Annotated in this window: 53 protein-coding genes and 2 tRNA genes (1 of these 55 cut by a window edge); 30 read left to right on the top strand and 25 right to left on the bottom strand. The window is 60.7% G+C overall.

All coding sequences use genetic code 11. The features are described 5' to 3' along the window. The coding region (locus tag OA90_RS14555) for a transposase (protein ID WP_156510508.1) at positions 1-277 on the top strand (277 nt) is incomplete at its 5' end. Here the strand turns inward: OA90_RS14555 and OA90_RS14560 are convergent. The 4 genes from OA90_RS14560 to OA90_RS14575 form a co-directional block, all read right to left on the bottom strand. Continuing rightward, entirely contained in the window at positions 259-675 is a 417-nt protein-coding gene (locus tag OA90_RS14560; protein WP_068413081.1) for a hypothetical protein, read from the bottom strand. The genes OA90_RS14555 and OA90_RS14560 overlap by 19 nt on opposite strands. After that, the gene (locus tag OA90_RS14565) at positions 668-2,011 is read right to left on the bottom strand and encodes a DNA cytosine methyltransferase (RefSeq protein WP_068413085.1); all 1,344 of its coding nucleotides are present in this window, start codon (positions 2,009-2,011) and stop codon (positions 668-670) included. Before OA90_RS14565 ends, OA90_RS14560 begins: the two co-directional genes overlap by 8 nt. A 68-nt stretch (positions 2,012-2,079) precedes the next feature. Next, positions 2,080-2,484 carry a very short patch repair endonuclease gene (locus tag OA90_RS14570; protein WP_208986144.1) on the bottom strand — a complete coding sequence of 135 codons (405 nt, stop codon included), beginning with the start codon at positions 2,482-2,484 and terminating at the stop codon, positions 2,080-2,082. A 265-nt stretch (positions 2,485-2,749) separates the two neighbouring features. Beyond that, positions 2,750-2,824: transfer RNA gene (locus OA90_RS14575), tRNA-Thr, on the bottom strand. A 543-nt stretch (positions 2,825-3,367) separates the two neighbouring features. Here OA90_RS14575 and OA90_RS14585 point away from each other — a divergent pair. From OA90_RS14585 to OA90_RS14635, 11 genes are all read left to right on the top strand, one after another. Then, entirely contained in the window at positions 3,368-3,547 is a 180-nt protein-coding gene (locus tag OA90_RS14585) for a hypothetical protein (protein ID WP_068413094.1), read from the top strand. Positions 3,548-3,787: 240 nt separating this feature from the next. Continuing rightward, a complete protein-coding gene (murA, locus tag OA90_RS14590; protein ID WP_068413100.1) occupies positions 3,788-5,077 on the top strand; it encodes a UDP-N-acetylglucosamine 1-carboxyvinyltransferase in 1,290 nt (429 codons plus the stop codon). Between the two features lie 201 nt (positions 5,078-5,278). Further along, positions 5,279-5,716: a DUF2948 family protein gene (locus OA90_RS14595; RefSeq protein WP_068413103.1), complete on the top strand. Its 438-nt coding sequence runs from the start codon at positions 5,279-5,281 to the stop codon at positions 5,714-5,716. Positions 5,717-5,791: 75 nt separating this feature from the next. Next, positions 5,792-7,099, top strand: a complete 1,308-nt coding sequence (gene hisD / locus OA90_RS14600) for a histidinol dehydrogenase (protein WP_068413108.1) — start codon at positions 5,792-5,794, stop codon at positions 7,097-7,099. A 27-nt stretch (positions 7,100-7,126) separates the two neighbouring features. After that, positions 7,127-7,630, top strand: coding sequence for a UPF0262 family protein (locus OA90_RS14605; protein ID WP_068413110.1), 504 nt, complete (start codon positions 7,127-7,129; stop codon positions 7,628-7,630). A 5-nt stretch (positions 7,631-7,635) separates the two neighbouring features. Then, positions 7,636-8,088, top strand: a complete 453-nt coding sequence (locus OA90_RS14610) for an arsenate reductase ArsC (protein WP_068413112.1) — start codon at positions 7,636-7,638, stop codon at positions 8,086-8,088. A 266-nt stretch (positions 8,089-8,354) separates the two neighbouring features. Beyond that, the gene (infA, locus tag OA90_RS14615; protein ID WP_068413114.1) at positions 8,355-8,573 is read left to right on the top strand and encodes a translation initiation factor IF-1; all 219 of its coding nucleotides are present in this window, start codon (positions 8,355-8,357) and stop codon (positions 8,571-8,573) included. A gap of 41 nt (positions 8,574-8,614) precedes the next feature. Continuing rightward, positions 8,615-9,241, top strand: a complete 627-nt coding sequence (locus tag OA90_RS14620; RefSeq protein ID WP_068413611.1) for a Maf family nucleotide pyrophosphatase — start codon at positions 8,615-8,617, stop codon at positions 9,239-9,241. 49 nt (positions 9,242-9,290) lie between these two features. Then, a complete protein-coding gene (yacG, locus tag OA90_RS14625; protein ID WP_068413116.1) occupies positions 9,291-9,491 on the top strand; it encodes a DNA gyrase inhibitor YacG in 201 nt (66 codons plus the stop codon). A gap of 579 nt (positions 9,492-10,070) precedes the next feature. Beyond that, positions 10,071-11,678 carry a bifunctional metallophosphatase/5'-nucleotidase gene (locus OA90_RS14630; protein WP_068413614.1) on the top strand — a complete coding sequence of 536 codons (1,608 nt, stop codon included), beginning with the start codon at positions 10,071-10,073 and terminating at the stop codon, positions 11,676-11,678. A gap of 481 nt (positions 11,679-12,159) precedes the next feature. Then, positions 12,160-12,235, top strand: a tRNA-Phe gene (locus tag OA90_RS14635). A 617-nt stretch (positions 12,236-12,852) separates the two neighbouring features. Here OA90_RS14635 and OA90_RS14640 read toward each other — a convergent pair. Beyond that, positions 12,853-14,613 (bottom strand): thiamine pyrophosphate-requiring protein, encoded by a 1,761-nt coding sequence (locus tag OA90_RS14640; protein WP_082837061.1) that lies wholly within the window; start codon positions 14,611-14,613, stop codon positions 12,853-12,855. Between the two features lie 113 nt (positions 14,614-14,726). On the opposite strand from OA90_RS14640, the gene OA90_RS14645 reads away from it, so the two are divergent. Then, entirely contained in the window at positions 14,727-15,503 is a 777-nt protein-coding gene (locus tag OA90_RS14645; protein WP_068413124.1) for an IclR family transcriptional regulator, read from the top strand. 76 nt (positions 15,504-15,579) lie between these two features. Here the strand turns inward: OA90_RS14645 and OA90_RS14650 are convergent, their stop codons facing one another. Further along, positions 15,580-17,028 (bottom strand): DASS family sodium-coupled anion symporter, encoded by a 1,449-nt coding sequence (locus OA90_RS14650; RefSeq protein WP_068413128.1) that lies wholly within the window; start codon positions 17,026-17,028, stop codon positions 15,580-15,582. Positions 17,029-17,261: 233 nt separating this feature from the next. Next, positions 17,262-18,215, bottom strand: coding sequence for a LysR substrate-binding domain-containing protein (locus OA90_RS14655; RefSeq protein ID WP_068413129.1), 954 nt, complete (start codon positions 18,213-18,215; stop codon positions 17,262-17,264). A gap of 167 nt (positions 18,216-18,382) precedes the next feature. On the opposite strand from OA90_RS14655, the gene chvE reads away from it, so the two are divergent. The 7 genes from chvE (at position 18,383) to OA90_RS14690 (ending at position 27,579) form a co-directional block, all read left to right on the top strand. Then, positions 18,383-19,447 carry a multiple monosaccharide ABC transporter substrate-binding protein gene (gene chvE / locus OA90_RS14660; protein ID WP_068413131.1) on the top strand — a complete coding sequence of 355 codons (1,065 nt, stop codon included), beginning with the start codon at positions 18,383-18,385 and terminating at the stop codon, positions 19,445-19,447. A 147-nt stretch (positions 19,448-19,594) separates the two neighbouring features. Then, entirely contained in the window at positions 19,595-21,109 is a 1,515-nt protein-coding gene (mmsA, locus tag OA90_RS14665; RefSeq protein WP_068413134.1) for a multiple monosaccharide ABC transporter ATP-binding protein, read from the top strand. Positions 21,110-21,122: 13 nt separating this feature from the next. Beyond that, a complete protein-coding gene (gene mmsB, locus OA90_RS14670) occupies positions 21,123-22,367 on the top strand; it encodes a multiple monosaccharide ABC transporter permease (protein ID WP_068413136.1) in 1,245 nt (414 codons plus the stop codon). A 4-nt stretch (positions 22,368-22,371) separates the two neighbouring features. Next, the gene (araD1, locus tag OA90_RS14675) at positions 22,372-23,373 is read left to right on the top strand and encodes an AraD1 family protein (RefSeq protein ID WP_068413138.1); all 1,002 of its coding nucleotides are present in this window, start codon (positions 22,372-22,374) and stop codon (positions 23,371-23,373) included. A 3-nt stretch (positions 23,374-23,376) separates the two neighbouring features. After that, on the top strand, positions 23,377-25,119 hold the full coding sequence (gene araD, locus OA90_RS14680) for an L-arabinonate dehydratase (protein ID WP_068413141.1): 1,743 nt from the start codon (positions 23,377-23,379) through the stop codon (positions 25,117-25,119). After that, positions 25,119-26,042, top strand: a complete 924-nt coding sequence (locus OA90_RS14685) for a Gfo/Idh/MocA family oxidoreductase (RefSeq protein WP_068413622.1) — start codon at positions 25,119-25,121, stop codon at positions 26,040-26,042. Before araD ends, OA90_RS14685 begins: the two co-directional genes overlap by 1 nt. A gap of 28 nt (positions 26,043-26,070) precedes the next feature. Next, positions 26,071-27,579, top strand: coding sequence for an aldehyde dehydrogenase (NADP(+)) (locus OA90_RS14690; RefSeq protein WP_068413143.1), 1,509 nt, complete (start codon positions 26,071-26,073; stop codon positions 27,577-27,579). A 202-nt stretch (positions 27,580-27,781) separates the two neighbouring features. On the opposite strand, the gene OA90_RS14695 is transcribed toward OA90_RS14690, so the two are convergent. Next, a complete protein-coding gene (locus OA90_RS14695; protein ID WP_068413145.1) occupies positions 27,782-28,537 on the bottom strand; it encodes a DeoR/GlpR family DNA-binding transcription regulator in 756 nt (251 codons plus the stop codon). A 209-nt stretch (positions 28,538-28,746) separates the two neighbouring features. Between OA90_RS14695 and OA90_RS14700 the strand changes: the two genes are divergently transcribed. The 4 genes from OA90_RS14700 (at position 28,747) to OA90_RS14715 (ending at position 33,360) form a co-directional block, all read left to right on the top strand. Further along, a complete protein-coding gene (locus OA90_RS14700) occupies positions 28,747-29,745 on the top strand; it encodes an ABC transporter substrate-binding protein (protein WP_068413148.1) in 999 nt (332 codons plus the stop codon). Positions 29,746-29,911: 166 nt separating this feature from the next. Then, on the top strand, positions 29,912-30,955 hold the full coding sequence (locus OA90_RS14705; RefSeq protein ID WP_068413154.1) for an ATP-binding cassette domain-containing protein: 1,044 nt from the start codon (positions 29,912-29,914) through the stop codon (positions 30,953-30,955). Next, on the top strand, positions 30,952-32,634 hold the full coding sequence (locus OA90_RS14710; protein WP_068413160.1) for an ABC transporter permease subunit: 1,683 nt from the start codon (positions 30,952-30,954) through the stop codon (positions 32,632-32,634). The genes OA90_RS14705 and OA90_RS14710 overlap by 4 nt, the downstream gene beginning before the upstream one ends. A gap of 6 nt (positions 32,635-32,640) precedes the next feature. Next, positions 32,641-33,360: an HAD family hydrolase gene (locus tag OA90_RS14715; protein ID WP_068413162.1), complete on the top strand. Its 720-nt coding sequence runs from the start codon at positions 32,641-32,643 to the stop codon at positions 33,358-33,360. Positions 33,361-33,450: 90 nt separating this feature from the next. On the opposite strand, the gene OA90_RS14720 is transcribed toward OA90_RS14715, so the two are convergent. The 10 genes from OA90_RS14720 to OA90_RS14765 form a co-directional block, all read right to left on the bottom strand. Continuing rightward, a complete protein-coding gene (locus tag OA90_RS14720; protein WP_068413168.1) occupies positions 33,451-34,170 on the bottom strand; it encodes a FadR/GntR family transcriptional regulator in 720 nt (239 codons plus the stop codon). Then, positions 34,167-35,156, bottom strand: a complete 990-nt coding sequence (gene yjfF, locus OA90_RS14725) for a galactofuranose ABC transporter, permease protein YjfF (protein WP_068413625.1) — start codon at positions 35,154-35,156, stop codon at positions 34,167-34,169. The genes OA90_RS14720 and yjfF overlap by 4 nt, the downstream gene beginning before the upstream one ends. Further along, positions 35,156-36,196: an ABC transporter permease gene (locus OA90_RS14730; RefSeq protein WP_068413171.1), complete on the bottom strand. Its 1,041-nt coding sequence runs from the start codon at positions 36,194-36,196 to the stop codon at positions 35,156-35,158. Before OA90_RS14730 ends, yjfF begins: the two co-directional genes overlap by 1 nt. Then, on the bottom strand, positions 36,196-37,725 hold the full coding sequence (locus OA90_RS14735) for a sugar ABC transporter ATP-binding protein (protein WP_068413174.1): 1,530 nt from the start codon (positions 37,723-37,725) through the stop codon (positions 36,196-36,198). Before OA90_RS14735 ends, OA90_RS14730 begins: the two co-directional genes overlap by 1 nt. Before the next feature lie 79 nt (positions 37,726-37,804). After that, a complete protein-coding gene (gene ytfQ / locus OA90_RS14740) occupies positions 37,805-38,758 on the bottom strand; it encodes a galactofuranose ABC transporter, galactofuranose-binding protein YtfQ (protein ID WP_068413179.1) in 954 nt (317 codons plus the stop codon). Between the two features lie 233 nt (positions 38,759-38,991). Next, positions 38,992-40,152, bottom strand: a complete 1,161-nt coding sequence (locus tag OA90_RS14745) for a Gfo/Idh/MocA family oxidoreductase (protein WP_068413184.1) — start codon at positions 40,150-40,152, stop codon at positions 38,992-38,994. 154 nt (positions 40,153-40,306) lie between these two features. Beyond that, positions 40,307-41,362 carry a sugar phosphate isomerase/epimerase gene (locus OA90_RS14750; protein WP_068413186.1) on the bottom strand — a complete coding sequence of 352 codons (1,056 nt, stop codon included), beginning with the start codon at positions 41,360-41,362 and terminating at the stop codon, positions 40,307-40,309. A gap of 99 nt (positions 41,363-41,461) precedes the next feature. Continuing rightward, entirely contained in the window at positions 41,462-42,418 is a 957-nt protein-coding gene (locus OA90_RS14755) for a substrate-binding domain-containing protein (protein ID WP_068413189.1), read from the bottom strand. A 103-nt stretch (positions 42,419-42,521) separates the two neighbouring features. Beyond that, on the bottom strand, positions 42,522-43,544 hold the full coding sequence (locus OA90_RS14760) for an ABC transporter permease (protein WP_208986146.1): 1,023 nt from the start codon (positions 43,542-43,544) through the stop codon (positions 42,522-42,524). A gap of 2 nt (positions 43,545-43,546) precedes the next feature. After that, entirely contained in the window at positions 43,547-45,070 is a 1,524-nt protein-coding gene (locus tag OA90_RS14765) for a sugar ABC transporter ATP-binding protein (RefSeq protein ID WP_068413192.1), read from the bottom strand. 202 nt (positions 45,071-45,272) lie between these two features. Between OA90_RS14765 and OA90_RS14770 the strand changes: the two genes are divergently transcribed. Continuing rightward, positions 45,273-46,307 (top strand): LacI family DNA-binding transcriptional regulator, encoded by a 1,035-nt coding sequence (locus OA90_RS14770; RefSeq protein ID WP_068413195.1) that lies wholly within the window; start codon positions 45,273-45,275, stop codon positions 46,305-46,307. 25 nt (positions 46,308-46,332) lie between these two features. Here the strand turns inward: OA90_RS14770 and OA90_RS14775 are convergent, their stop codons facing one another. The 6 genes from OA90_RS14775 to OA90_RS14800 form a co-directional block, all read right to left on the bottom strand. Further along, on the bottom strand, positions 46,333-47,448 hold the full coding sequence (locus tag OA90_RS14775) for an isocitrate/isopropylmalate family dehydrogenase (protein ID WP_068413198.1): 1,116 nt from the start codon (positions 47,446-47,448) through the stop codon (positions 46,333-46,335). 92 nt (positions 47,449-47,540) lie between these two features. Next, positions 47,541-48,338, bottom strand: coding sequence for an N-acyl homoserine lactonase family protein (locus tag OA90_RS14780; RefSeq protein ID WP_068413201.1), 798 nt, complete (start codon positions 48,336-48,338; stop codon positions 47,541-47,543). After that, entirely contained in the window at positions 48,335-48,625 is a 291-nt protein-coding gene (locus tag OA90_RS14785; RefSeq protein WP_068413204.1) for a putative quinol monooxygenase, read from the bottom strand. Before OA90_RS14785 ends, OA90_RS14780 begins: the two co-directional genes overlap by 4 nt. A 110-nt stretch (positions 48,626-48,735) precedes the next feature. Next, positions 48,736-50,019, bottom strand: coding sequence for a TRAP transporter large permease (locus tag OA90_RS14790; RefSeq protein ID WP_068413206.1), 1,284 nt, complete (start codon positions 50,017-50,019; stop codon positions 48,736-48,738). Beyond that, entirely contained in the window at positions 50,016-50,546 is a 531-nt protein-coding gene (locus OA90_RS14795) for a TRAP transporter small permease (protein ID WP_068413207.1), read from the bottom strand. The genes OA90_RS14790 and OA90_RS14795 overlap by 4 nt, the downstream gene beginning before the upstream one ends. Before the next feature lie 84 nt (positions 50,547-50,630). Further along, on the bottom strand, positions 50,631-51,644 hold the full coding sequence (locus tag OA90_RS14800) for a TRAP transporter substrate-binding protein (protein ID WP_068413210.1): 1,014 nt from the start codon (positions 51,642-51,644) through the stop codon (positions 50,631-50,633). A gap of 188 nt (positions 51,645-51,832) precedes the next feature. On the opposite strand from OA90_RS14800, the gene OA90_RS14805 reads away from it, so the two are divergent. Both OA90_RS14805 and OA90_RS14810 read left to right on the top strand, forming a co-directional pair. Beyond that, a complete protein-coding gene (locus OA90_RS14805; RefSeq protein WP_244274634.1) occupies positions 51,833-52,879 on the top strand; it encodes a Gfo/Idh/MocA family oxidoreductase in 1,047 nt (348 codons plus the stop codon). Continuing rightward, a complete protein-coding gene (locus OA90_RS14810) occupies positions 52,872-53,546 on the top strand; it encodes a GntR family transcriptional regulator (RefSeq protein ID WP_082837062.1) in 675 nt (224 codons plus the stop codon). The genes OA90_RS14805 and OA90_RS14810 overlap by 8 nt, the downstream gene beginning before the upstream one ends. 55 nt (positions 53,547-53,601) lie before the next feature. Here OA90_RS14810 and OA90_RS14815 read toward each other — a convergent pair whose 3' ends face one another. Beyond that, entirely contained in the window at positions 53,602-54,156 is a 555-nt protein-coding gene (locus OA90_RS14815; protein ID WP_068413216.1) for a DUF2585 family protein, read from the bottom strand. A 182-nt stretch (positions 54,157-54,338) separates the two neighbouring features. On the opposite strand from OA90_RS14815, the gene OA90_RS14820 reads away from it, so the two are divergent. The 3 genes from OA90_RS14820 to OA90_RS14830 form a co-directional block, all read left to right on the top strand. After that, the gene (locus OA90_RS14820) at positions 54,339-55,940 is read left to right on the top strand and encodes a peptide chain release factor 3 (RefSeq protein WP_068413634.1); all 1,602 of its coding nucleotides are present in this window, start codon (positions 54,339-54,341) and stop codon (positions 55,938-55,940) included. Positions 55,941-56,112: 172 nt separating this feature from the next. Further along, positions 56,113-56,454, top strand: coding sequence for a metalloregulator ArsR/SmtB family transcription factor (locus tag OA90_RS14825; protein WP_068413637.1), 342 nt, complete (start codon positions 56,113-56,115; stop codon positions 56,452-56,454). A gap of 51 nt (positions 56,455-56,505) precedes the next feature. Beyond that, positions 56,506-57,073: the 5' portion of an FAD-dependent oxidoreductase gene (locus tag OA90_RS14830; RefSeq protein WP_068413220.1), read on the top strand. The gene runs 881 nt beyond the window's last position; only the first 568 of its 1,449 coding nucleotides appear in the window; it begins with the start codon at positions 56,506-56,508; its stop codon lies beyond the right edge, outside the window.

The following is a 57,073-nucleotide window of genomic DNA, read 5'->3' on the forward strand; positions in this document are numbered from 1 at the left end:
CTTCGCCGATGGCGGCTATGCCGGTGAAAAGCTGCGCGCCGCCCTGGTGGGCAACGGCAACTGGACGATAGAGATCATCAAACGCTCCGATGCTGCTGAAGGCTTCGAACTCCTGCCCCGCAGATGGGTGGTGGAGCGCACTTTCGCATGGCTGGGCAGATGCCGCCGGTTGGCAAAGGACTGGGAGGCGTCAATCGAAAGTTCCACCGCATGGATCAACATCGCTAGTATCAGGGTCATGACACGCAGGCTCGCAACCTATTGTCTTGTCTCATGAACTTTTGAATCGGACTCTAAGAGGGCCTGTTCGTCGTCAAGTGCATATGCGCGAATTATTTCAGGAGTAGCATCTGGAATTTCGATTGTGACAAGATCGTCCCGCGGGATTACTCGATTGATCTTAACCAAACGAAATTTGTAGATCGCGCGACCGGCAAGTTGAATTACCCACTCTTTGCCAGGTGGTTGTGTCCCGACTATCCGTTCAGGTAGTGCATTTCGAAATCGAAACGAATAGAGCACGTCACCCAAGTTCTTTGGCAACCTAATGCGCAGAAACTCGGCAGCTTCTTCAATGTCAGTACGAGCAAATTCAAGCTCGGTCTTGTCTTCGCTGTACTGATCAAAAAAGATCTTCTCTACAATTGCCTCATAGCGATTTGTTGGCTTAGGCATAAGCCGATCCTGTGGCCTTGATCTGTGCTTCGATCTCTTCTTGTTTGCGTTTTCTGGCTCCGCTCTTGCGGTCTCGCCGTGATGGGGGAGTGGGCACGCCGTAATTCCTTGAAGCCGCGGAAAGGTCCATTTCGAGAAGCTCCTTACGACCAAGCGCCAGAGTCTTTTCAGGACGCGTTGGCAATATACCCAGAGCTTGAATAACCGAGGCGGCAATTGCGCGTGCTAAAGGGGGGGGCACGGCGTTACCGATTTGGCGCGCTCCATGCCACTTGGTAACGTGAAATCGGAACCAATCAGGGAAGCCATGTAACCGAGCCATTTCGCGTACTGTTATGCAGCGTGGATACTTGTAATGCACTGGCCGAGGGCTTGTGAACGCTCCTCTGGCTCCATCCGTTCCGGCGCGCAGTGTGTTCGACAACCCATACGGAGCGAGCTTGAAGAAGCGACTTATTGGTTCGACGTTACCAGGTTCAGTTTCCGTGAAGCGTCTTCTTGAGATTTCAGTGTGTTTGGTCCGTGCACTTGAAGTGAGAGTGCTCGGTGCCCAATGCCGCTTGTAGCCAAAGTCCCAGGCATCATTTGTAAGAGCACGAAGTTTTGCGGCGTAAGTGGACGGTGCATCGTACTTTGTATTGACCGTGTCTCTGTTCAAAAGCGAAGCGAAACGGTCCGCATCAGGCAAATCTCCAATTGCGTCTTCCACCGTAGGGCCATTCGGAAGATCTGCAATCGGCTTTTTTCCATCAGCTGCAGTCGTAATGAGGCTAGGATAACAAGGTAGTTTTTCACCCTTCTTAGCGCCAACCAAGATCAATCTGTGGCGGTGTTGGGGAACGCCAAAGTTTGCTGCGTTGAGAACCGTTCCCTTGCGGTTCTCAAAGTTGACTTCGTACTCTCGTTGCTCGAATTCTTGAACCAATTCTTCCAAAAAACGTTTGTGTTTTCCAACCGTTAGGCCCTTTACATTTTCGAAAACAAAAGTGCGTGCGTCTAGCTCTGCCACCAGCCTGACAAATTCCATGACCAGCTCATTTCGCGGGTCGTCTAAGACGCGATGTCCAATTAGCGAGAACCCTTGGCAAGGTGGTCCACCGAACACACAGTCAATTTGTTTGTTGCCAATACCGGCCACCTCCCGAATTTTTTTTGCTGAAAGTCCGGCGACTGACTCTGCGAGGATTGCTGTTTGCGGGAAGTTATATTCGTGAACCGCGCAGTGCACAGGGTCGACCTCGACGGCCGCGGCAACATCGAAACCGGCCTGTTCGAAACCAAGGCTCATACCGCCTGCACCGGCGAATAAGTCAATTCCGATCGGCCGATTGTTCATGGTCTGTCCCCTTCTGCGATTCTGAACATTAGCGGAGTCGAGAGAAGCTGTCGATCGTGAAATCAGATTTAGTTGTGTAAGAATTTTAGAAGCTTTGATTTTAAAGAGTTAAGGTCGCCAGTCTCACACTGCCAGACCTCCAACACGCTCCATCCGTTTTTTTTGAGTTCCTGCTTCTTGCGCTCGTCCCGCTTCAGATTTGAGGAGATTTTCGGTCCCCAGTAATCAAGTTTCGATTTTGGAAGGCGTCCTTTTGAGCAACCGTGTCCATGCCAAAAACACCCGTGAATGAATAGAGCCTTCTTTTTAGGGCCGAATACAATGTCGGGTTTTCCAGGTAGGTCTTTGCGGTGAAGTCTGTATCTGAAGCCCATGGAATGCAGCAAGCGCCTAACAATCAACTCGGGACCAGTGTCTTTGCTTTTAACAGCTTGCATTATGCGTCGGCGTTGCTCGGGGCTTCTGGTATCCATGATTTCAAATTTTATTTGGTGAAAGACTTCGTTTCCAGCACCTATTAGCTACTTGGTGCTCGATTGCGATTGCGGCCCGTGCGAACAAACACCTTCGCAGCTTGCCTGCCCGTATCGATCAGCAGAACAAATCAGAACCAAACTGTCGGAGTTCTGCAGAAAAACTTCTGCAATTCTGCATTTGTTCCCTGCATATTCCTGCGCGAAATTGAGATCGGGGGTGTCGGCTAATTCTGGTAAATGCTTTTTATTACTCGGATTTTGATGGTGCTGCCGGAGAGATTCGAACTCTCGACCTCTCCCTTACCAAGGGAGTGCTCTACCCCTGAGCTACGGCAGCATCCGGTGCGTCTTCAGAGGCGGGCCGCATGGGGCTTTTCCGGGGGAAAAGCGCGACTTTAAGGACGCAAATGCCTGATCCGATCAGCGGGGCCGACCGGATTGAGGGCGCTTTTGCCATATGCGGGCCGGGGACGCAAGCGGTGATTTGGATTTTTTCCCGCCCTCGAATCCGGCCGGCGGAAGACCTTGCCTCGCAGGAAGGCTTTCGCCCCGTAACTGCCTGCAAAAGCGCGGGTTTTGCCGTCTGGGGATATCGGCTGAGGTCGGGCCGGGCAGGTCATATGGGGAGCCGGGAGAAAATGGGGGTGTCAAGGCCGGACAAGGGCGCGACATGCGCAGCCCGCTGGAAATGCGACGCCCGGACCACGCCACTGGATGATATGCCACCTGATGAAGAGGCAGCCTCGATCCGACCGGTTGGGCCGGGTTGCAAGGGAGAGGCGGGGCGGAAGGCGATGGCCGCGCTACGGCAAAGCGGACTGTTCAGCGAAGGGCAGGCTTGGTAAAGAGAAGGGGAACCAGTCATTTGAAGCGCATTGCCATGAGCAAAAAAGATCAGCACGGCCAGCCGGTTGCCAAAGATCCCGGCGAACCGGCCGGGACAGGGGACAAGGACGTCCGCAAGGACAGGGAAACCGTCCGGCAGGAGCGTCTTGCCGAGGCCCTGAGGGCGAACCTGCGCCGCCGCAAGAGCGCCGCCAAAAGCCGCAAGGCTGAGTGAGGCGCACTGACGGGATAATTCAGGCGATTGCTCGCCCGATTGATTGCCCTTGCAATGCCCATGGTCTGCCTTGCATGGGCCACAAGTTGCGTGTAGATCCCAGGACTTGATTGAATTTGGCCGGATCAGCCTTGATATGAAGATGATCGGCCGTGCGATATTCACAGCCTGCGTTCATCCGGACGCGGGAGGTTCCAGGAAAAGACCGCGCCGGTCCGCGGTACGGGTTCGGGGAAGACTATGGACAGTATCAAGGTTGTCGGCGGCAGGGAACTGAACGGGATCATCCCGATTTCCGGAGCCAAGAACGCGACGCTGCCGCTGATGATCGCCTCGCTTCTGACGGACGAGACCCTGACGCTGACCAACGTGCCGCGCCTGCGCGACGTGGCGCAGCTCACGCAGATCCTGTCCAACCACGGCGTCGACTATTCGGTGAACGGCAAGCGCAACGGCCAGGACGAACTGGCCGGACAGACGCTGAACCTGACCGCCCGCGAGATCGTCGACACCACCGCGCCCTATGAACTTGTTTCCAAGATGCGCGCCAGCTTCTGGGTTGTCGGCCCGCTGGTCGCCCGGTGCCGCGAAGCCCGGGTCTCGCTGCCCGGCGGCTGCGCCATCGGCACGCGTCCGGTGGACTTCTTCATCGACGGGCTGGCCGCGCTCGGCGCCGATATCGAGATCGAGGCCGGTTATGTGGTCGTCAAGGCACCAGGCGGCCTGAAGGGAGCCCGCGTTGAATTTCCGAAAGTCTCCGTCGGCGCGACCCACACGATCATGATGGCCGCGACGCTTGCGCAGGGCGAAACGGAAATCGTCAACGCCGCCCGCGAGCCGGAAGTGGTCGATCTGGCCAAGTGCCTCAGGGCGATGGGCGCGGAGATCGAAGGCGAGGGCACCTCCACAATCCGCATTCAGGGCAAGCCGCGCCTTCACGGTGCGCGCCATGCGGTGGTGCCGGACCGGATCGAAACCGGCACCTATGCCATGGCGGTCGCCATGACCGGCGGCGATGTGCTGCTGCAGGGCGCTCGCTCGGATCTCTTGGAATCGGCGCTGGACACCCTGCGCCAGGCGGGCGCCGAGATCACCCAGACAGCGTACGGCATCAAGGTGTATCGCAACGGCAACGGCATTCAGCCCGTCGATGTGACCACGGAACCCTTCCCGGGTTTCCCGACGGACCTGCAGGCGCAGTTCATGGCGCTGATGACAAAGGCGGGCGGGGCCAGCCGGATCACCGAAACCATCTTCGAAAACCGCTTCATGCATGTGCAGGAACTGGCGCGGCTGGGAGCCAACATCCATGTGGACGGCCGCACGGCGACGGTCGAGGGTGTCTCCACCCTGCGCGGCGCGCCTGTGATGGCGACGGACCTCAGGGCTTCCGTGTCGCTGGTCATCGCAGGTCTCGCGGCGGAGGGGGAGACCACCGTCAACCGCGTCTACCATCTCGACCGGGGCTTTGAGCGCCTGGAAAACAAGCTTACCCGCTGCGGCGCGCAGATCGACCGGATTTCCAGCTAGGCCGGCGCTGGTACGGGCAAGCGCGGGGCACGAAAGCCGGAAAGCCGCAGGGGCAGGGTGCGCCTTATTCCCGATTGCCAAATCCCTCATTCCCCTTTACGTCAACAGCCTTGGGAACCGGGCAGACTGCGCTTATATGCGCTTTGCCGGAAAAGCCGGAAAATGCCGGAAAATGTATGACGGGAGCAGAATTCGACCGCTATGGATCAATTGAAACTCGCCGCCCTTGATCAGGAAGACCTCCAGGTTCTCTCCGCCCATTTGCAGGATGCCGTCCTGACCGTCGCCGATATCCGCTATCTGCCGAAGGAAAAGAAGGTGGTCTTCGTCGTGAACCGGTTTGTCTGGGACAAGGAAACAGACAAACGCTCGAAAAAACACGAGCGCCGCCGCTCGGCCCTGGCATTCGCCCAGGTCAACGCCATGAAGGTGCAGAACATCCGTCAGGATGCCAAGGGCGCTGTGCTGGAACTGCTGGCCGTGACGTTCAAGCCCGGCAAGGAGCCTTCCGGCCAGATCGAGCTCGCTTTCGCAGGTGGCGCCAGTCTGCTCCTGGAAGTGGAATGTATCGAGGCGCAGCTCTCCGATCTTGGCGCTGCCTGGTCGACCCCCAACCTGCCGCAGCACGATCTGGATTGATCGCTCCGGTGCCGCAGGTTGCCGGACCCCGGAGTTGGGACTGAGAATCGGCACCGAGAATTGCCGTTGAGAAAAATGGAGAGTTGCGTGGTTCAACGCCTTTCAGACAAGGACGCCGGATTCGAGGCGCGTTTCGCGGACCTTCTGGCCGGAAAGCGGGAAGTGTCGGAAGATGTCGATCACATCGTCCGGGACATTCTTGAAAATGTCCGCAGCCATGGCGACCGGGCCGTTCTGGACTATACCCGCAAGTTCGACCGGCTGGATGCGGCCGGCATGGCGGAACTGACGGTCTCGTCCGCCGAGATCGAGGCTGCGGCGGCAAAGGTGCCCCGCGAGACGCTGGACGCATTGCAACTCGCCCATGACCGGATCCACGTGCATCATGCCCGGCAGATGCCGAAGGACGATCGCTATACCGATCCGCTCGGCGTGGAACTGGGGTCCCTGTGGACCGCCGTCGAAGCGGTCGGTATTTATGTGCCTGGCGGAACGGCCAGCTATCCGAGTTCTGTATTGATGAACGCGGTCCCGGCGAAGGTCGCCGGCGTCGAACGTATCGTCATGGTGGTTCCCAGCCCGGACGGCGTGCTCAATCCGCTGGTTCTTGCCGCTGCCCGGATCGCCGGCGTCACGGAAATCTACCGGATCGGCGGGGCCCAGGCGGTTGCGGCTCTTGCCTATGGCACCGAGACGATTGCCCCGGTCGCCAAGATCGTCGGGCCCGGAAACGCCTTTGTGGCCGCGGCCAAGCGCAGGGTGTTCGGCACGGTCGGCATCGACATGATCGCCGGCCCCTCGGAAGTCCTGATCGTCGCCGATGGCGAAAACAACGCCGACTGGGTGGCCGCCGATCTTCTGGCGCAGGCCGAACACGATACCGCTGCCCAGTCGATCCTGATCACCGACAGCGCGGACCTGGCCGACGAGGTGGAAACCGCCGTCGAGGCGCAGCTCAGGGCGCTGCCGCGCGAAGACGTCGCCCGGGCGAGCTGGCGCGATTTCGGCGCCATTATTCTGGTGGACACTCTTGAAGCGGCCATGCCGCTCGCCAACCGGATCGCGCCGGAGCATCTGGAGCTGGCGGTGGCCGACCCGGAAGCGCTTTTGAAGAAGGTGCGCAACGCCGGGGCGGTGTTCCTCGGGCACTATACCCCCGAGGCCATCGGCGATTATGTGGGCGGTTCAAACCACGTTCTGCCGACGGCGCGCTCGGCCCGGTTTTCCTCCGGCCTTTCCGTGCTCGAATTCGTCAAGCGCACGTCGGTTCTCAAATGCAGCGCGGAAAATCTGAGAGCGCTCGGCCCGGCGGCCATCGCCCTTGGTGAAGCGGAGGGGTTGTCTGCGCACGCGCGCTCTGTTTCCATCAGACTGAACCTGTAGCCGATACCCGAGAGAGGCTTCTGCAGCATGAGCGAACCGCAAGCGGATACAGATCCGAACGCCTCCGGCGGCAAGCTGGTGGACGTGATTCTTGATGAAGCCTCCATTTCCCGTTCAACTCCGGAAGTGGAGCACGACAGGGCGGTCGCGATCTACGATCTGATCGAGGAAAACAGTTTCCAGCCGGTGGGCCATCCATCCGCGCGGTTCATCCTCGATCTCTCGGTGATCGAAAAGAAACTTGTTTTCCGGATCAAGCTGGAAGACGGGCGGGAGGTTGTCACCCACGTCCTGTCCCTGTCGCCTTTGCGCAAGATCGTCAAGGACTACGACCTGATCTGCCAGAGCTACTACGAGGCGATCCGCCATGCGACGCCCAGCCAGATCGAAGCCATCGACATGGGCCGGCGCGGTGTTCACAACGAGGGCTCGACCGTCCTCATGGAGCGCCTGGAAGGTAAGGTCGAGGTGGACATGCAAACCGCACGACGGCTGTTCACGCTCGTCTACGCCCTGCACTGGAAGGGTTGACGGGAATGACCGGGCCGGGCCTTCGTCCGACTGCGGTAATGTTCGCCTGCGGGATGAATTCCGTGCGCTCGCCCATGGCCGAGGCCCTGACGCGGAAACTGTTTCCCAACCAGGTCTATGTGCGTTCCGCCGGTGTGCGCCAGGGCAAGATCGACCCCTTCGTCGACGCGGTCATGGCCGAAATCGGCGTGGACATGAGCAAGCATCAGCCCAGAACATTCGAGCAGCTGGACGAATCCGGGTTCGACCTGGTTGTGACGCTGGCGCCCGAAGCCCACCACAAGGCGCTCGACATGACCCGCACCGAGGCCGTCGACGTGGAATACTGGCCGACGCTTGACCCGACTTTGGCGACCGGCAGCCGAGAGCAGATCCTCAGCGAATACCGGGCCGTCCGGGACCAGTTGATGATGCGCATCAAGAAACGCCTGGACTGGACCCCGCCGCCGAGCGGCTGATGCCATCGGGAGGTAATCCGTGTGCCGGAAACTGTATTTCCGGCCCGGACGAACTGGGGTTCCGACGCCTTGAGATGAAGCGTAAATGCCGTAATTCCGCGGTTCCCGGGCTCCATAGGGAGCTTGAAACCCGGTGTCCGCCGCGGGTGATCTGTATAAGCCGGGGTTTCTTTGGCCGGCTGTGGAAAGAAAGGTTCACTTTCTGTCCCTAATCCGTTAGTTTCCCCCGCACCCGCGGGCAGGACCCGCTTTATTCAGGATATCAAATGGCCAAAGAAGAAGCTCTGGAGTTTCCGGGCGTCGTAACAGAACTGTTGCCGAACGCGACGTTCCGCGTAAAACTTGAAAATGAACACGAAATCATCGCCCACACAGCCGGGCGCATGCGCAAGAACCGTATCCGCGTTCTGGCGGGCGACAAGGTTCTCGTCGAGATGACCCCGTATGACCTCACCAAGGGGCGGATCACCTACCGCTTCAAGTAAGCGGATTGCATGGTGACCCCGGCTGCAAGGTTCGCGTTTTCATGATGAATGCCCCACAGTTGATCCTGGCCTCCGCATCGCCGCGCCGCCTCGCGCTGCTGCAGCAGATCGGGCTGGAACCGGATCAACTCCTGCCTGCCGACATCGACGAGACACCGAAGAAGCACGAGACACCGCGCCGTCTTGCGCTGCGGCTGGCCCGGTCCAAGGCCGAAACCGTCCGTCAGAAGGTGGACGCTTCGGACAGTCTGCGGGACAGCGTGGTGCTTGCCGCCGATACGGTTGTCTCCGTCGGCCGCCGGGCCCTTCCGAAAGCGGAGCTTACGGATCAGGCGGTCATGTGCCTGTCGCTCCTGTCCGGCAGGGGACATCGGGTTTTCACGGCCGTCGCCGTGGCTGAAGCCAACGGCAAGGTGCGGTCCAGGCTGGTGGAGACCCGTGTCCGCTTCAAGCGCCTCTCGCGCAAGGACATGGATGATTACGTGGCGTCCGGCGAATGGCGCGGCAAGGCCGGGGGCTATGCCATCCAGGGTCTGGCGGGCAGCTTTGTCGTCAAGCTGGTCGGATCCTATCCGGCTGTCGTCGGACTGCCGCTGGTGGAGACCGCGTTTCTGCTGACCGCTGCCGGATATCCGGTCCACAAGGGCTGGGCCACGGCCGCCGCCTGACCGCCGGCCGGGTCATTCGTTCGCTGACACAAGGAAAGGGGAGACCGCCATGGCCGGGACCACAGCCCAGAAACCACAGCGCCGCATGCGCCCCTGTCCGATCTGTTCGAAACTGTCGACGCCGGACGACTATCCGTTCTGCTCCGACCGTTGCGCCAAGATCGACATGAACCGCTGGTTCACGGGAAGCTACGCCATTCCCGTGGTCGAAACCGACGACATCGACGAGAGCAACCTGCCGGAAGATTGAGGCTGCAGGGCTCTTCGCGCGCTCCGAGCGCTGGCTGGGTGCTCGAAACGGTTTGTTCCCGGCCGCCCGCGAAGACGCAGCTCCGGTCCGCTCCATTTTACTGTATCACTGGGGTTGAAGTTGCAGTGCATGCGCCTGAGGGCCATCCCTACGCAGGCCGGAGCGCGGTAATCTTATGATTTTACCAATAAGTTCAATTCGGTATCGAGTGTGTTCCCGCTCCTCCCGATAACACTGCATCGGATCCGGCAATAACCTGACCGGTTTGACGGAAGCGCGGCTCCGTGGGGTCGAGACGGCGCGACGAGCCGCGGAAGTGTGCGAATTTTAGGCAGGACTGCAAAAAAATTTATCCGGCAAAATTTTTTTCAGAATCGGACCTTCGGCCTCTTGCAGCTGTCACGAAACTGCACCAAGATTGGCACATACTGGCGATCCTGACGCCATCGGTCCCGGTTGTGTGCGCTGCGGCCGACACGACCTCATTGTGGCCGGTCAGGGTCAAGAACAACACCGGGAGCGGTGCCGGATGGAGTCCGCCGGCATGGCAACACCAACCAAACCAAGGGCGAGGGTCCGATGAACAAACGTTTCCTGAGCGCAGCGGTGCTGTCCGTGTCGACGGCGCTGTCGACGGCAGCCTATGCCGACTATTCCCTGACGATCTTGCATTTGAACGACCTGCACTCGCGCATTGAATCGATCAACAAGTACGATTCCACCTGCGATGCGGAATCCGAAACGGAAGGCAAGTGCTTCGGCGGCATCGCCCGCATCAAGACCAAGCTCGACGAGCGGCGTGCCGCGCTCGAAGGGGAAGGCCGCAATTTTCTGGTCGTTGATGCCGGTGACCAGTTCCAGGGGTCGTTGTTCTACACCACCTACAAAGGCGAAGCCGCAGTCGGTTTCCTCAATGACATGGATATCGACGTCATGGCCGTCGGCAACCATGAATTCGACGATGGTCCCGAAGCCCTTGCAGCCTTTATCGACAAAGCCGAGTTCCCGGTGATCTCGGGCAATATCGATGTCAGTGGCGACGCGTCGCTGAAGGGCAAGGTGCCGGGAGTGCTCATTCTTGAAAAGGGCGGCGAGAAGATCGGCATCGTCTCGACGCTGGCGGAAGACACCGTCGAAACCTCCTCTCCGGGAGACGATGTCCGCTTCATACGGGCTGAAGACTACCTGAAGGGAGCGGTCGAGGGTCTCGAAGCCGCCGGGGTCAACAAGATTGTCGCCGTCACTCACATGGGCCTGTCGCGTGACAGGGAAATTGCAGCGGCCGTTTCCGGCATCGACCTGATCGTCGGCGGTCACTCTCACACGCTGCTGTCCAACACGCAGGAGCGTGCGGAAGGTCCGTATCCGGTCATGGTGACCAACCCGGACGGCCAGGATGTGCCGATCGTGCAGGCCTATGCCTACGGCAAGTTCCTGGGCGAAATCGACGTGAGCTGGGACGATGACGGCAATCTTCTCAAGGCCGAGGGTGAGCCGATCCTGCTGGATGCCTCCGTGACGCCCGACGAGGACTTCCTCGCGCGCGTGGCTGGATATGCGGCGCCCATCGAGGAGTTGAAGATCAAGGTGATCGGCTCATCGGATGCGGTCATCGACGGTGACAGGGGTTCGTGCCGCGCTGGCGAGTGCCAGATGGGCAATCTCGTCGCCGACGCGATGCTGGACCGTGTGAAGGACCAGGGCGTCCAGATCGCGATCCAGAACGGCGGTGGCCTGCGTGCTTCTATCGATGCCGGTGAAGTCACCATGGGCGAGGTCCTGACCGTGCTGCCGTTTCAGAACACCCTGTCGACCTTCGAACTGAAAGGCGCGGGCATTCTGACGGCGCTGGAAAACGGCGTCAGCCAGGTGGAGGAGGGGGCCGGCCGGTTCTCGCAGGTCGCCGGGCTGAAATACAGCTTCGACAAGTCGAAGCCCGCCGGTGAACGTGTCTTCGATGTGATGGTTCAGGAAGGCGACGGCTTCGTGCCGCTGGATCCTGAAAAAGTCTATGGCGTCGTGTCCAACAACTACATGCGCAGCGGCGGCGACGGCTACGATGTTTTCGAAACGGACGGCATGAACGCCTACGATTTCGGACCTGACCTTGCCGATGTTGTCTCCGAATATCTGGCGGCCAAGAACGGCTACACGCCTTATACGGACGACCGCATCACCGTGAAGTAGGCCTGCGGGCCTACGGGAACGGTTTTGAAATACGAAAGCGCGCCGCTGTGGCGGCGCGCTGGCACCTTCCGCGTCCGCACCCCCATCGCACTGTGCCGTGCCGGACCCGATCCGGCACCTGCTTCCGGCGTATCGGGGAGCCGCGGCGTGATCACGATTGCTTTGAGATCCCTCAAAGCGGAAGCGTTGTGGAAACCGGATTGAGCGGTCTCGCGCCATCGCAGACACCACCTGCTTGTCCTCAAGCTTTTGAGAGCTCTGGAGAACGGCGGAAAACCTGCGAAACGTCGATGGGCAGAAGCAAAAAATCTTCAGAAAAGCCTTGTTTTTCAGTTGTTTATGACGCGGTGGCGTTTTCCCCCGTTACCATGCCGCGAACCGGCAAAAAACTTTGCCGGGACGCTGGACAAGGTCATGGGGAGCCTCTATAAGGACCGGGCTTTCAGCGAACGGACACTGTCCCGGACGCATCGCAAGGCACGCCCAGATAGCTCAGTTGGTAGAGCAGCGGATTGAAAATCCGCGTGTCGCTGGTTCGATTCCGGCTCTGGGCACCACTTCCCCCTGAATTTTTCTTCAAGACCAAGCTTCTAAAGGCCTCATTGTGAATTTGAGAGCCTGTCAGCGGTAAGCTTCCTGTTTCACACTGTTTGTGTTCGTGCAGTGGCAATTATTGTTGCTGTGTGAATAGGAGAAGAGGGCCCGGAAATCTGCCGCGGCCTCCCTCGCAATCGACATCGCTGGCGATGGGCCGCAGGGGGTGTAACTTTGGTAGCGGCCGGATTGCGACTGTGTTACCGCCGTCATCAACCCTGTTGAGTGAATTGAGAAGCTGAATACCACCCTCGGCTGTCACCCCGGCCAAGCGCAGCGCTGAGCCGAGGCCCGCTCGTTCGCAGGGGCTCTGATAGGAGTCTCCAAGGCTGCTTCACACACAGCTCCGGGACAAACACTACGGCGCGCAGTCCCGAAGCTGGCAATCGACCGCCGATGAACAATCGCCGTTGCTTCAGCAAGTGGCACCGCGAGTAGGCCCCGGATCTGGCGACGCTGCCACCGGGGTGGCGACCGTGAGGGCGGGGCTCAGCTTCTCCATACATTCAACAGAGGTGATAACGAATTGAGGGGTCGTCAGCACTTCGAGCCGCTTTGAGAGATGCGTCCTGTGCCTGCCTTATGGCGCCACCTGCACATCCAGCAGCACCATCGTTCCCTGATCATCGATATGCTTCAGCGCTGCTTCTATCGCGCCCGGCAGGTCCGCGCCGTGCTCGACGCGTTGGGCGTGGGCGCGGCTGGCGCGGGCGATCATTGCGAAGTCGGGGACCGGCGAGAGGCCTGTCAGGGGCACCTGGTTGCTGCGGGCGGCGTGGCCGTCCGGATAAAGGCCGAGCACCGACTGGCGGACCGCGCCCCATTCCGCGTTGTTGAGGATGACCAGCAGGATGGGAAGCCGGTGGGCCTCGGCGATCTGGTGGCAGGCGACCGGATTGGAAAAGATGTAGGAGCCGTCGCCCATCGTGGCGACGATGGTGCGCTCCGGCGCGCCGATCTTCATGCCGAGCGCCGCCGGGAACGACCAGCCCAGCCCGCCGGAATGCGGTTCCTGAAACCAGGCTTGGGCGTGGGTGAGGGACATGGCGTCCATCGGGCAACCCAGTTCGGACAGAACCGAGGCGTCCCGTCCGGCCAGCGCTTCGGAGAGGCACAGGCTGACCCAGCTTTTGGTCATCGGGTCCCGTTCGCCGGCCTTTGCGGAGGTAATGGCCTTCTTGCGGGTTCCGGCGTTCGTGTCCGCCCAGAACTTGCGCCTTGCTTCCTCTCGCTCTGACGGGGTGAATGCCGCGAGTTTCTTTTTCAGGGCCAGCAGACCAGGCTCGACATCCGCAGCGAGGGCCAGATCGCACTGGAAGTTGCGCACCGGCACTCGGCTGAAGAGCGGGTCCTGGGCAAGATGAATGACTTTTGCGCCCGGGCGCGGGCCGTGAGCGTCCGGCGCCCATGGGGCGAGGCAGTCGATCACCAGAATGACATCGGCCTTTTCCAGCAGCGGGGCGGGTGGGGCGGCCGCGGCCATGGGGTGGTCGCTGTCGATGGCGCATTGCACGGCCCAGTACTGGCACACGGGTATGCCCCATTTTTCCGCCAGCTCACCGAGCGCGGCAAATCCGTCCGGGCCGCCCGCGCCGTGCTGGGCGAAGATGACCGGATTTTCCGCTTCCGCAAGCCATTTCGCCGCGGTCTCGAAGTCCGCCTCGCTCAGGCCCGGGCGGGCAGGGCGCATGATTGGCGGAAGGTCAAGCTGCTCGGTGCCTGTCGGCTCGCACAGGACCTCGCGCGGCAGGCTGACATAGACAGGACCGCGCGGCGCGGTTTCGGCGATGGCCTTGGCCCGGTCGGCGGTTTCCACCGCCTGTTCGGGAAACCGCAGCTCGTAATCCCATTTAGAGGCTTCGCGCACCAGGGCCGTCTGATCGCGCATCTCCTGACCCCAGCCGATGGGCACCGTCCGCGAACCGAAGCGGTCTTTTTCCGTCGTCGGCGTGCGCCCGGAAAACAGCAGCACGGGAATATGTTCGGTGGCCGCGTTGATCGCGCCGATGGAGCAATTGGCAAGGCCCACATTGGTGTGCGCCATCACCGCCGCCGTCTTGCCGGTGGCCAGGTAATAGCCGTGCGCCATGCCCATGGCGGCCGATTCATGCGGAATGACCAGGCTTTCCGGCAGGTCGATGCCGCTTGCGGCAGCTTCCGCGAGGCCCTCGATGATCGGCGGGAAGTCGGTGCCCGAATTGGCGAAGATGTAATCGATACCGAGCGCTTTCAGCCGGGACAGCAGCGCGCCTCCGCAAGTCATCGTACCCGACCCGGTCTTGCCTGCCGGGGATGCGGATTTACGCTTCTGCGCTGGGGACTCCGGACTTGCCGCCGCCATCTTGACATTCTCCATTATTACTATAATAGTAACTTATATATCTTATATTGAAATAATTGAAATCATCCGTCAACACCCCCGTTTGCGGATCAGAAAAGCAGGCTCATTCGGCGATGGTGGCGCAGATCAACGGTTCCGTGGTGAAGGCCTTTGAAATCCTGAAGCTTTTCAACGCGGACAGGACGGTGATCGCCGCTGCCGATGTGATGGCCGAACTGGGCGTGAATGCCGTCACCGCGCATCGTTTCCTCAAGACGCTGGAGCATGTCGGTGCGCTCATTGCGGTTGAACGCGGCCGCTACCGGCTGGGGTTCCTGTTCGCCGGTCTGGCGGAGAGGTTGCTTGACGGCGGCTCGCTCGCGGGTCTTCTGCAGCCGGCCCTTAACGCGCTGACGGATCGTCTCGGTGAAGCCTCCATGGCAACTCTGTTCCGCTCCGACAAGGTGGTCTGCATCGCTCGCGCCGTGCCCGACCGGCCCGTGCTGGTGGATATCCGGGTGGGGTCGGAACTTGAAGCCTGGTGCACGGCGCACGGCAAGCTCTGGCTGGCTCATTTGCCGGAAAGGGAGCTGGATGCCTATTTCAAAAGGGTCGAGACGAGAGCGTTTACCGGAGCAACCATCACTGGAGAGGACGCGCTGCGCGCGGAACTTGAAAAGGTCCGCCGCGACGGGTTTGCGGAGAATCGGGGGGAGCGGGAAGATACGCTGCACGCGGTCGCCGTTCCCCTTTTCAGCGGCAGCGGCCGGATGATCTCGGGCCTGTCGGTCTTCGGCCCGGCGGCGCGCCTCTCCGGTGCCGGGGCAGGCAAGGCGGCTGGAACGGCGCTGGCGCAACTGAAGGCGACTGTGGAAAATCTCCGTAGCAGCCTCGCCGAGCCGCAGCGATAATGGCTGGCAGGCGAGACGTTATCTGGTCCTGAAGGGCGTGTTTCCGTGCGCACGGCCAAACCAACTTGGCCAGCGCCTATCCGCCGCCGAACATCAGTGTCGTCAGCAGTGTGATCACCGCGACAGCCGCCAGGTTCACCAGAAATCCCGCCCGCATCATTTGGGGAATACTGACCTGGCCGGTGCCGAAAACGATGGCGTTCGGAGGTGTCGCCACAGGAAGCATGAAGGCACAGGAAGCGGCCATGGCGGCGGGCGCGGCAAGGAACAGCGGATCGAGACCGGCCTGCACGGCAACGGCGCCGACAACCGGCAGGAAGGCAGCTGTCGTCGCCGTGTTGCTCGTCAGCTCGGTCAGAAAGATGACGAGCAGCGAAACAGCCAGCACAAGCGCGAACACCGGCCAGGTTTCAAAGAATGAGAGGCCATTGCCGATCCACGAGGCAAGCCCGGTCTTGTCCACCGCCTGAGCCAGGCTCAGGCCGCCGCCAAACAGGATGAGAATATCCCAGGGAGCCCGCTTCGCCCAATTCCAGTCGAGCAGAAAGACGCGCGCATGGGTGCCGGAGGGGATCAGAAACAGCAGGAGCGCACCGGAGACTGCGATGCCTGCGTCATGAAGGCCGGACAGCCCGATCCAGTCGGCGGTCAGGGGATTGAAGATCCAGAGCGCCGCGACGAGCGCGAACACCGCTGCGACGCGTTTTTCCGCCGCGCTCACCGGACCCATTTTGTCCAGTTCCTGGCGTACGACCTCAGATCCCGCGCGGGTGGAGGTGTCTTGCAGGTGAAAATCTACCCGGGTGAGCAGAAACCAGGTGATCGGCAACATGGCCAGAACAACCGGGAGCCCGATTGCCATCCAGTCCAGAAACCCCACATGAATGCCATGGCGTTGCTCCATGTAGGCGGCGAGCAGGGCATTCGGCGGCGAGCCGACCAGGGTGCCAAGTCCCCCAATCGATGCGGAATAGGCGACAGCCAGCAGAAGCGCGGAGGAGAGGCCGGACTTCTCGCGTTGTCCGGCATCCGTCAGGACCGACGTCAGGGAGACGGCCAGCGGCATCATCATCATGGCGGTGGCCGTGTTGCTGATCCACATGCTCAGGAATGCCGTTGCCGCCATCACGCCGCCAATGAGTGCGGACGGGCTGCTGCCGACGACCGAGAGGATGTGAAGCGCGATGCGGCGGTGGAGGTTCCATCGCTGCAGGGCGAGTGAAATCAGGAAACCGCCGAGAAACAGAAAGATCAGCGGATTGGCGAAGGGGGCGGCCGTCTGGCCGAAATCGGAGATGTCGAACAGCGGAAAGAAGACGAGCGGCAACAGGGCCGTTGCAGCAACCGGCAGCGCCTCGCTCGCCCACCAGATCGCCATCCAGACGGCAATGACGGCTGTCGCCCAACCCTGGAACGTCAGTCCCGACGGAACAGGCAGCGCCAGCATCGCCAATGCGGCTGCAGGACCGATCAGCATGCCGGCGAGACTGTAGCCCTTCACCTGTGTTTGCCGCTGCTCGCTCATGTCTTTCCCGGTATCATGCCAGGACGCTTTCCATTTCGGCGTATGGAACAGGTTTCCGGAACGGGGAGCGCGACAATCAGAACAGTGTGTGACGACAAGATCTCTGTTCCCTCCAGGCTGTGGGCGAAATTCTGCACACGGCAGGCCTCGCTCGATCATTGATCCTACCGTGTCACGGTGGCAACCGAAGCGGAATATATACCATTTGCCTGCAGCCGGCTCCGGCTCTTCTGTCAGGGGCCGCTCCACTCGCCGATAGCCCGCAGCACCTCTTTAGCGACGACTTGGGCGACAGGTGTCAGCACCTGTCCCTTGCGCGTCAGGAAGGAATAGGTCTCCACCGACAGCGGCAGGTTGGTCCGGAGTTCGGTGAGTGTCCCGGGCACACCGTCCAGGCTTTCGGCGAAGCTTCTGGCGACGGACTGGGCGACCGGAGCGATGGCGTTGGTTCTCTGGACGGTCGCCAGCGTGAACAGGAAGGAAGAGGTGGTCAGCACTCTGGAAGGCAGGGTCAGCCCCTTGTCCCGCAGCGCCTGTTCCGCGGTTGCCCGGATCGGCGCGCCGGCCGGAGGCAGAACCCAGTCAAAATCGAGAAGGGCTTCGGCGGGTATGGGGGTACCGGTTCGGGTCAGCGGGTGACCGATGCGGGCGACGATCGATGCCGGTTCCCGCAGCAGCGGCCGTTCCTCAAAGAGGGTGGGATCTTCATCCAACGGCACCCGGCTGAGCGAGAAATCCAGCCGCCCGTCCTCCAGTTTCTGCGCAAGGTCACGGCTGGGGGCAACATCGACGGAAATCGAGATATCCGGATAACTGAGCCGGATATGGCGCAGCGCGGGCAGCACATATTCGATGGCCGGTCCGGTAACCGAGCCGATGCTGACATGGCCGCTCTGGCCGGACATGTGCTGCGCGATGTCCCGGCCCGCGTCGCCGAGTTCCTGCAGGATGCGCACGCAGCGTTCCGCGAGCTTGCGGCCCACGTCAGTCAGCTCGATACCCCGGCCGCTGCGCACATAGATGGCCGTTTCGGTAATCCGTTCGATTTCCGAAATCAGCCGTGAGGCTGCCGGTTGGGTGATGCCGAGCGCGGTCGCGGCATTGGTCAGTCGCGATTGGTGCGCCAGTTCGGCGAGCAGGCGCAGATGCGAAATTTTCAAGCCGCGCCGCAGCAGGTCCAGGCTCATGATGGCTCGCTTCAGGAAAGGTCAAATCTATACCGAAATCGATATGTAACGATAATGAATAATAATTTGACGGTCATGTTATTTTTCTCGCATCTGTAGCCGCGGCATCGTCAATTCATGCCGGAAATAAGTTTGTGGCCGGTCGAAAACCGGCACGGGAGGAAAATATGAAGTTTGTTTCCAAGGCTCTGGTCGCGGCAGCGGCTGTGGCAACTCTCATGTCCGGCGCTGTCATGGCGCAGGACAAGGGCACCATCGGCATCGCCATGCCGACCAAATCCTCGGCGCGCTGGATCTCCGACGGCAACTCCATGGTCGAGCAGTTCACGGAAGCCGGCTACACCACTGATTTGCAGTACGCCGAAGACGACATTCCGAACCAGCTGGCCCAGATCGAAAACATGATCACCAAGGGCGCCGATGTGCTGGTGATCGCGGCAATCGACGGCACCACGCTTTCCAACGCACTGGAAAACGCCGCAGCTGCCGGCATCAAGGTTATCGCCTATGACCGGCTGATCCGCGACAGCGGCGATGTCGACTATTACGCGACCTTCGACAATTTCAAGGTGGGTGTTCAGCAGGCAACGTCGCTGGTCGGCGGCCTGAAAGAGCGTTTCGGCGAAGGTCCGTACAATGTTGAATTGTTTGGCGGTTCTCCGGACGACAACAACGCCTATTTCTTCTACGACGGCGCCATGTCGGTTCTCCAGCCGCTGATCGATGACGGCACCATCATCATCCAGTCCGGTCAGATGGGCATGGACACGGTCGGCACACTGCGCTGGGACGGCGCGGTCGCCCAGGCTCGTATGGACAACCTTCTGTCCGCTCACTACACCGACAAGACGCTGCATGGCGCATTGAGCCCCTACGATGGCCTGTCCATCGGTATCCTGTCGTCCCTGAAGGGCGTAGGCTACGGCTCCGGCGACCAGAAAATGCCGATTGTCACCGGTCAGGACGCGGAAGTTCCATCCGTGAAGTCCATTCTCGCCGGCGAACAGTATTCCACCGTCTTCAAGGACACACGGGAACTTGCCCGCGTTACGGTAGGTATGGTCGACGCGCTGCTGGAAGGCGGCGAGCCGGAGATCAACGACACCAAGACCTACAACAACGGTGTCAAGGTCGTACCGTCCTACCTGCTGGAGCCGGTTGCGGTCGATACAGGCAATTGGGAAGAAATCCTGATCGGCAGCGGTTACTACACGGCTGACCAGGTCAAATAACAAAACAAGCTCCCAAGCAGCACCTCCCGCCCGCAGACCCGGTCCTTCCTTCATTTCCGCGCAGACCCGGAATTGAAGGAAGCCGACCGAGTTCGGAACAACCGGACTTGCGGGCGGACTTTTTTCGGAATTCGGAGACCGGGGGCCATGGCACTCCTTTCCATGCAGAACATCAGCAAGACCTTTCCGGGCGTGAAAGCGCTGGATCGCGTCAGTCTCGATGTTCAAAAAGGCGAGATCCACGCAGTCGTCGGCGAGAACGGCGCTGGAAAATCCACTCTCATGAAAATCCTGTCGGGTGTTTATGCCCACGGCGACTATGACGGCGACATTCTGTTCGACGGCAAACCGGCCCGGTTCGCCGGCATTTCGGACAGCGAGAAACAGGGCATCATCATCATCCACCAGGAACTGGCCCTCGTGCCGCAACTCTCCATCGCGGAGAATATTTTCCTGGGCAATGAATGCGCGTCGAAAGGTGTGATCGACTGGCGCCGGACCAACCAGTTCACCGAAGAACTCCTCGCCAAGGTCGGCCTGGTGGAAGCTCCGACGACCAAGGTCGACAATATTGGCGTCGGCAAGCAACAGCTCGTCGAAATCGCCAAGGCGCTCTCCAAGGACGTCAAGCTGCTCATTCTGGACGAACCGACCGCCGCGCTGCAGGAAAACGACAGCCGCAAGCTGCTCGACCTCATGCTGGACCTGAAGGCACAGGGAGTGACCTGCATCATCATCTCCCACAAGCTCAACGAGGTCCGTTACGTGGCCGACAGCGTGACCGTCATTCGCGACGGCATGACGGTATCCAAGCTGGACGCCAGTAAGGGTCTCAGCGAGGACGAGATTGTCCGCGACATGGTCGGCCGGGACATGACCCACCGGTTCCCGGACCACAAACGCACGCCCGGAAAAGTGCTTCTGGAGGTCGAGGGCTGGAATGTCTGGCATCCCGAGCACGCGGAGCGCCAGGTCATTCGTGACGCCTCGTTCAATGTGCGTGCCGGCGAAGTCGTGGGGATCGCGGGCCTGATGGGCTCCGGCCGGACCGAACTCGCCATGTCCATCTTCGGCCGTTCCTACGGGCGCAACATATCCGGCGAGGTCAGGCTGAACGGCAAGCCGGTGGATGTCAGCTCCGTCGACAGGGCGATTGACGCCGGGATTTCCTATGTGACGGAAGACCGCAAGGCCCTTGGGCTCGTGCTCGACGAAACCATCCGGTTCAACACTACACTTGCCAATCTGGAGGGCGTCTCCTCCGGCTCCGTGCTGAAGCGCAACGAGGAAACGAAGGTTGCCGAGAGATACCGCGAGGCGCTGGCGATCCGGACCCCGTCAGTGTTTCAGAAAGCGGTCAACCTGTCCGGCGGAAACCAGCAGAAAGTGGTTCTGGCGAAATGGCTGTTTACCGCGCCGGAAGTCCTGATCCTGGACGAGCCGACGAGAGGCATCGATGTCGGCGCGAAATATGAAATCTATTCCATCATCAACGACCTCGCCGCCGAAGGGAAAGGCGTGGTCATGATCTCGTCGGAAATGCCGGAACTGCTTGGCATGTGCGACCGGATCTACGTCATGAACGAAGGGGCTCTTGTCGGTGAACTTGCCGCCGGCGATGCGAGCCAGGAGCGCATCATGTCGCTCATCGTCAACGAATGAAAGAGTGAACCCCATGGAAGTGGCTGAAAGCGATACCAATGCGGCGCCGGCGGTGAGGACCAAAGGCATCGGCGCGTATATTTCCGCGAACCTTCGACAATACGGCCTGCTCTTTGCTCTGATCGCGGTGATGGTGTTTTTCCAGATCGTGACCGACGGCACGTTGCTCCGTGCCGTGAACGTCACCAACCTGCTGCTGCAGAATTCCTACATCATCATCATGGCGCTGGGCATGCTGGTCGTCATCGTCTCCGGCAATATCGACCTGTCGGTCGGTTCGGTGATGGGCTTCATCGGCGCGCTGGCCGCCGTATTGATCGTCGAACTCAACCAGCCGGTCATTCTCACGATCCTCATTTGCCTGGTTACCGGGGGTCTTATCGGCGCGGCCCAGGGGTATTGGGTCGCCTACTGGAAGATCCCGTCCTTCATCGTGACGCTGGCCGGCATGCTGGTGTTCCGCGGCCTGTCGCTGTGGCTTCTGGAAGGCCAGTCGGTCGGCCCGTTCCCGAAGGAGTTCCAGTTGATCGCAACCGGCTTCGTGCCGGATATCTTCCCGGCCGGTCTTGGGGTATGGCTCGCGGAGATGTTCGGTGCGCGCAAGGTGAATGTCCTGGCGCTGGTCACGGGCATTGCCGCCGCCGCGCTGGTCGTCTGGATCGGTCTGCGCCAGCGGGCCCAGAACAAGGCCTACGGCATTGAGGACGAGCCGAAAAGCTTCTTCATCGCCCGCACAGCCATCATTGCCGCGGCGCTGATCTTCGTCATGTACAAGCTCTCCCTGTTCCGGGGCATGCCGAATGTGTTGATCACCATGGGCGTCCTGACGGTGATCTATGCCTTCATCACCGAGACGACGACTGTGGGGCGGCGGATCTATGCGCTGGGCGGCAACCAGAAGGCCGCCAAACTGTCCGGCATCAAGACCGAGCGCCTCACGTTCCTGGCCTTCGCGAACATGGGTGTTCTGGCGGCCGCTGCCGGTCTTGTCTTCGCGGCCCGTCTCAACACCGCAACACCAAAGGCCGGTTTCGCGCTTGAACTGGACGTGATTGCCGCGGTCTTCATCGGCGGGGCGTCGATGTCGGGCGGGGTCGGGACGATTGTCGGCGCGGTGGTCGGGGCCTTTCTGATGGGCGTGCTCAACAACGGCATGTCGATCATGGGCATCGGCATCGATTACCAGCAGATGATCAAGGGTCTGGTGCTGCTCGCAGCCGTGATTTTCGACGTCTACAACAAGAACAAGCAGGGATAAGAAGATGCTGATTTCCCAGATACTGGACGACGGCGGCAAGCAGGCCGTTGTCATTCGCAATGGCAGCGAAGCCTGCATCCTGAAAGGCGTCGGATCCACCTATGAGCTCGTCCGGGAGGCAATCGGCAAGGGCCAGAGCCTGGCCGAATGCATCCGCGGTCATGAACTCGGCAAGGCGGTCGATCTGGAAAAGCTGGCCGAGGAAAAACGCCTCCTGCTGCCGATCACCCATCCCGATAGCGCCCATCTGCATCTGACGGGCACCGGTCTCACCCATCTCGGGTCCGCGGCGACGCGCGATGCCATGCACGCCAAGGCCGGCGCCGATGACGAGGAGGCCAATATCTCCGACTCCATGAAGATTTTCCGCATGGGGCTGGAGGGCGGACGGCCCGAAGGCGGGAAGGTCGGCGTGCAGCCGGAGTGGTTCTACAAGGGCAACGGCGCTTGCGCCGTCGCACCGGGCGGCGATCTGGTCAGCCCCGGTTTTTGCGAGGACGGCGGCGAGGAACCGGAAATTGCAGGCATCTACTTCATAGCCGATGACGGCACGCCGTTCCGGATCGGGTTTGCGCTCGCCAACGAGTTTTCCGATCACGTGATGGAGCGCCGGAACTATCTCTTCCTGGCCCATTCCAAGCTACGTCCGGCATCCTTCGGTCCCGAGCTTCTGGTCGGAGCCCTGCCGGAGAACGTCAACGGCACCAGCCGCATTCGCCGGGATGGCGAGATCCTGTGGGAAAAACCGTTCGTGTCGGGCGAGGCGAACATGTCCCACACCCTGGCCAATCTGGAACACCACCATTTCAAATATGATCTCTTCCGCCAGCCGGGCGACATTCACGTTCACATGTTCGGCACGGCGACGCTGTCCTTTGCCGATGGCATTTCCTGCAAGGAAGGCGATGAAGTGGAGATTTCCGCACCGGGCTTCGGCGTTGCGCTCCGCAATCGCCTGACTTTCCAGCCTGCGGAGACAGCGGCCACGCAAGTGAAGGTTCTTTAGATCATGAGCTTCAAACCGGCGAATTGGCCGCGCAAGCTGCGGTCGGCTGAATGGTTTGGCGGCACCAGCCGCGACCACATCTATCATCGCAGCTGGATGAAGAACCAGGGCCTGCCGGACGACCTTTTCGACGGCCGCCCGGTGATCGGGATCTGCAACACCTGGTCCCAGCTCACCCCCTGCAACGCGCATCTGAGGGACCTGGCCGAGCGGGTCAAACACGGGATTTACGAGGCAGGAGGATTTCCCCTCGAGTTTCCCGTCTTCTCGACCGGCGAAAGCACACTGCGCCCCACCGCGATGATGTTCCGCAACCTCGCCAGTATGGATGTGGAGGAAGCCCTTCGCGGGACGCCGCTCGATGGGGTCGTGCTGCTGGTCGGTTGCGACAAGACAACCCCGTCGCTTCTCATGGGCGCGGCCTCCGTCGACCTGCCGTCCATCGTGGTCACGGGCGGCCCGATGCTCAATGGCTGGTTCCAGGGCGAGCGCGTCGGCTCGGGCACCCATCTGTGGAAGTTCTCCGAAGCGGTCAAGGCCGGCGAGATGACACAGGAAGAGTTCCTGGAAGCGGAAGCGGCCATGAGCCGGTCGCCAGGCTCCTGCAACACAATGGGCACGGCGTCCACCATGGCCTCCATGGCCGAGGCGCTCGGCATGGCGCTGTCCGGCAACGCGGCCATACCCGCCGTCGACAGCCGCCGCCGTGTCATGGCGCATCTCTCCGGACGCCGGATCGTGCAGATGGTGAAGGACGACCTGAAACCGTCGGACATCCTGACCCGGCAGGCGTTTGAAAATGCCATCCGCACCAACGGCGCCATCGGCGGATCGACCAACGCCGTGATCCATCTGCTGGCGATCGCCGGACGGGTGGGGGTGGACCTGTCGCTGGAGGACTGGGACAGGTTCGGGCGGGATGTTCCGACCGTCGTCAACCTGATGCCTTCCGGCAAGTATCTGATGGAGGAATTCTTCTATGCCGGCGGACTGCCGGTGGTGATCAAGCGTCTTGGCGAAGCGGGCATGCTCAACAAGGACGCGATCACCGTGGCGGGCGAGACGGTCTGGGATCAGGTGAAGAACGCCCGGAACTGGAACGAGGATGTCATTCTGCCCGTCGAGAAGGCCCTGACGCAGCAAGGCGGCATTGCCGTCCTCAAAGGCAATCTGGCGCCTCACGGAGCGGTTCTGAAACCCTCGGCGGCCTCACCGCATCTTCTGCAACATCGAGGCAGGGCGGTCGTCTTCGAGGATATCGACGACTACAAGGCCCGTATCGAAGACGATGCGCTCGACATCGACGAGACCTGCATCATGGTGCTCAAGAACTGCGGGCCCAAGGGCTATCCCGGCATGTCCGAGGTCGGCAACATGGGGCTGCCGCCGAAGGTGCTTAAGAAAGGCATCACCGACATGGTGCGGATCTCCGATGCGCGTATGTCGGGCACGGCCTATGGCACGGTTGTCCTGCACACGTCGCCGGAAGCGGCCGCCGGCGGCCCCCTGGCCGTGGTGCGCACGGGGGACATGATCGAGCTGGACGTTCCGAACCGGAAGCTTCATCTGGAAATTTCCGAAGAGGACCTTGCCCGCAGGCTTGACGAGTGGACACCCTCCCACCACGTACCGGACAGTGGCTACGCGCGCCTGTTCCACGATCATGTGCAAGGTGCCGACACCGGCGCCGATTTCGACTTCCTGAAAGGATGCCGCGGGTCCGCGGTACCAAAGGACTCTCATTGATGGCTGAAAAACTGGCGCTGGTGGGCATCGGAAAGATTGCCCGCGACCAGCATATTCCCGCGATTGCGGCAAATCCCGACTGGTCTCTCGAAGCGGCGGTCAGCCGCAACGCTGCCGTCGAGGGTGTCGATCATTTCGAGTCGATGGACGCCCTGCTGGAAACCCGACCGGACATCAACACGGTGTCGCTCGCGATCCCGCCGCAGCCGCGATTTGTCTATGCCGCCGCGGCGCTCAAGGCCGGCAGGAACGTCATGCTTGAAAAGCCTCCGGGCCAGAGCCTCGCCGAATGTTATGCGCTTGAAGCGCTGGCAAGGGAAAACGGCGTGACGATCTTTGCGACCTGGCATTCGCGCCATGCCGATTGCGTTCCGGATCTGAAAGCCTGGCTGGCGGAGCGGAGCCTGAAAAAGCTGGAAATCACCTGGAAGGAAGATGTCCGCCGCTGGCATCCGGGGCAGGAATGGATCTGGGAGTCCGGTGGGATGGGTGTCTTCGATCCGGGCATCAACGCACTCTCGATCCTGACGGAAATTCTGCCCCATCCGGTGCACCTGTCGGGCGCGACCCTGGAAGTCCCGGAAAACCGAGAAACACCGATTGCCGCCAGGCTTGATTTCGTGGATCCGTCCGGTGCCGCTGTGACCGCCGATTTCGATTGGCGGCAGGAAGGCCCGCAGACCTGGAACATCGAAATCGAGACGGATCGCGGCAGTGCCAGCCTGTCGCTCGGCGGTGAACGGCTGGAGATTGACGGAAAACTCGTCAAACAGGGCGCAAATCATGAATATGCGAACCTTTATGCGCGCATGGCGGCCTTGGTAAAAGCCGGCGAAAGCGATATGGATCTCTCACCCATGATTCACGTCTGTGACGCCTTTTCCCTTGGAAAGCGGGTCGTCACCGCACCGTTCCACTATTGATACCCCTATTGAAACCGGAAGGTTTGACATGACTTTTATGCCGCACGGAAAGCAGCTCATAGCGGGCGAATGGTCCACCAGCGAAAAGACTTTCAGCTCGCAGCCGGCCCACGGCCAGTCCTTCAACTTCTCCTCCGGAACCGTGAAGGACGTCGATGCGGCCTGCAAGGCCGCGGAAGAGGCCTTCTGGAGTTATGGCTATTCCTCCAGCGAGGAACGGGCGAAGTTCCTGAATGCGATCGCTGATGAAATCGAGGCGCGCGCGGATGCGATCACGGCCATCGGCACATCGGAAACCGGCCTTCCCGAAGCACGCCTTCAGGGCGAGCGCGGACGCACAACCGGTCAGCTCCGCCTGTTTGCCAGCCATATCCTGAAAGACGATTATCTGGATCTGCGTCACGACGGAGCGCTGCCGGACCGCCAACCCCTGCCACGTCCGGACCTGAAGCTTGTCCAGCGGCCGATCGGGCCCGTGGCCGTGTTCGGCGCATCCAATTTCCCGCTGGCATTTTCCACTGCCGGCGGCGACACGGCGTCTGCACTGGCTGCTGGCTGCCCAGTCGTGGTTCGTGGCCATCCGGCGCACCCTGGAACCGGCGAAATCGTTGCCGAAGCCATTGCCGCCGCCGTGAAGTCCTGCGGACTGCATCCCGGTGTATTCTCCTTCATCCAGGGCAACGGCTATGAAGTTGGTCAGGCTCTGGTTCAGCACCCGCTGATCACGGCTGTCGGCTTCACCGGCTCTCTGGGCGGCGGCCGCGCCCTGTTCGATCTGTGCGCGCAGCGGCCGGTGCCGATCCCGTTCTTCGGCGAGCTTGGCTCGGTCAATCCGATGTTCGTTCTTCCCGCGGCCCTGGGCGCGCGCGGCGAGGCAATCGCCAAGGGCTGGGCAGGATCGCTGACCATGGGGGCAGGGCAGTTCTGCACCAATCCGGGCATCGTGCTTGTTGTTGATGGACCGGACGCGGACGCTTTCCTCAACGCCGCGAAGAGCGCGCTTTCGGAAATCGGCGCGCAGACCATGCTCACCGACGGCATCGCCGAGGCCTTCCGCTCCGGGAGCCGCAAGGTGTCCGGCTCGACCGGCGTTCGCGAACTGATCGGAACGTCCTGCGAAACCCGGGAAGCCGCACCTTATCTTTTCGAGACCACCGGCGAAGCGTGGCTGGCGGACGAGGATCTTGGCGAAGAGGTCTTCGGACCCCTTGGCATCGTCGTGCGCGTCAGGGACGAAGCGCAGCTTCTGGAAATAGCCAGGGGCCTGGAGGGACAACTCACCTGCACGCTGCAGATGGATGATGGCGACACGGGTCTCGCCCGCCGTCTGATGCCTGTCCTGGAGCGCAAGGCTGGCCGTGTGCTGGCCAACGGGTTCCCGACCGGTGTCGAAGTGGCCGAGGCCATGGTTCACGGCGGACCTTATCCGGCATCGACCAATTTCGGCGCGACCTCTGTCGGAACCCTCGCCATCCGCCGTTTCCTGCGCCCGGTGTGCTACCAGAACATCCCGGAGGCTCTTCTGCCGGCGCGCTGATCGGCAAGGGGCAAACTGCCACTCTGCAGCCTGTTCAAAGAACAAGAACGCCATCCTGAAGACTTTCTTCAGGATGGTTTTTTGTCTCCGGAAGACGCGAGGAAATTTCACGTTCATCCCGATTTCTCATGCGCACGGGAGCGCCTGCTCTCCGTCGATTGCTGTGCCCGGAGCCTGAGAGTATAAATTTTGGGTCCGCACCCTAGATCAGCTTGATGCCCGATGTGGTCAGGAGGCCGTCGAGCGCGGCCTTGGCCGGAGTGCTGGCCGCCAGAAGATCGATGTCGCTGAGGTGGCAGAGTTCGAACAGGCTCTTCACGCCAATCTTGTCTGAAGTGAGCATGAGGATCGATTTGTCGGCCTGCTGCATGGCTGCCTGCACGCGCTTGACTTCGAACAGGTCGTTGTCGGCCAACCGCCCGCTTCCATCCAGACCGGAGACGGCGATGATGGCGTAGTCGAACCGGAACTGCTTCATGAAATCGTCGTTGTGGGGTCCGACGATCGCGCCATCTTCCTGCCGGACAATCCCGCCGGGGATGGCGACTGTAATATCGTCCCGATCCAGAAAATGCGCCGCGATGCGAATGCTGTAGGTGGTGACGCGCAGGTTCCTGCGGGCAAGAAGCGCCTCAGCGGCCGCCTCCGACGTGGTGCCGTGGTCGAGAAACACCGAAGCGCCGTCTTTCACGAAATTCGCAGCTTTGAAGGCAACGGAAGTCTTTTCCGTGGATGCGATGCGAAGACGCTTTGTATAGTCGCCCTTGGCGATAGGCTGGACCAGCGTGATGCCACCATGAGTGCGCCGGATATTGGGCTGTTCCTCCAGCGCCTGAAAGTCCCGGCGGATCGTCTGCTCGGACACGTCCAGCGACTTTGCGATTGCCGAAAGGCTCAGGTAGCCTTCTTCGGCAACCAGCTTCAGCAGAGCATCCCTACGCTGCTGTTTCTTTCTCATGGCATCTCACACCCGCGCTTTTCCGTCTGTTTCCCTTAGACAGTTTGCTTCCTCAATTCAATCGGCGGGAGGCGTTCAGCTCCAAAAATGGCATTAAAGCAAAAAATGTAAGTTTTCCTACTTTTATTGTAAGAAAAATTCCATAAACTGTCTTCTGCCGGGTGCCGTCGAAGAAATGCGCGCCGCGGCCAAACCTTGAGGAGGGTGAAATGAAAAATACAGTTCTCGCAGGCGTTCTGGCTGCCTTGTTGCCTACGGCTGCACTTGCAGGCGAAATCACGGTTTACACGGCTTACGAGGAAGATGAAGCGGCAGCGTTTCTGGACCTGGCCAAACAGGCGATGCCTGACATCGAAGTGAACATGCTGCGTTTGTCGACAGGCGATCTTGCCGCCCGCATCATCGCGGAAAAGGGTAACCCCCAGCATGACGTGATCTGGGGATTTGCCGCCTCCACCATCGTCAATCCGGAGATCGCCGACACCCTGGAGGCTTATACGGCCACTGGTGTCGACACGATTCCGGCAGCGTTCCGGGACGGGGACAACATGTGGTTCGCCGTGACCGGTTACATGGCCGCATTCTGCGTCAACACAGAACGTGTCGAGAAGCTCGGTCTGGATGTGCCGAAATCCTGGGCAGATCTTGTCGATCCGAAATACAAGGGTGAAGTGGTCATGCCGAACCCGGCCTCTTCCGGCACCGGGTACATCCAGGTCAGCTCGATCCTGCAGATGAAGGGCGAGGAAGAAGGCTGGTCATTCCTGGATCAGTTGGATGGCAATATCGCCCAATACATCAAATCCGGTTCCAAACCCTGCAACGCGGCGGCCGCGGGCGAGTATGCCGTTGGGGCTTCGTTCGACATGCGGGCGATCAAGAACATCGAGGAAGGGTTCCCCATGGTCATGGTCATTCCGGCCGAGGGCGCCGGCAATGAGCTGGAAGCCAACGCACTGGTCGCCTCGTCAAAGAACAAGGATGACGCGCGCCGCTTCCTGGACTGGACTTTGACGCCCGAAGCGGTCAACGCCTACTACGACTGGAAAGCCATTGTCACCGTGCCGGGCGGGTCCCTGCCTGAGCGTTTCAGGTCCGCTGGGATGCCGGAAGATACCAACAGCATCCTTTACCCGACTGACTTTCAGGCCGCGGGCAAGGACCGGGACCGGATCATCTCCGAGTGGCAGCGCCGATACGAGAACTGATCGGAACCAGGGTTCCGGGTGTGACGTGTCAGGATCGACCCGCTTTCCCGCATTCGTGCGGGCAAGCGGGACACTGCTCCTGACCGGTCATGCCAGGATTCCAAAAGGGTACTGGCGCAAGAGAGCGCCTTCACAACGGCTTGCGGAAATCGCATGGGATGAATTGATGGCTTTGCAGATTGAAGGACTTACCAAATCCTTCGGGAAAGTTAAGGCGCTGAGCGACCTGACGCTGACGATCCCGGAATCGAGCTTCACCTGTTTCCTCGGGCCATCGGGATGCGGCAAGACGACCTTGCTGCGCGTCATCGCCGGACTGGAAGTCGCCGAGGAGGGCTCTATCCGGTTGTCGGACCGGGACATGTCCAGGACGCCGCCGGCCGAGCGCAATTTCGGCATGGTATTCCAGTCCTATTCGCTGTTCCCGAATCTGACGGCGCTTCAGAACGTGCTCTACGGCCTGGAATGCCGGGGATGGGCGAAGCCGGAACGCATCAGCCGCGCGATGGAAATGCTCGATCTGGTGCAGCTTGCCGACCAGGCTCACAAGCTGCCCTCGCAAATGTCCGGGGGGCAGCAGCAGCGGGTTGCCATCGCCCGTGCCCTTGCGCCCCGTCCCACCTTGCTGTTGCTGGACGAACCCCTGTCGGCGCTGGACGCCAATGTCCGGGCAGAACTGCGCGGCGAGTTCCGCAGTATCCAGAAGGAACTGGCCATTACCACCATCATGGTCACCCATGACCAGAGCGAAGCGCTGGAAATGGCGGACCGGATCGTCGTCCTCAACGGGGGGCGGATCGAACAGGTCGGGTCGCCGTTCGAGATCTACACACACCCGAAAAACCGCTTCGTGGCCGACTTCATCGGCAACTTCAACGTGATGCAGGTAGGTGTCGCCGCAGACGGTGCGATCGAATTCGGCTCGCAGACGCTGACTGCCGGACCGGACGCCAAAGGCATGGATCTCCTCGGCATCAGGCCGGAGGCCATCAGCATCTCCCCGGAACCGCTCGATATGGGCAATGCTCTTTTCGGTGAGGTCACCAAGGTCAGGTTTCTCGGCAACATACAGGTGCTGACCGTGCGGCCGGACTGCGCGCCGGACCAGCCGCTCGACGTCCAATTGCACGGACCTGAGTTTATTCCGCAGCCACGCGACCGCATCTGCCTGAATTTCGGGGCGGAGTCTCTCTGCGGGTTGAGCCAATGACCGAGCAGGCAGTTGCATCCACACCGCCGGCCCGCCGCTTCAGGATTGGCGACAGTTCGTTTGCACTGGTGGTGTCCATCGCCGTTCTGGTCATGATGATCCTGTTTCTCGTCATACCGGTGGGCAGCATCCTGTTGCGCAGCTTCGTCGGTGCGACGGGGTGGGGCCTGGAAAACTACACCGAAACCCTGCAGTCCGGGCGCGTCTGGGAACTTGTCGGCAACAGTCTCGCGGTTGCCGTCCTGACGACGATACTCTCGCTCGCTCTCGCCTATATCTACGCCTACGCAATCCAGCGCACGCACGTCCTTTTCAAGGGGTTCTTGCGCCTGGTGGTGATGACACCGCTGTTCGCTCCCTCGCTGGTGCAGGCGCAGGGGCTGATCTTCCTGTTTGGCCGCAATGGCGCCTTCAACCGGTTTCTCGGTTTCGATTTCGATATCTACGGCTTCTGGGGCATTGTCCTGGCGGACGTGCTTTACACCTTCCCCTATGCCTTCCTGATCCTGTCCGCGGCCCTGGCCGCATCCGATGCGCGGCTCTACGAAGGGGCTGTGGTGATGGGAGCAAAGCCATTCCGCATCTTCCGGACCATCACGCTGCCCTCGACCCGCTACGGCATTGCCGCCGCGGGCTTTGTCGTCTTCTCTCTGACGATCACGGATTTCGGCAACGCCATCGTCATCGGCGGCGACTTCAACGTGCTTGCGACCGAGATCTACAACAAGGTCATCGGTCAGGGGAAATTCGGTCTCGGCGCGGTGATCGGCGTGCTGCTGCTGGCTCCCGCGGTGATCTCCAAACTGCTGGAGCGCAGGATCGCGAAGCGGCAGCACGCGCTGATTACCGACCAGTCCAAACCGCTGACCGTCCGTGACAACCGCCGGCGGGACCTGATCTTCGGACTTTACACATATGCCGTCGCCTGTGTGTTCCTGGCCGTGCCGCTGATCGTACTTCTGGCCAGCCTTGTGAAGCTCTGGCCTTACAATCTGGCTTTTTCCCTGAAGCACTATTCCTTCGACGTCCAAAATGGCGCGCAGCCCTTGTGGAATTCGATAGGCGTTGCTTTCGCGACCGCGATCTTCGGCGTCATTCTTGTGACGGTTGCCGCGATTGTCTCCCAGAAATTCCGAACGCCCCTGCGCGGTCCGATCTCTTTCCTTGCCATTCTGCCGACGTCCATTCCCGGCATGGTGCTGGGCCTCGGATACGTCCTGGCGTTCAACAGTACGGCGAACCCGCTCAACGTCCTCTATGGCACGTTCCCCCTGATCGTGCTGCTCTACGTCTACTACAACCACGCTCAGGGGTTCCTGATCGCGACCACGTCGCTGAAGCAGATCAGCGCCACTTTCGACGAAGCGTCGACCATGCTCGGCGGCAGCCAGCTGCGCACCCTGTTCCGGGTGACGTTGCCGATCCTGTGGCCGACGCTCTTCGGGGTCGGGGTGTTTTTCTTCATGCGGGCAATGGTGTCGCTCTCCGCCGTGATCTTCCTGATCACACCGCAGACACAGGTTGCGGCTGTCTCGGTGCTGCAGCTTTCCGACAGGGGAGCCAACAACCAGGCGGCGGCGTTTTCCGTTTGCATCATGCTGATCGTGCTCGCCGCGCTGCTCCTTGCACGTTGCGTCCTCTGGCTGGCTGGCGCGCGGCATGTCTCTCTGATCAGGTAGGTACGCATGAACCGTCAGGACATTCGAGGCGTCCTTTTCGACAAGGACGGGACCCTGCTGCACTTCGAGGAAAGCTGGGGGCGCACCAACCAGAGTGCTGCGTTGCTGGCGGCAGGCGGGGAAAAGGGCCTTGCCCAGCAACTGCTTGTGGCCGCCGGCGTTGATCCGGACACAGGCAAGACCAGAAGCGGCAGTGTGCTCGCCGCGGGCAACAGTTCAGAGATCGCGGAACTCTGGGCCGCGGCCGGAGCCCGAATGCCGGAGACCCAACTGGTGGCAGAGCTCGATGTCCTCTTCGGCTCATCCATGCAGACGGCTTCTGCCATAGAAGGCACGGCTACCCTGCTTGAAATGCTGAAGGCGAAAGGACTGATCCTGGGCGTTGCCAGCAGCGACAGCGAGGCGGCCATCCGTGTTTTCCTTCAGACAACGGGCCTGGCGCATCTCTTTGACTTCGTCACCGGCTATGACACGGGGCATGGCCACAAGCCGTCACCGGGAATGCTCGACGCCTTCTGCCGCTCCTGCGATCTGGCATCCGCGTCCGTCGCCGTCGTCGGTGACAATCCGCAGGACATCCTGATGGCCCGGCAGGGCCGCGCGGGCCTTGCCATAGGCGTGCTGACGGGTACGGGATCCGAGGAAGAGCTGAAATCCCTGGCTGATGTAGTCCTGGCCGATATCACTGGCCTGACGGCCCTGTTCGGTCTCACGGCTGCGGGATAGATAACCTCTTTCCTCGAGGAAGGCCTTGAGGTCGTCTCCGGAATTTTTTCAGGAGCGGACTGTTTTTTCCTACCGAATGAAGGACCAGACTTACGCGTTCAGTTCAATCTTTCGTCCGGCCAGAATGACAGCTTCCATCGCGTCATAAGCGCCCTTCGCATCGCCCGCCTTGATTGCAGTGACGATAGCCCTGTGGCGTTCGACGAATTCGTGGGTTTCCTGATCGTTGCGTTCGTTCGCCTCGGCAATGAACAGCGAATAGAGCGCGGCCTGCACGAGATCTCCAAGAGACTGCAGGAAGCGGTTTCCGGACAGTTTCAGGATAAGCTTGTGGAATTCCAGGTCCGCGACCGCAACGGCGGCCCGGTCCTTGCCGGTTGCGAGATTGTCGCAAAGCTTCGACAGGGCGACGCATTCCGCGTCGGACACACGTCTTGCCGCCTGGCTGGCGGCGGCAGGTTCGAAAATCAGCCGGATCTCGAAGAGGTCCTCCAGGAACGGACGCTGGTTCTTGAGCGCGGCGTGCCAGCGCAGCACATCCGGATCGAACATGTTCCATTCCGAAGCCGGGCGCACATGAGTGCCGACCTTGGCCTTGGACTGGATCAGGCCCTTGGCAATGAGGGTTTTCTTTGCCTCGCGTACGACGGTGCGCGACACGGAGAACATTTCCGAAATATCCGGGTCGAGCGGGATCATCGTTTCCGGCGGATACTCTCCGGCAACGATGGCCCTGCCGATCTGTTCCACAACCTGATCGGTGTGATTGCCGGTCTGACTTCCCAATCCGCCGGTGGCGACGAATGTCATGATTGCGCGGCGAACTCTGGCGCTGGTTTTCTGCGCAGTGTCGTTGCCCAAGTGAGACCCTTCTGAAGCAGGATGAAGCCAAAGAGCAGACCGCCAATCACGATTTTGGTCCACCAGCTCGACAGTGTTCCATCGAACACGATAAAGGTTTGTATCAACCCCATGATCAAAATGCCAAAGAATGTACCTGCGACGAAACCGGTGCCGCCGGTCAGCAGGGTGCCGCCGATCACCACGGCGGCGATGGCGTCAAGCTCGACACCGACGGTGGCGAGCGAGTAGCCCGCCGAGGTGTAGAGCGAAAACACGATACCGGCCAGTCCTGCCAGCCCGCCCGAAGTGGCGTAGATGCCTATGGTGGTTTTCGCCAGCGGCACGCCCATCAATCGTGCCGTCTGAAGCCCGCCGCCGATGGCGTAGACATTCTGGCCGAAGCGGGTGCGGTGCGCGGCGATGATTCCGGCCGCAAAGGTCAGCAGCATGATCATTCCGGTCAGGCGGAAACGTCCGCCGCCCGGAGCCTTCCAGTAAAGTGACTGCAGCGTGTCGTAGAATTCATGGGTGATGGGAACACTGTCGGTCGACAGGACGTAAGCCGCCCCGCGCGCCAGAAACATGCCCGCAAGCGTGACGATGAAGGGCGGCATTTCCAGATAGTGGATCATGGCCCCCATGGATGCGCCGAACGAGATCGTGATCGCCAGAATGAGCGCGAAGGCGAGGAGAGGGTGAATCGACGTGTCGCGCAGGATCACCGCGAGAAAGACACCGGTAAAGGCGATGACGGACCCAATCGAGAGATCGATGCCACCCGACAGGATGACGAATGTCATCCCGACCGCTGCGATGCCGAGGAAAGCATTGTCTGTCAGGAGGTTCGCCACGACACGGGTCGACAGCATGGAAGGGTATTGCCAGGCGCACAGCGTGTAGGCCAGCAGGAAGGTGGCGATGGTGATCAGCAGCGGAAGATGCGTGGAACGGATCATTGCGGACTTTCTTTCGCTTCCTTGATGGATCCGGGGGGGATTGGGTCCGCCGACGCACGCAGGATATAGAGCGCGTGTTTGACGGTCGGCGACTGGATCACCAGAATTGCGATGATGATCAGCGCCTTGATGACGAGGTTCAATTCCGGCGGCATGCCCGACAGCAGGATGATCGAATTGACAGACTGGATGATCAGGGCTCCGAGCAGCGAAGCGATGATGGAAAACCGGCCGCCCAGCAGGGAATTGCCGCCGATCACCACCGCCAGAATGGCGTCGAGCTCCAGCCAGAGCCCGGCATTGTTGGCATCCGCGCCCTTGATGTCCGCTGCGACGATCACGCCGGCCAATGCGGCGCAGAAACCGGAAATCAGATAGACCGAAATGATCAGCACCCGGCTGTTGATGCCTGCCAGACGCGACGAGCTTTCATTGATGCCGATTGCCTCGATCAACATGCCGAGCGCGGTCTTGCGAACGACGGCGGTCACGGCCAGCCCGAGACCAAGCCAGATGAGAATAGGAGTCGGGATCCCCGCGACAGTACCTGCGCCCAGATGGATCAGACCGGGGTTGAGGAAGGTCAGGATCGTGCCTTCGGTGACGAGCTGGGCAATGCCGCGCCCGGCCACCATCAGCACCAGGGTCGCGACGATCGGCTGGATGCGCAACACGGCAACCAGAACGCCGTTCCATGCGCCGCACACGGCACCGGCGCAAAGCGCACCGAGCAGCGCCACCTGCCAGCTGTGACCGTCCACGACCAGCGCCGCCGCCACCGCGCCGGCTATCGCCATGACCGCTCCCACTGAGAGGTCAATGCCTTTCGTCGCGATGACGAGGGTCATACCGATGCACAGAAGGGCCGTGGGCGCGCCGCGGTTGAGCACGTCGATCAGGTTGCCGAAAAGGCGGCCGTGCTGGAACTCGATCCGGAAGAAGTCCGGAAAGACCAGGAAATTCAGCAGAAGAACGCCGGCGAGAATGACCAGCTGCGGCGCGATACGCCTCAGGGTGGTGTTGATGTGATGCTTCATCAGACCGCCCCTTCCATAGGTTCGTTGGCCATGGGTTCGTCGGCAATCGCCGAGACGATATTGGCGGTGGTGATCTCGTCGCCTTTCAATTCGCGCATCTGGCGCCGGTCACGCAACACGATCACCCGTGTGGAATAGGCAACCAGCTCCTCCATTTCGGAGGACGCCACGAGCAGGGCAAGGCCGTCCTCGCGCAGGCGTTCGATCAGGGCAATGATTTCTGCATGCGCGCCGACATCGATGCCGCGCGTCGGTTCGTCCAGGATCAGGAAAGCAGGGTTTGTCGCCAGCCAGCGGGCCAGAAGCGCCTTCTGCTGGTTGCCGCCCGACAACAGCCGGATAGGCATGTCGAGACTGGCGAGACGGATATCGAGCGCCTTGACATAGGCCTCCGCCAGTTCGTTGATCTTGGCCCTGGGCAGCGGGCGGAACCAGCCCTGCCGCGCCTGAAGCGCCAGAATGATGTTTTCGCGCACCGAGAGATCACCGACAATGCCGTCGTTCTTGCGGTCTTCGGGACACAGGGCGAACCGGTGCGCAACTGCCTCGCGGGGGTTCTTCAGGCTGATCTTGCGGCCTTCCAGCAGGGCCTCGCCCTGATCGGCCTGGATGGCGCCGAAAATCAGGTTCGCGGTTTCCGTCCGGCCCGAGCCCAGCAGCCCGGCCAGACCGACCACTTCGCCCTTGCGCACCGTCAGGCCGAAAGGTTCGATAACCCCGCGCCGGCCGTAATTGCGCAGTTCAACCAGAACGTCGCCGGCCTCCGTCGGAGCACGGTCCTGGATGCGCGCTTCCAGTTGACGCCCGAGCATGAGCGTGATGACCTCGGTCTGGGTCGTGTCCGCAAGCCGTTTCGTCCCGATGATGCGGCCGTTCCTGAGAATGGTGGCACGGTCCGAGATCTCGAACACCTGATCGAGGAAATGGGTAATGAAAACAATGGCGAGGCCGCGGGCCTTCAGCTTTTCGATCACCGAAAAGACCAGGTCCACCTCGTCCCTGTCGAGACTTGCGGTCGGCTCGTCGAGAATAAGCACCTTGCCCGACAGCTCGACGGCGCGGGCAATGGCAATGACCTGCTGAACCGCGACGGAATAGGCCGAAAGCGGTTCGGCGGGATTGATGGCAAGGCCGAATTCCGCCAGCAGGTCGCTGGCCATGGCAAGCATTCTGCGCTGTGATATCAGACCGTGTTTCATGGGCTGCCGGCCGAGAAACAGGTTTTCGGCAACGCTCAGGTTCGGCAGCAGGTTGACTTCCTGATAGACTGTGCCGATGCCGAGCTTCTGGCTTTCCTGGGTGCTGTGCGGAGAGATCTCGCGGTTGTCCAGCTCGATCGTTCCGGCGTCGCGCCGATAGGCTCCGGTCAGGCACTTGATCAGGGTAGACTTGCCGGCGCCGTTCTCACCGAGCAGCGCATGAACCTCTCCCGGGTACAGGGTCAGATCTACCGCATCCAGGGCTATGGCCCCGGGAAAAAACTTGGAAATGCCCTTGCACTCAAGCACAGGGCCGGTCGCTCGCGCCATCGAGTGGCATCCCCCCGAATTCACTTTCCTGAAGACTTATCATGTGCCGGGCGGGAAAGCCGCCCGGCACGGGATCGTATCAGTATCCAAGGTCTTTCTTCATCTCGTAGATGGCCATGTTATCATCTTCGAGAGTGTAGAGTTTGGACTCGGTCTGGATCCACTTCGGCGGCGTTGTGCCGTCCGCGAGATAGGCTTCGAGCGCATCCAGAGCAGGTCCGGCCATGTTCGGGGTCAGCTCGATCGTGGCATTCGCCTCGCCTTTCGACATCGCCAGATGAATATCCGGAACGCTGTCGATGGACACGATCTTGATGTCCTCGCCCGGTTTCAGTCCGGCTTCCTTGACGGCCTGGATTGCTCCGACAGCCATGTCGTCGTTATGGGCGTAGAGTGCACAGATGTTTTCGCCGCCGACAGCTTTCAGGAAGCTCTCCATCACGACCTTGCCCTGGCTGCGGGTAAAGTCGCCTGTCTGGCTGCGGACGATGTTCAGGTTGTCATGACCGGCGATGGCTTCTTCGAAGCCTTTCTTTCTGTCAATCGCCGGTGAAGAGCCGGTGGTGCCCTGCAATTCGACAATGTCGCATTTGGCACCGGCCGTCTCGTCGACAAGCCATTGTCCGGCAACCTGTCCCTCGTGAACGAGGTCGGAGGTGACGGCAGTCATGTAAAGGTCATCGGGCGCGTCGATCGTCCGATCGAGCAGGACCACCGGAATTTCGGCGTCCCTGGCTTCTTCCAGAACATCGTCCCAGCCGGTCGCGACGACAGGGGCGAGCAGGATCGCATCGACGCCCTGGGCGACGAAGGACCGGATGGCCTTGATCTGGTTTTCCTGTTTCTGCTGGGCATCGGCGAATTTCAGATTGATGCCCCGCTTTTCCGCTTCCTGCTTGGTCACGGTTGTCTCGGCGGCACGCCAGCCCGATTCAGATCCGATCTGAGAAAATCCGATGGTCAGGTCGGCCGCATTGGCGGTCATCGGGACGAACGACATCGCCCCGGCAATGAGCATTGCCTTTAATTTCATAGTCTCCTCCACAAGGTGAATTTTCGTCACCAAGTCATTAAGTAATACTTTATTACTTTTGTAAAGCGAGCTGGTTTGCTCTCGGGAGAGAAATAGACCAACCATCAGATAAATAAGATGAAATATGTGAAGTTCGCCGTCAGGGAACAGTGGTGTTCCGGTCAGCCGACCCGTTCCGGACAAAAAAAGCCCGGGCAAGGGATGCCCGGGCTGTCAGCGCGATAACAGGATATCTAACCGTTCAGTTTCACCCATGCGGCGTTTCTGGTCGAGGAGCGGACGCAGGCGTCGATGAATTGCTCGCCCGCCAGACCGTCGTCAATGCCGGGCACCAGCGTGGTGGCGGACTTGCCGTCCTGGTGCGCGCGGATGGCGTCGGCTGCTTCGGTGTAGAGATTGGCGAAGCCTTCCAGATAGCCTTCCGGATGGCCCGGAGGGACACGGGTGGTCGAGGCGAGCGAGGCGGACATGCCGGCGCCACCGCGGGTGAGCAGTTGCTGCGGCTTGCCGAAGGGCGTGAACTGGAGATAGTTCGGGTTCTCCTGGTGCCATTCCAGTCCGCCCTTGTCGCCATAGACCCGGATCTTGAGATTGTTCTCGTTGCCGGGAGCCACCTGCGAACACCACAACATGCCCCGTGCGCCGCCGTCGAACCGCAGCATGACGTGCGCGTTGTCGTCGACCTTGCGGCCCGGCACGAAAGACTGCAGATCGGCCGCAAGGCTTTCGGCAGTGAGGCCGGTAATGAAACTGGCCAGATTGAAGGCGTGCGTGCCGATGTCGCCGGTCGATCCGCCGACCCCGGACCGGGCCGGATCCGTGCGCCAGTCCGCCTGCTTGTTGTGCACATCTGTCGACAGCCAGTCCTGGGCGTATTCGACCTGCACGACGCGCAGGGTGCCGAGGTCGCCGTTTTCGACCAGCTCCCGAGCCTGGCGGACCATCGGATAGCCGGTGTAGTTATGGGTCAGGAAGAACAGGGCATTGGAGCTTTTCGCCGCCTTGGCGAGCTTCTTGGCATCGGGCAGCGTCGAGGTCAGCGGCTTGTCGCAGATCACATGGATCCCGCGCTTGAGGAATTCCTTCGCCACCGGATAATGCATGTGGTTGGGTGTAACGATGGCGACCGCCTCGATGCCGTCTTTCAGCCGGGCCTCGCGCTTGGCCATGTCGAGGAAGCAGTCGTAAATCCGGTCTTCCTTCAGGCCGAGCACCCGTCCGGACTCCTGCGCCTTCTCCGGGGTCGAGGACAGTGCCCCCGCGACCAGCTCATACCGCCCGTCGATCCGGGATGCGATCCGGTGAACCGCACCGATAAAGGCGTCCTTGCCACCTCCGACCATACCCAGCCGGATCGGGCGTGTCTGCGGGTTGTCCTTGCCTTCAATCGCCATATTGCTCCTCCTGTTTCGTCTTCCCGGGTATAGCGCCGGGTTTTTCAGCCGTTCTTGTGTCGTCATGCTGCCCGCATCCTTCGGGAGGGACCTGACGGTCTTCCCCGGGATGAGATTTTCGAGTGGCTTGCTTGCAGCAACTCGATTTCAGCATCTAACCGATGCCGAGCATCTTCCGGTTGGCTTCCACATCAGTACCGCCACCGGCAAAATCATCAAAGGCTTTTTCGGTGACGCGAATGATGTGTTCGCGGACGAACTGCGCCCCTTCACGGGCTCCGTCCTCCGGATGTTTCAGGCAGCACTCCCATTCCACGACGGCCCAGCCGTCGAAGTCAATGGCGGCCATCTTGGAGAAAACGGCGCTGAAATCGACCTGTCCGTCCCCAAGTGAGCGGAACCGACCGGCCCGGTTGACCCAGGGCTGATACCCGCCATAGACACCCTGGCGGCCGGTCGGATTGAACTCCGCGTCCTTGACGTGGAACATGCCGATCCGCTCGCTGTAGATATCGATGTTGTCCAGATAATCCAGACACTGCAGCACATAGTGGGAGGGGTCGTAGAGCATCTTGCAGCGGCCATGCCCGTTCACACGCTCAAGAAACATCTCGAAGGTGATGCCGTCGTGCAGGTCTTCGCCGGGGTGAATTTCATAGCAGACATCGACACCCATTTCGTCCGCATAGTCGAGGATCGGCCGCCAGCGCCGGGCAAGCTCGTCGAAGGCCGTCTCAACCAGCCCGGCGGGACGTTGCGGCCAAGGATAGATATAGGGCCAGGCGAGCGCACCGGAAAAGGTGGCATGCGCCGAAATGCCGAGGTTGCGGCTCGCTGCGAGGGCAAGTTTCATCTGGTCCACCGCCCAGGCCTGCCGCGCGGACGGATTGCCGCGGACTTCCGGAACGGCGAAGCCGTCGAAAGCCGTGTCGTACGCCGGATGAACTGCGACCAGCTGGCCCTGAAGATGAGTGGACAACTCGGTGATCTCGATGCCGCTGTCACGGGCGGTTCCAACCAGCTCGTCGCAATAGGTCTTGGAGCTGGCAGCTTTTTGAAGATCGATCAGCCGACCGTCCCAGCTTGGAATCTGGACGCCGATATAGCCACAGTCGGCTGCCCATCTGGTGATCGAATTCCAGGAATTGAACGGAGCGTCGTCCCCTGCAAACTGGGCAAGAAACAATGCTGGGCCTTTTATCGTCTTCATGGCTGCCTCCTGGAGATGTGGAGTTTGGAAATCGGGAAATTTGGGAAAAAGGGCCGGAACCCCATCGCGAAAGGTCCCGGCCCGTTACTTTCCGGTGCCTTAGAAGGGCGATTCCGGGAAGTAATAGTTTGCTGCGTTCTCGGGCGTGATCAACGTCGCGCCGAGGATGTAGCGGCCCGCAACCGGTCCGTTGGACTTGAAGGCCGCGACCGTCGCATCCATCGCGGTGGCGATCATCGCGGGCGGGTAGAGCACATCGACCGGGATCAACGTGTCGCCGTCCATGATGCTCTTGATGGTTTCCTTCATGCCGGCGCCGCCGACGACAAACATGCCGTCACCGTCGCGGCCCGCCTGTTTCAGGGCAGCGACCACGCCGATGGCGATGTCGTCATCCTGCGCCCAGACCGCGTCGATGTCCGGGAAGCGGGACAGGAAATCCTGCATCACTTCAAAGCCGTCATCGCGGTTCCAGTTGGCATGTTTGTGATCGAGCACATTGATGCCGGAACCTTCGATCTCCGCCATGAACGCGTCGAAACGTTCATTGTCGATCACGGTTGGAATGCCGCGCAGGATAACGATGTTGTCGCCATCCTTCAGGCGGGTCTTCATGTACTGGGCGGAGACCCGTCCCAGCTCCGGATTGTTGCCGGCCACATAAAGATCCTCAATGCCCGGCTGGCTGAGGCCGCGATCCACCACGGTGATCCAGGCGCCGGATTTCTTGACGTTCAGCACCGGATCGGTGAGCGGTTCGGATTCGAACGGCAACACGACCAGAGCGTCGATCTGATGGACCGAGACAAGATCTTCCAGTGCGCTCGCCTGAGCGCCCGGATCCGGTGAGTTGACCAGGATCAGGTCCACATCCGGATATAGCTTCTCCAGACGCTTTTCAGCCTGCTCCGCGTGCCAGTTCATGCCTGCCGCCCACGCGTGGGTCGGGGTCGGGTAGCTGACGCCGATCTTGATCGTGTCCTGTGCGACCGCGGATCCGGCAAATGCCAGTGCCCCGGTCAGGGCCATTGCGCCCAAGGTTTTCTTCATGAACATTGTTTCCTCCTCCAATGCTGGTGATCTGGACGCACCTCTCCCGTCCGGTGCGAACCGTTCTTCTTGAATTTGGGGACGGGTCCCGACCTCTATGGGTTGCGTGTTACGACTTTTTGCTCTTGCCGAGCTTCCAGTCGCTGCGCTGTAAAAAAACCGCAACGATAATGATCAGACCCTGCATGGTGCCGTTCAGGTAGTTGGAGATCATATCGGTGAAGTTCAAAATGTTGCCGATGGTCGTCAGGATCAGGGCGCCGAGTATGGTACCGCCGATCCGTCCGTAGCCGCCCTTGAGCACGGTGCCGCCGATGATGACCGCGGCAATCGCCTCCAGTTCCCAGAGCACGCCGGTCGAGGCGGATGCGGAGCCGAGGCGCGGAACATAGATGATCGTGGCGAAGGAGACGCACAGTCCCTGGATGATGTAGGTGAGCGTTTTGACCCGATCAACATTGATGGCCGAGTATTTCGCCACCGCCTCGTTCGATCCGATCGCCGTGCAATAGCGTCCGAACGCCGTCCTGTTGAGCAGCAGCCAGCCGCAGATGGCGACCGCGATAAACACCCAGACGGGGAAGGGGAGGCCGAGAAAACTGTCGTAATAGACGGGCCGGTACGTGCCGCGCACCTCGAAGTTCAGCGAAAGCGTACCGCCGTCGGCGAAGTAGGTTACCAGCGAACGGTAGATCCCCATGGTTCCCAGGGTGACGATGAAGGCCTCGATCTTGCCTTTCGTCGTCAGCGCGCCGTTGACCCAGCCCGCGCCGATGCCAAGGATGATGGCAACGCCGCAGCCCAGCAGCACGGTGGGAACACCGCTGCCGAGCGTTTCCACCGCGTTGTCCATGACGATGATCATAACGCCGGCGATGGCGGCTGCCATCGAGCCGACCGAAAGATCGATGCCGCCAGCGGTGATCACGAAAGTCGCGCCGACGGCGATGATGCCGATGAAGGCAGAACGGGTCAGAAGATTGGTGAGGTTGCCCTCGCTGATGAAGGCAGGGTTCAGCAGAAACCCGATGATGCACAGCAGCAGCAATGCAATCGCCGGACCGAGCGTCTTCAGATCGATGGAGACCCGTCTGGGGCTCTTGCCGGCCATGCCCTCGGATGCACGCGTCATGGTCAATGGAGTTCCTCTCGCTTCAGCCCTGCGGCATAGCGCATGATTTCGTTTTCGTTGATGTGGTCGCCCGTCAGCACGCCGGTGATATGGCCTTCGCGCATCACGATGACCCGGTGGCAGATGCCGATGATCTCCGGCATTTCCGATGAGATGACGACGACGGACACACCCTCGGCGGCAAGCGCGGCGATGAAATGATAGATCTGTTGCTTGGTGCCCACGTCGATGCCGCGGGTCGGCTCGTCGATAATGACGATCTTCGGATCGCACTCCATGATCTTGGCAAGCAGAAGTTTTTGCTGGTTGCCGCCGGAGAGCTTGCCGACCGTGATTTCCGGATCGAGGGTGCGCACGTCGAAACGGCGGATCGCACGCTGTAGCGCGTCTTCTTCCGCCTTCCGGTCTATCGTGAAATTCTTCACGAACTTCGGCAATGCGAACAGGGTCAGGTTCGGCTGCATCTTCTTGTTGAGCAGCAGTCCTTTCTCTTTCCTGTCCTTGGTGAGATACGCAAGACCTGCGTTTCTCGCTTCCGCAACCGTCATGGGGCCAACGTCGCGTCCGAAAAGTCTGATTGTGCCGCTTTCAATGGGAGCCAGGCCGCAGATGGCCTCGAATACGGCGGTTCTGCCGGCGCCAATCAGGCCGGAAAAGCCGAGGATTTCACCTTTGCGCAGGCTGAAGCTGACGCTGTCGACATCGGCGGTGCACAGGCCGTCGACCGCCAGTACGACCTCGGCATCGACATCGACCTCCTGCATGGGCGGATAGAGATCGGAGAGTTCCCGTCCCACCATCATCTGCGCCATCATGTCCGGCGTCAGATCCTGTGAGGGGCGGGTGTCGATCCACTGGCCATCGCGCAGGATGGTCACCCGGTCTGCAATCGCCTTCACCTCGTTCAGCTTGTGCGACACGAAGACGATTCCCACGCCGCTGTTTTTCAGCTTTTCCACCTGCCGGTAGAACACCAGCGTCTCTTCCTCTGTTAGAACCGCGGTCGGTTCGTCCATGATCAGGATCCGGGCGTTGCGGCTCACGGCCTTGACGATTTCGACCATCTGCTTCTGGGCGATCGTCAGGCTGGAAATCCGGTCAGTCGGAAGAATGTCGAGACCGATTTCATCCAGGTGTTTCTGGACGGCTGCCCGCATGGCAACCCGGTCCAGGAAACCGTTTTTCTTCATTCCCCGGCCGAGAAAGACATTTTCCTCCACGGTCAGCTGTTCGGCAAGATTGAGCTCCTGGTGGATCAGCACCACGCCGAGTTTTTCGGCGGCCCCGTTCGGGGGGAGGGACGCCGGTTTGCCGTCCAGGCGGATCTGGCCGGAGGTCGGGTCGTGAAACCCGGAGAGAATTTTCATCAGGGTCGATTTGCCCGCGCCGTTTTCTCCGATCAGCGCATGAACCTCACCCGGACGTACATCCATGCTGACACTGAACAGCACGGGAACCGGCCCGAAGGATTTGCTGATGTTCACAGCTTCGATGATCGCCGCCGGAGCGGACGTTTCAGCGTGCATGCATGTTTCCTCCCAGGCGCCGTTGCCCTCTTCCGCAACGGCGTCACGGTCAAAATGTAAACGTTTTCATATGGCGTGTAAACCTTTACATTCGCAAATGTAAACCTTTTCATGAATCGCATTAGGCGGTATACAGCTTAGACAGTGTTGAAAATCATGCACTTAAATGACGCCCGCACCGCAGCATGGGCGAGGGTGGATTATGGGTGAACCGGCAGACCGTCCGGCGACAATTGAAGATGTTGCAAAGCTTGCGGGCGTGTCCATCGCCACCGTCAGCCGGGCCTTGCGTTCGCCGGAAAAGGTTGCCGAAAGCACCCGCAAGAAAGTCACCGCCGCGATTGCCCGCACGGGCTACACCGCCAATGCCATGGCGCAGAACCTGCGCATGCAGCGCTCGCAGATGGTTCTGGTGCTGGCGTCCTCGATTGCCGATCCGAATTTCGCCGGTATCCTGACAGGGCTTGAAAAAGCCGCCAATGACCGGGGGTACGGTGTCCTGATCGGCAATACCGAAGGTACGACGGGTCTGGAGCAGAACTACCTGCGCTTCCTGTCGACCGGCATGGCCGATGGCCTGGTGCTGCTGACCGGGCACATTCCCGTGGCCGGTGAACCACAGGCGCCGCTGGCGACCTTGCCGCCCATCGTGGCGACGGAACGGCCTGTCGCCAATACGGAGATCAGTTATGTCGGCGTCGACGATGTGGCCGCATCCAAGGTCGCGACCGAATATCTGATTTCCCTCGGTCACAGAAAGATCACCTACATATCCGGCGGACCGGCGGACATCCGCAGCGACTTGCGTCATGCGGGCTACCGAAAGGGTCTCGGGGAATCGCCGGAACGGCTGCGCGACTGGCGGGTCGAGGGCGACGGCTCCAGCGAGAGCGGCCGCGCCGCGGTCGAGCGGCTTTTCATCAAGGATGACCTGCCGACAGCCTTTTTCTGCTTCAACGACAACACAGCCATCGGGGTGATCTCGGCTCTGCAACTGCGCGGTTATCGGGTGCCGGAGGACTTTTCGGTGCTCGGCTTTGACGACATCCCCTTCGCCAACAACTTCACACCCGGCCTGACCACCATCCGCCAGCCCCGCCATCGCATCGGTGAAAAGGCGATGAACATCCTCCTCGACCGACTGGCGAACCGGTCTCTTTCCACGCAAACGCTGCTGCTGCACGGTGACCTTATCGTGCGCGAGAGTTGCGCCGGAGTTTCGCGCGGACCGCGATAGCCTTGCGGTGAAACCCGTCAGTTCCTCAGGCGCTTGCGGATCTGCGCGAGGACGTCTGATCCGCGACGAGGGACAGCAACTGGTTGGTGACCGCTTTCGTTCCCATGTCTCCACCGAATTCCATCGGCCGCAGGAGGTTCGCCGCGAAACCCTTCTCCACGGCGCCGTTGACGAGGTCCGCGGCATCGGCAAGTCCCGGCCGGTCGAATTTTTCGGCCAGATAGTCCAGCATCAGCGCACCGCTGAGGACCGCCGCCAGCGGATTGGCCTTGTCCTGGCCCATGATGTCCGGTGCGCTTCCATGAGCAGGCTGGAAGAGGCCGGTCGTATCGCCGATTTCCGCGCAAGCCGCCATGCCCATGCCGCCGACGAGCCCGCCCGCCAGATCGGAAAGGATGTCGCCAAACATGTTTTCCGTGACCAGGACATCGAAATCCCAGGGCTTGCGCACCAGATCGAGCGCCTGCGCATCGACATAATTATAGCCGACCGGAACATCCGGACAGGTCTGCTTCACTTCGTCGAATATCTTGCGAAAGAAGGCCATCGAGTTGAAGACATTGGCCTTGTCGACACAGGTCAGCGTACCCGATTTCCCCCGCTCCCGGCGCTTGCGAGCAAGGTTGAACGCAAAGTTGTGCAGCTTCGTCGTCGTCTTGCGGGTGATCCGCAGGACATCCTGCACCTCGTCGTCCGTGACCACCAGGCTGCGGTCATGGACGGCGGCTGAATAGAACAGGCCTTCGGTCGATTCCCGCAGGATGATCAGGTCGATGCCTGCTGCCCTGGGATCGGCAAGCTTTTGCGGTGCGTTGGGGTAAGCCTTGACCGGACGCACGCCCGCGTAAAGCCCGAAGCGGTCGCGCAGGCGCAGATGCGGAGAAATTTCCGTGCCGTTCTCGTGCCGGATCGACGGCAGGCCGATGGCGCCGAGAAAGATCGCATCTGCGGCTTCCGCCCGCTCTTCCCCGTCCGGCTCGATATCCGCCCCGGTTTCCTTGAAGTATCCCGCACCCGCATGGATCGCGTCGTAAACGGGCAGGGGTTCGCCGGCGCTCTGAAGAGCTGCCTCGACGACGGAGATAGTCGCCTCCGCCACGTCGACGCCGATGCCGTCGCCTTTGATCAGGGCAATTTTCATAAGTGCAATTCCTTAAGTCCATTCAACGTCAAAGTGCTCAACGATCCGCATCACCTGAAGCGGTTTGAGGCAGGCGGTGGTGATGCCGAATTTCATGTGCCGGGCTCCTTCAGCGGTCCGCGGTCGAGGCGGATGATGTGGTCTGCGCCCTCCGCCGGGAAAAACCGGCGCACAAGCGGATCATGGCCCGGAATGACAAGCTTGTCGGAACTTGCCAGCCGGCGGATCGTGCTGAAGCCTTCCAGCATCTCCTCAAGATCGACGACAATCGGAAAGGGCTTGGCCTCCAGGAAGTTCTCGTAATAATGCGCAGCATCGGAGGCCAGGCACATCCAGCCCGCATCCGTGAGAACGCGCACGGCCTGAAGGCCTCTGCTGTGGCCACCGATGCGATGAACCGTCACTCCTTCGCGGACTTCGCCTACGCCCTCGTGAAAGATCAGCTTTCCGGAATAGAGCCGCTGCACCGCCTCGCAGACATGATCCGCCGTGAATGGCGCCTGCAGGGGGCCGTGGCACATGCAGGGGCCGGTGGCATAGGCCATTTCAGCGGCCTGCAGATGGATGGTCGCATTCGGGAAATGCCTGAGCCCGCCCGCGTGATCGTAGTGCAGATGGGTGACGATAACGGTCGAGACATCTTCCGGCGCGATTCCCAGAGGCGCCAGCGCTTCGGCCGGCTCCATCCGCACGGGCCTGCCGCGCCGGTCGCCTTCTTCCCGATCGTAGCCTGTGTCGACCATCAGGATTTCGTCGTCCCGGCGCAGTACCCAGATGAAATAGTCCATCTCGTGCGGCTGGTCGTGATTGTCGTCGAACAGAAAACTGTCCTTGCGCGTCCGGGCGTTCCTGTCGGCGTATTTGACCGCGAAGACTTCCCAGGGCGTCATGAAGCCACCTGCGCATAGGTGCGCAGGGTCTTGCCTGCGATCATTGGGCCTCCGGTCTTGTCGAACGCCTTGAAATGCGGGGTCTCCAGATGGGCCTTGAAGGCAGCCTCGTCGTCATAAAGCTCGTAGAGAAAAACCTCTCCGGGTCTTTCCGGATCGGTGCATACGTCGAACCGGCTGCATCCGGGCTCCTGCTCCAGCGATGCCTGCGCATTGGCAATCATCAGCGGCATGAACGCCTCGAACCGGCCGTCGTGGATTTCGAACACTACGGTGACTGCGAACATTCTTTCCTCTCCCTGGGGTCGCCTGCGATTGATTGGCCACAGGAAACACCGAAACTTTCAAATCGCTCGATCTCCGGATCTCCGGCCATGGCGGCCGGAGATGCTTTGGTCTAGCGAAACAGATGCACCATACCCATCGAAACGGCGGGGATGTAAGTCACCGCAAGCAGGGCGACAATGGCGGCGATGTAAAGGGGTGCCATCTTGCGCGCGATGGACAGGACGCCGACACCGGAAATCCTCGAGGCGACATAGAGCGTCGCGCCTACCGGCGGTGTGAAGAGACCGACAGCGACGTTGCAGGTCATGATCACCCCGAGATGGACCGGATCGACACCGAATACCTGGGCTGTCGGCAGAAACAGGGGGGCTGTCAGGAGGATGGCCGGCACCGGGTCGAGAACAAGACCGAGGACCAGAAGCACGACGTTGACCATCAGCAGGAACATCCAGGGACCGGAGGAATAGTCCTGAACGAAGCCGACGAGGATTTGCGGCATCTGTTCCAGAGTGATCAGCCAGCCGAGCACCGTCGTCGCACCGATCACCACCATGACCACTGCGCTGGTGATGAAGGAATCGACCAGCAGGCGCGGCAGGTCCCTGAGATGAAAATCCCGATAGATGACGGTCGTGACGAACAGACCGTAGACGACCGCCAGCGCGGCCGATTCTGTCGGGGTCACCCAGCCGGTGAAGATGCCGCCAAGGATCAGGACCGGCATGAAGAGGGCGGGGGCGGTGCCGATAAAGGAGGAGGTCAGCTCCTTCAGGCTCGTTCTGCGGCCGCCCGGATCGCATTTGGTGGTCTTGCCGACATAGTAGCAGACCGCCATGAACAAGGCTCCGAAGAGAAGACCGGGGACCATGCCTCCCAGGAACAGGTCCGCGACGGAGACATTGCCGACAAACCCGTAGATCAGCATGGGAATGGACGGCGGGATAATGATGCCGATTGTGCCGGCGGCGGCAACGAGCCCGGCGGCGAAGGCCGTATTATAACCCTCCCGGGACATGTTCTTGATCATCACGGAGCCGATGGCCGCCGAATCGGCGATTGCCGAACCCGAAATGCCGCCGAAGATCATCGAGGCGCCGACCACGACCATGCCGAGCCCGCCTGCCATGAAACCGAAGGCCGCGCGGGCAAAGCCGATGATGCGCAGGCCGACGCCGCCGCGGCTCATCATTTCGCCGGCGACGATAAACAGCGGGATCGCCAGGAAGTGGTTGGGTTCCACCCCGCCGATGAAATTCAGGTACAGCGCCTGCAGCGGATAGCCGAGACCGAAGACCAGGATCGGCAGAACGGCGGTGATCAGGATCGCCCAGACCAGGGGGACACCGAGAAAGATGGTGGTCAGAAAGACCGCAACAACGAAAAGCAGGATCATGTCAGTGTCTCGCCGCCGTCGGTGTGTATTGCATGCGGAACTACCGGGTTCCTCATGTCGAACACCATATTGAAGAGATGGAAAATCAGGCTGAGCCCCATGCCGACGGGCATGGAGGCGTACAGAAGGCCCACTGGCCAGTAAAGCACCGTCGTCTTCTGCGCCCACGTATGGGCCGATATGTTGTAGCCGGTGTAGATCAGGCTGATCAGCAGCACGACGATGATCAGATCGATCGCGATGGACAGCATGCGTTGAGCCGTGTGCGGGAAGAGCCTTTCGACAATTTCCGTGACGCGCATGTGTGCGCCGCGCGCGACCGCCCCGGCGCAACCGATAAAGGTGCTCCACAGCAGCAGGAAGCTGGTAACCTCCAGCGACCAGGCCAGATCGAACCCGGCAAAGCCACGCAGGGATGCGTTGCAGAAGACCAGGGTGACAATCGAAAAACCACCGAGCACCAGGCAAACATCGACCAGATGACTGAGCCAGCGCAAAACGGCCGGATAATGATCACGGTAATCCAAGGGACGTCTCATAATTTTGAGGATAGGGCCGGAACCGCAGGGCGGAATGCCCGGGTTCCGGCCGGATTTAGCTCAAGTCACTGGTCAGTTCTTGGCCGGCAGCTTTTCGCGGATGGCTGCGGCGTCGGCCAGGATCTCCTCGACGGAGTCTTCCCCGTAAACGTCCTTGGCCTTGCCATAGACCGACTGGACCGCATCGCGGAACGGTCCGATTTCCGGTACGTTCACGGTCGCACCGTCTTCCTGCATTTCGGCGAGCTGGCTCTCCACCGAACTCTTGACCAGATTGCGGCTGAACGCAGCGGATTCGACCGCGGCCTTCATCACGGCTTCCCTGTCTTCATCTGAAAAGGACTGCCAGGTTTTCTCGGCCACCGTCAGGGGCAGGGGGCTGTAAACGTGACGCGTCAGGGTGATGTTGGGTGCCACTTCATAAAACCGCAGCGACTTGATCGTGTCGACCGGGTTTTCCTGTCCGTTCACAATGCCCTGCTGGATGGAGAGATAGACTTCGGTGATCGGCATGACGACGGTCTGGAAGCCGATTGCGTCCATGGACCAGCGGATCATGTCGTTCGGGAAAACGCGCATTTTCATGGATTCGGCGTCTGCCGGGGAATTCAGCGGCTCGTCGGTCGTAAAGCTGCGGAACCCGGCTTCCCATGTCGACAGGACCCGGAAACCCTTCTCCGGCAGCTTGGCGAATTCGCCCTGCAGCCAGTCCGAATTGTCGTAGAGCTCCCAGCCCTGCTCGTAAGTGTCGACCAGGAAGGGCATGGCAGTCAGGTTCAGGCTCGGCAGATGTGTCGCATAGCTGCCGGTCGCCGACACGGTGAAATCGATGCCGCCAAGCTGCAGCAGTTCGATGGCTTTCGGGTCGTTGGCGATCTGGCCCGACGGAAAGACCTGCACTTCATAGCGTCCGTCCGTATATTCCGCGACCTTTTCCGCAAAAAGTTCGGCTGCGGCCTGGCGCGATCCGCCCGGGTTGTCCGTATGGCTGAAACGAAGGGTTTCCACGGCCCATGCGCTGCCCATGCCGGCCACCAGGATGGCGGTGCTCAAGGCCAGGCGGCTCAAGGTTCTCTTGTCTAACATATCAATCTCCTCCCACGGCGGCTTCAGAAAAAGGCCGTATTGATTTAAACATTGAGTTGCGTATACGTAAACCAATCCCTTGTCAACGACGGTAATGTCGACTATCAAAAATCCAGCAACGCAATTGCTGTCCCGAACAGGCTGCCGGTACGAGCGGCAGGCGCGGCGGCAGGCAGGAGGAGGGGAGGATGAAGACCATGAAGGAAGGCTCGAGCGTCATGCGGGTTGCCTGTCTGGGAGTCGGTTATTTCGCGCAGTTCCATTACGAAGCCTGGCGCCGGGTCGAGCGCGCCCATCTCGTCGGTGCCTGCGACCGGGATCGCAACAAGGCGGACGCCACCGGCCTGGCAGCTTTCATCGAACTGGGCACAATGCTGGAAACGGCGAAGCCCGACCTCCTGGACATAGTCACCCCGCCGCCGACCCATTTTGATGCGATAGAGCGGGCGATTGCCGGCGGCGTGAAAGCCATCATCTGTCAGAAACCCTTCTGCACATCGCTGGAGGAAGCCACGAAAGCAACGGATCTGGCTGAGGCAGCGGGCGTCACGCTCGTCATTCACGAGAACTTCCGCTTTCAGCCGTGGTACCGCAGCATCCGGCAGGCTCTGGACAGCAATCTCCTTGGCGATCTTTTGCAGTTCACCTTCCGCTTAAGAGCCGGGGACGGGCAGGGGCCGCGCGCCTATCTCGACCGTCAGCCCTATTTCCAGCAGATGCCGAGGCTTCTGATTCACGAGACAGGTGTTCACTGGATCGACACCTTCCGCTACCTGCTCGGGGAACCTGAAGCGGTCTATGCGGACCTGCGCAGGCTGAACCCCGCGATCAAGGGAGAGGATGCCGGGTATTTCATCTTCGATTATGCGGGCGGGGTCCGCGCTCTGTTCGACGGCAACCGTCTTCTGGACCACGCGGCGGAGAACTGCCGGACAACCCTTGGAGAAGCTTTGGTGGAAGGCACGCAGGGAACGCTCACCCTTTCTGGCGACGGTACGGTGCGCCTGCGTGCCTTCGGCGAACAGAAGGAAAAGGTGCTGCTTGCGGCAAGGCAATGGCAAGGCTTTGGCGGTGACTGTGTCGGGAATCTGATAAACCATGTGATCGACGGCCTTCTGGACGGAAAGCCGTTGGAGAACAGGGCACGCGACTATCTCAAGGTTATCGCGATCGAACAGGCGATTTACGACTCGGATCGGCTGGGACAGAAAATCCGGGAGTTTGCCAGTGCTTGAGGCACAGAAACCCAAAACGATCACCACGCAGGCGATGGAGCAGATCCGCCAGTTGATTTTCGACGGCGAGCTGGCCGCGGGGTCCGATCACCTGGAGAGCGAACTTGCCGACCGGCTCGGCATGTCACGGACCCCCGTGCGCGAGGCAACGCTCATGCTGGCGCAGCAGGGGCTTCTGAAAGTGCGCCCGCGCAAGGGCGTCCGGATCGCGACCCTGTCGCTCAAGGACATGGAAGAAATCTACGCTGTCCTGACCGAACTCGAGAGCCTTGCGGCGGAAGAAGCGGCGAAGGCGGGATATACCGACAAGGACCTCGGTGCGCTCAAAGAGGCGATCGAGGCCATGGAGGAAGCGCTGGTCCGCGAGGACCGGGAAGCCTGGGCGGTCGCCGACAACGCCTTCCACGACGAACTGGTGCGCCTCGGTGGAAACTCACGCATCCAGTCGATTGTCTCGATGATGTCCAATCAGGTCCGCCGGGCCCGCGCGATGACGCTCTACATCCGGCCTCTGCCGGTGAAATCCAATGCGGACCACCGGGCGGTTTTCGATGCAATCCGCAATGGCGAGGCGGCACTCGCCCGCGAAAGCCACAGAAGCCACCGGCAGGACGCACGCGAAGTGCTGATCGAGCTGTTGAAGAAGCACAAGCTGTTTCATCTGTGACCAACCGGGGCGCAGACTTTCAAAAGACCGGACTACCCTTCTTGAGCGCCATTGGTCATCCGCCCTGCCAGACCTTGATCGCCTCGACCGGGTAGACAAGCATCAGGACGTTCAGCGTGAGATTGTCCCGGATCACCCACAAGGCAATCAGTTCGAAGGCAACGCCGGTCAGAACCGTCACCCAGACCGGCAGGCGCCAGGCGAAGAAGAACCCGGCAAGCATCCATAAAATGTCAAAGACCGAATTCAGGACACTGTCGCCGGTATAGGACGCCGCGATGGTCGCCTCGCGGTAGCGGTCGATGATCCACGGGCTGTTCTCGGCGACTTCCCATGCGGCTTCTATGAAGATCGCGCCAAGCGCCCGTTCGCACACGCTGCTGCGCCGGAACAGCAGCCAAAGAAGCCAATAGAACAGGAATCCGTGGATGATATGCGAGAGCGTGTACCAGTCAGCAATGTGCTGGGACGAGCCGGCAAGATCGTCGGCCGGCGTCCAGAACAGCACGTAGCCGCAGTCGCAGATCGGGATCCGCCCCATCGCCAGCAGAATGGCGGCGGTTGCGGCGATCATCACAAGGCCGATGATCAGGCATTTACGGTGGCTCAAGGTGGACTCCTTGCTGCGGAAAGGGACGCCGGCGATTCTATGCTGGAAATTTCGCCTGATTCTCTCTATGACCTTGCGCCAACGATACATCAATCCGTTCGGCCATGAAGATTGAAGGTGCGCCCCGGTTCAAACCGTCGCGTTTGCGCAGCTCTTCCGGATCAGCGGACCAGGAGACCTCCATGACGAGCCTCAATGGCGCGGCGCCCTATCAAGCCCGGCGCACCTTCGCGATCATCTCCCACCCGGATGCCGGCAAGACCACGCTGACGGAAAAGCTGCTGCTGTCGGGCGGCGCGATCCGGGCGGCCGGTCAGGTGCGTGCCCGCGGTGAACGCCGCCGTGCCCGTTCCGACTGGATGAAGATCGAGCAGGAACGCGGCATCTCCGTGTCCTCCTCCGTCATGACCTTCGAGCGCCGGGGCATCATTTACAATCTGCTCGACACGCCGGGCCACGAGGACTTTTCCGAGGACACCTACCGCACCCTGACCGCCGTCGATGCCGCCGTCATGGTGATCGACGCCGCCAAGGGTATCGAGACCCAGACCCGCAAGCTGTTCGAGGTCTGCCGTCTGCGCGACATTCCGATCATCACCTTCGTCAACAAGATCGACCGCGAAGGCCGCCATGCCCTGGAAATTCTTGACGAGGTGCAGGAAGCGCTGGCGCTGGATGTCAGCCCGCAGACCTGGCCGGTCGGCATGGGGTCCGACTTCTTCGGCGTCTACGACTGGCAGAAGAAGAAATTTCACACCTCCTCCGGCGAGCGGGGAGGGGCCTACACCCAGACGAAGGACGTCTCGAGCCTGGACGACGAGATCCTGACCGGCACGGTCTTCGACCGGGTTCTGAACGAACTTGAGGAAAACGTTGAACTCGGTGCGGAAGGTTATGCCGAATTCGACCGGGAGAGCTTTCTGGAAGGCCACCTGACGCCGGTCTTCTTCGGCTCGGCGCTGCGCGACTACGGTATCGAGGAACTGCTCGACTTCATCGCCGAATTCGCACCGCCGCCGCATTCCCAGCCGGCCACCGGCGGCCGCACGATCATGCCGGGCGAGGACAAGGTCACCGGCTTCGTCTTCAAGGTTCAGGCCAACATGGACCCGAAACACCGCGACCGGATTGCCTTCCTGCGCCTGTGCTCGGGCACCTTCAAGCGGGGCATGAAGCTGAAACATGTGCGCGCCGGCAAGCAGATCGCCGTTTCCGCGCCGATCTTCTTCTTCGCCGAGGAGCGCGAGATCGCCGACCTTGCCTATCCGGGCGATGTCATCGGCGTTCCCAACCACGGCCAGCTTCGCGTCGGCGACACGCTGACGGAGGGCGAGAACATCCACGTCACCGGCCTGCCGGCCTTCGCGCCGGAAATCCTGCGCCGCGTGCGTCTTGCCGACACCATGCGCGTCAAGCAGATGCGTCAGGGTCTGCAGGACCTGGCCGAGGAAGGCCTCGTGCAGATCTTCAAGCCGGATCTGGGGTCTAACTGGATTGTTGGCGTCGTCGGCGCGCTGCAGCTCGATGTGGTGGTCGACCGGCTGAACGCCGAATACGGCACCGAGATCGGCTTTGAAACCGTGCCCTATACCACCGCACGCTGGATCGAGACCGACAACCAGACCCTTCAGAAAATGATTGAAGGCCACCGCATGTCGATTGCCAACGACCGCGATGACAAGCCGGTGTTCCTGTTCAAGAACGCCTGGGAAATCGGTCATGTCACCGAGAAATATCCTGACGTGAAGTTCCGTGAGACGCGCGAGATCGTCTACGAGGCTTAACCGCCGCAAAACGGGACGATCGCAGCCGGGGAGGGGCCTCCCAGGGCGCCGTGCCACGGATAGCATGGCGGAACGTTCTGACTCTATCACCCGGAAACCTGGATAAAGCTCTATTTCGACGAAATTCGAAATAGGGCTTGACAGCAGTGCCCGGATGACCAAATCTATTTCCATGAATATAGAAATAGCGTCCCGGCAACTTGAAGCTCTCGGCAATCGGACCAGACTGCAGATCTACCGCACTCTGGTCAGAGCCGGACGTGGCGGAATGACCGTCGGAAGTCTGCAGGAGCGCCTGGAAATTGCCGGATCAACCTTGTCGCATCATCTCAAGCGGTTGATCGACACAGGGCTGGTGCGGCAGGAGCGGTCCAGGACAAGCCTGATCTGTCACGCGGAGTATCCGGCCATGTCGGCACTGATTGGCTTTCTTTCGGACGAATGCTGCGCGGATGAAGATGGATGCGGCCTAGCCACCCATGGCGTTCCCTTGGCATCACCGGGTCGCTACTGAATTTTTTTGTCTTTTATTTCCATTATTCTGGAAATACAGAAGGAGGGTAAAATGACTCAGGGAAAATCACTTCCTGTGGCCGTGATCGGCGCAGGACCTGTCGGCCTTGCAGCGGCTGCACGGCTCGTCGAACGGGGCATGACCCCAATGGTATTCGAGCTTGGCCCGATTGCCGGCGCAACGGTGTCCAGATGGTCGCACGTTCGCGTGTTTTCTCCGTGGCGCTACAACATCGATGCGTCGGCACGCGCCTTGCTGGAAAGCAGAGGTTGGGAGGCCCCGGACGCTGACCACCTGCCGACCGGAGGCGAACTGATCCGGGACTATCTGGCTCCGCTGGCAGCCCATCCCGGCATCGCACCGCATCTGAAGCTGGGGGCGGAAGTTGTTTCGGTCAGCAGGAAGGACCGGTCGAAACTTGTTTCGGAAGGACGGGAGGAAAGTCCCTTTGTTGTTGTCTGGCGTGACGGGAATGGCATCCGCCACCGGGAACTGGTGAGAGCCGTCATCGACGCATCCGGCACCTGGGTGAAGCCGAACCCGATAGGTGTGGACGGTCTTGCCGTTGATGGTGAGTCTGAAACCATCTGCAACATCGCCTATGGCATTCCCGATGTTA

The organism is Labrenzia sp. OB1 (genome assembly GCF_001624695.1).
Classification (GTDB): domain Bacteria; phylum Pseudomonadota; class Alphaproteobacteria; order Rhizobiales; family Stappiaceae; genus Roseibium.

Coding starts and splice junctions, on each gene's coding strand:
- OA90_RS14560 (WP_068413081.1), bottom strand. CDS start 675: ATGCCTAAGCCAACAAATCGCTATGAGGCAATTGTAGAGAAGATCTTT.
- OA90_RS14565 (WP_068413085.1), bottom strand. CDS start 2,011: ATGAACAATCGGCCGATCGGAATTGACTTATTCGCCGGTGCAGGCGGT.
- OA90_RS14570 (WP_208986144.1), bottom strand. CDS start 2,484: ATGGATACCAGAAGCCCCGAGCAACGCCGACGCATAATGCAAGCTGTT.
- OA90_RS14585 (WP_068413094.1), top strand. CDS start 3,368: ATGAGCAAAAAAGATCAGCACGGCCAGCCGGTTGCCAAAGATCCCGGC.
- murA (WP_068413100.1), top strand. CDS start 3,788: ATGGACAGTATCAAGGTTGTCGGCGGCAGGGAACTGAACGGGATCATC.
- OA90_RS14595 (WP_068413103.1), top strand. CDS start 5,279: ATGGATCAATTGAAACTCGCCGCCCTTGATCAGGAAGACCTCCAGGTT.
- hisD (WP_068413108.1), top strand. CDS start 5,792: ATGGAGAGTTGCGTGGTTCAACGCCTTTCAGACAAGGACGCCGGATTC.
- OA90_RS14605 (WP_068413110.1), top strand. CDS start 7,127: ATGAGCGAACCGCAAGCGGATACAGATCCGAACGCCTCCGGCGGCAAG.
- OA90_RS14610 (WP_068413112.1), top strand. CDS start 7,636: ATGACCGGGCCGGGCCTTCGTCCGACTGCGGTAATGTTCGCCTGCGGG.
- infA (WP_068413114.1), top strand. CDS start 8,355: ATGGCCAAAGAAGAAGCTCTGGAGTTTCCGGGCGTCGTAACAGAACTG.
- OA90_RS14620 (WP_068413611.1), top strand. CDS start 8,615: ATGATGAATGCCCCACAGTTGATCCTGGCCTCCGCATCGCCGCGCCGC.
- yacG (WP_068413116.1), top strand. CDS start 9,291: ATGGCCGGGACCACAGCCCAGAAACCACAGCGCCGCATGCGCCCCTGT.
- OA90_RS14630 (WP_068413614.1), top strand. CDS start 10,071: ATGAACAAACGTTTCCTGAGCGCAGCGGTGCTGTCCGTGTCGACGGCG.
- OA90_RS14640 (WP_082837061.1), bottom strand. CDS start 14,613: ATGGCGGCGGCAAGTCCGGAGTCCCCAGCGCAGAAGCGTAAATCCGCA.
- OA90_RS14645 (WP_068413124.1), top strand. CDS start 14,727: ATGGTGGCGCAGATCAACGGTTCCGTGGTGAAGGCCTTTGAAATCCTG.
- OA90_RS14650 (WP_068413128.1), bottom strand. CDS start 17,028: ATGAGCGAGCAGCGGCAAACACAGGTGAAGGGCTACAGTCTCGCCGGC.
- OA90_RS14655 (WP_068413129.1), bottom strand. CDS start 18,215: ATGAGCCTGGACCTGCTGCGGCGCGGCTTGAAAATTTCGCATCTGCGC.
- chvE (WP_068413131.1), top strand. CDS start 18,383: ATGAAGTTTGTTTCCAAGGCTCTGGTCGCGGCAGCGGCTGTGGCAACT.
- mmsA (WP_068413134.1), top strand. CDS start 19,595: ATGGCACTCCTTTCCATGCAGAACATCAGCAAGACCTTTCCGGGCGTG.
- mmsB (WP_068413136.1), top strand. CDS start 21,123: ATGGAAGTGGCTGAAAGCGATACCAATGCGGCGCCGGCGGTGAGGACC.
- araD1 (WP_068413138.1), top strand. CDS start 22,372: ATGCTGATTTCCCAGATACTGGACGACGGCGGCAAGCAGGCCGTTGTC.
- araD (WP_068413141.1), top strand. CDS start 23,377: ATGAGCTTCAAACCGGCGAATTGGCCGCGCAAGCTGCGGTCGGCTGAA.
- OA90_RS14685 (WP_068413622.1), top strand. CDS start 25,119: ATGGCTGAAAAACTGGCGCTGGTGGGCATCGGAAAGATTGCCCGCGAC.
- OA90_RS14690 (WP_068413143.1), top strand. CDS start 26,071: ATGACTTTTATGCCGCACGGAAAGCAGCTCATAGCGGGCGAATGGTCC.
- OA90_RS14695 (WP_068413145.1), bottom strand. CDS start 28,537: ATGAGAAAGAAACAGCAGCGTAGGGATGCTCTGCTGAAGCTGGTTGCC.
- OA90_RS14700 (WP_068413148.1), top strand. CDS start 28,747: ATGAAAAATACAGTTCTCGCAGGCGTTCTGGCTGCCTTGTTGCCTACG.
- OA90_RS14705 (WP_068413154.1), top strand. CDS start 29,912: ATGGCTTTGCAGATTGAAGGACTTACCAAATCCTTCGGGAAAGTTAAG.
- OA90_RS14710 (WP_068413160.1), top strand. CDS start 30,952: ATGACCGAGCAGGCAGTTGCATCCACACCGCCGGCCCGCCGCTTCAGG.
- OA90_RS14715 (WP_068413162.1), top strand. CDS start 32,641: ATGAACCGTCAGGACATTCGAGGCGTCCTTTTCGACAAGGACGGGACC.
- OA90_RS14720 (WP_068413168.1), bottom strand. CDS start 34,170: ATGACATTCGTCGCCACCGGCGGATTGGGAAGTCAGACCGGCAATCAC.
- OA90_RS14730 (WP_068413171.1), bottom strand. CDS start 36,196: ATGAAGCATCACATCAACACCACCCTGAGGCGTATCGCGCCGCAGCTG.
- OA90_RS14735 (WP_068413174.1), bottom strand. CDS start 37,725: ATGGCGCGAGCGACCGGCCCTGTGCTTGAGTGCAAGGGCATTTCCAAG.
- ytfQ (WP_068413179.1), bottom strand. CDS start 38,758: ATGAAATTAAAGGCAATGCTCATTGCCGGGGCGATGTCGTTCGTCCCG.
- OA90_RS14745 (WP_068413184.1), bottom strand. CDS start 40,152: ATGGCGATTGAAGGCAAGGACAACCCGCAGACACGCCCGATCCGGCTG.
- OA90_RS14750 (WP_068413186.1), bottom strand. CDS start 41,362: ATGAAGACGATAAAAGGCCCAGCATTGTTTCTTGCCCAGTTTGCAGGG.
- OA90_RS14755 (WP_068413189.1), bottom strand. CDS start 42,418: ATGTTCATGAAGAAAACCTTGGGCGCAATGGCCCTGACCGGGGCACTG.
- OA90_RS14760 (WP_208986146.1), bottom strand. CDS start 43,544: ATGACGCGTGCATCCGAGGGCATGGCCGGCAAGAGCCCCAGACGGGTC.
- OA90_RS14765 (WP_068413192.1), bottom strand. CDS start 45,070: ATGCACGCTGAAACGTCCGCTCCGGCGGCGATCATCGAAGCTGTGAAC.
- OA90_RS14770 (WP_068413195.1), top strand. CDS start 45,273: ATGGGTGAACCGGCAGACCGTCCGGCGACAATTGAAGATGTTGCAAAG.
- OA90_RS14775 (WP_068413198.1), bottom strand. CDS start 47,448: ATGAAAATTGCCCTGATCAAAGGCGACGGCATCGGCGTCGACGTGGCG.
- OA90_RS14780 (WP_068413201.1), bottom strand. CDS start 48,338: ATGACGCCCTGGGAAGTCTTCGCGGTCAAATACGCCGACAGGAACGCC.
- OA90_RS14785 (WP_068413204.1), bottom strand. CDS start 48,625: ATGTTCGCAGTCACCGTAGTGTTCGAAATCCACGACGGCCGGTTCGAG.
- OA90_RS14790 (WP_068413206.1), bottom strand. CDS start 50,019: ATGATCCTGCTTTTCGTTGTTGCGGTCTTTCTGACCACCATCTTTCTC.
- OA90_RS14800 (WP_068413210.1), bottom strand. CDS start 51,644: ATGTTAGACAAGAGAACCTTGAGCCGCCTGGCCTTGAGCACCGCCATC.
- OA90_RS14805 (WP_244274634.1), top strand. CDS start 51,833: ATGAAGACCATGAAGGAAGGCTCGAGCGTCATGCGGGTTGCCTGTCTG.
- OA90_RS14820 (WP_068413634.1), top strand. CDS start 54,339: ATGACGAGCCTCAATGGCGCGGCGCCCTATCAAGCCCGGCGCACCTTC.
- OA90_RS14825 (WP_068413637.1), top strand. CDS start 56,113: ATGAATATAGAAATAGCGTCCCGGCAACTTGAAGCTCTCGGCAATCGG.